A 55,851-nucleotide genomic window follows, 5' to 3' on the forward strand; every position below is an offset into this window, starting at 1 on the left:
GTCGCCTCGTCAGGAGCCTGGTCCTGATCCGTCGAGATGTTCGTCTCGGCCTGATTGCCGCTCGCTGAAGGGTCGTTCGAAGACACACGCGCTCCTGAGGTTAGATCGTCTCTTTCAGCCTAGAGTCTGACGGGTCCGTGTTACGCCGCAGCGGCGGGACGCTCACACTCCGAACCGGCCGGGTGTGACGCGTCGTCCGGCGGTGGGCTACCGTGGCCGTCGTGACCGAGCCCTCCCTTCCGGGGTCCCCCCTCCCGGAGCCCACTCTGCCGGAGCACGCCGCGCCGGGAGCCGCCGACCTCAGCCCCACAGCGGCGGCGCGGATCGTGGTGATGGGACCGAGCGGTTCGGGCAAATCCGCCGTCGGTCTGGCGCTGGCGCAGCGCCTCGGACTGCCGTTCGTCGATGCGGACGATCTCCATCCCGCGGCGAACGTCGCCAAGATGGCCGCGGGGTTCCCGCTCGACGACGGAGATCGGATGCCGTGGCTCGACGTGGTGGCCGCGGCGCTGCGTGATGCGCCCGGGGGAGTGGTGATGGCCTGCTCGGCACTCGCCCGCCGGTACCGCGACCGCATCCGTGGCGGAACGGCGGCACCCGGCGTCGTCTTCGTCGAACTGCGCGTGCCGCGGGACGAGCTCGCGCGTCGCATGGGCTCGCGCGAGCACTTCATGCCCTCGTCGCTGCTGATCTCGCAGCTGCAGACGCTCGAGCACCTCGAGCCGGATGAGGCGGGGGTCGTCGTGGCGGGCGACCCGCCGCTGGCCGATGTCGTCGACGCCGCGTTGGCGGCGCTCGAGCGGTATCAGTCCTTGCGGTAGCCCTGGCGGCCGAGGCTCCAGAACGCCAGCGCGGTCAGGAGGGCACCGACCGCGGCCATGGCGCCGATGAGCCAGAGAAGAGCGTGGCTCAAGAAGCCGTAGTCCATGGGGTCCTCCGTGGGAGCGGGAAGCAGTGCGTTCCTCATCGTAGCGGGGGCGCTGGTAGACTCGTGTCGAACTTCGGCGAGGGATGCCTCGCGCCCGTCGATTCCGGTGGGCTGCGGCATCCGTGATCGACGCAGTGATGCCGGCCCAACGGGCTTTCCTCACGCGCGTGCGTTCGAGTCGAAGACATCCCGAATACCCCGGGCCCGCCACCGCGCAGGCCGAGTCAGAACGGCCACGCGCCGCAGCTTACCGGGCCAGTGCGCCCACAAGGAGAACCCCATGTCGTCCGAGCCCGATACCAAGGTCCAGGCCGAGTTCCGCGAGAGCTTCGGCAAGGGCTTCGCCCGCCGCCTCCGCGCCGCCGGCAAGATCCCCGCCGTCATCTACGGTCACGGCACCGACCCCGTGCACGTCGCCCTGCCGGGCCACCAGGTCTCGCTGCTCATCCGCCGCGCGAACGCGGTGCTCGAGCTGGACCTCGACGGCAAGTCGCAGCTCACGCTGGTCAAGGATGTGCAGAAGGACCCGGTGCACCAGGTCATCGAGCACATCGACCTGCTCGTTGTGAAGAAGGGCGAGAAGGTCGAGATCGAGGTGCCGATCGTCGTCGTGGGCGAGTCCGCTCCCGGCACGATCGCGAACCTCGACAACACGACGGTCACCCTGCAGGCCGAGGCCACGCACATCCCCGAGCACATCGAGGTCGACGTGGAGGGCCTCGAGGAGGGCACGCACATCACCGCCGCCGACCTGAAGCTGCCGAAGGGGTCGGTCCTCATCGCCGACGCCGAGCTGCTCATCGTCGCCATCTCGGTCCCGGCTGCGACGCTCGCCGCCGAGGACGAGATCGCCGAGGCCGATGCCGAGGTCGCCGCCGAGCAGGCCGAGGCGTCGGAAGAGTCCGCCTCCGAGTAATTCCTTCACGAAGGCGAGGGGGTGCGGATGCCGCGCCCCCTCGCCTTCGTTTCACCGGGTGCCGTTCGGGATTTCGCGGGGAGCCGCCCCGCTCGGGCAGGATGGATGACATGGCAGAGACGTGGCTGATCATCGGACTGGGAAACCCCGGCCCGCGCTACGAGCTCACGCGCCACAACGTCGGACAGCTCGTGGTCGACGAGCTCGCCGGGCGGCGCGGCGAGTCCTTCAAGGCGCACAAGGCGAACGCGCGCGTCGTCGAGACGTGGCTGCGTCCCGGTGCGGCCAAGCTCATCCTCGCCAAGCCGAACACGTTCATGAACGTGTCGGGCGGACCCGTCGCCGGGCTCGCGAAGTTCTACGGCATCGCCCCCGACCACGTGGTGGTCGTGCACGACGAGCTCGACATCCCGTTCGACACCATCAAGCTCAAGGTCGGCGGTGGCCACGGCGGTCATAACGGCGTGCGCGACGTCGCGAAAGCGCTCGACACGGCGGAGTTCCCGCGTGTGCGCGTCGGTATCGGGCGTCCCATGGGGCGGCAGGATCCCGCCGACTGGGTGCTGGACCCGTTCGGCGCCACGGAGCGCAAGAACCTGCCGATCCTCATCGGCGACGCCGCGGACGCCATCGAGCAGCTCGTGGCTGATGGCCTCCTGGCCGCGCAGCAGAAGCACCACGCGCCGCGCGTCTGACCTCTCGCGTCCGCTGATCGCCGGCTGAGGCATCCGCGTTCCTCAGTTGAGGAATGGTGCCGAGGTGCGGAGACGCGGGCCGAGATCGGCCCTCGTTTCGGCTCTGGTCCTCAACTGAGGAAACAGCAACGGAGAGGACGGATGCCGCGGGCCGAGGGTTCGTGCGACCCGTCAGCTGCCCATGCCGGTGCCGGCGGCGAGGCCGGCGGTCAGGAACCCCTGCACCACGCCGCCGAAGACGATCGGGCCGAGGGCGGCGACGATCACCGCGGCGATGCCGGCGCCGCGTCCGCGCGCCGTCACGATCGCGACGACGCCCTGCACCAGAGCCCACACGCCGAGGGCCGTGCCGACCCAGAACGCGACCTCGCCCAGCATCACCCAGTCCCGTACCGGAGTGAGGATCGACCAGTCGAAGTCGGCGTCGAGCGCCCGCGCGGTGATCTCGCGACCGGCGCCGAGTCCGATCCGGTAGCTCGCGATCGCGCCCATGATGCCCGCCCCGACCGTCGCGACGAGGGCGAGGGCGAGAGCGACGACGCCGAGGACGCTGCTGCGACGCGCCGGCGGGCCGCCGTACGCGGGAGCCGTACCGGGCGCGACCGCGTAGCCGACGGGCGGGGCGTACCCGGGCGGCGGGGCGTACGCTCCTGCCGGAGGCGCGGACCAGCCGGGCGGAACCCCCGGCTGTCCACCGGCGGCCTGCGCGGGGCCCGCGGTCGTTCCCGCTGGCGGTCCGAACGGTGGTGCAGCGGGCGGCGCCCACGCCCCGGGCGGGACGGGCGGGTTCTGAGGCGCGTCAGGGGCGGCGGGCTGGCTCACAGGCTCATCCTAGGAGTCCGCCCGGCGCCGGAGCGCGCTGCTCGCCTACGGCGACGCTGCGGCTCGCTCTCTCGCCCGAGAAGCCCGCTGTCCGTCCCGAGGGGCTGCTCCCGCGCCCGCGGAGCCCGGTGTCGGTCCTGCGCCTTAGACTCGTGCGGTGACAGTTCCCGGGATCGTTCGCGCCCTCGAGCAGGCTGAGCCGTTTCGGGACGCGGTGGCCGCGGCATCCGTCGATGCCGACTTCTCGCTCGTCGAAGGACTCGACGCTCCGCTCCTCGCCGCGCTGATCGAGCGCCGCCGCGCCGCCGGCAAGCCACCGGTGGTGCTGCTGATCGCGCCCACGGGTCGCCGTGCGGAGTCGCTCGGTCCCGCGCTGGGTGCGCTGCTGCCCGGCGCCGAGGTGCTCCACTTCCCGGCGTGGGAGACACTGCCGCACGAGCGGCTGAGCCCGAGCGCCGAGACCGTCGGCACCCGGCTCGAGATCCTCACGCGCATCGCGCGCTGGGATGCCGCGACGCCGCTCGTGATCACCGCCTCGGTGCGCGGCGCCATCCAGCCGCTGGCGGCCGGACTCACCGATGTCCCGCCGATCGAGCTCGTCGTCGGCGCCCGCGGGCATGACCTGGGCAACGTGTCGGCGCGGCTCGTCGAACTCGCCTATCACCGCGTCGACATGGTGTCGCGGCGCGGCGAGTTCGCGGTGCGCGGCGGCATCCTCGACGTCTTCCCGCCGACCGCACCCCACCCGTACCGCGTCGAGTTCTTCGGCGACGAGGTGGACGAGATGCGCGCCTTCTCTGTCGCCGATCAGCGGTCGCTGCCCGGCGAGGTGCGCGAGGTCACCCTGCTGCCCAGCCGGGAGCTGCTGCTCACCGAGGCGGTGCGCGGCCGTGCCCGAGAACTCAAGGACGAGCTGCCGGGCCTTGCCGGCATGCTCGAGAAGATGGCCGAGGGCATCCCGGTCGAGGGCATGGAGTCCCTGCTCCCGGCCGTCGTGGATCGGCTCGTGGCCGTCGTCGACTATCTGCCCGAGGGGTCGGCCGTCGCGCTCGTCGATCCTGAGCGCGCCGTCGCACGCGCCATCACCCTCGGGGACACGAACCGTGAGTTCCTCGAGGCGGCGTGGAGCGCGGCGACGGCCGGAGCCAGCACCCCGATCGACCTGGGCGCCGGCGACTTCCTGGCTCTTCCCACAGTGCGTGAGGCCGCCCGCGCGCGCGGCGGCGTCTGGTGGAGTCTCAGCGCTTTCGATTCCGGACAGGCGGATGCCGCCGCCGAAGGTCTGATCGACGACGACATCGACGTCGCGCTCGAGGCCGCCGCCGCGATCCGCGTGCCGGGGTCGGCGGTCCCGTCGTTCCAGGGCAACGTGGAAGGCGCGACAGCGCACGTCGGAGCGCTCCTGGCGGACGGCTGGCGCGTCGTCGTCGCGGCATCCGGAGCCGGCCTCGTCGAACGTGCGCGGGACGTGCTCGCCGAGCGCGGCATCGCGGCGCGCAAGGTCGACGAGGTGCTGCAGGCCCCCGAGCCCGGCGTCGCCCATGTGGTGCTGAGCGTGCTCGAGCGCGGATTCGAGGCGGCGGACGCGAAGCTCGCCGTGCTCACCGAGTCGGAGTTCTACGGCCGCACGATCGGCGGCGACAACCGCGTCGTCAAGAAGCTCGCATCGCGGCGCAAGGCCGTCGTGGACCCGCTGCAGCTGAAGGCCGGCGACTACGTCGTCCACGCGACGCACGGCATCGGCAAGTTCGTCGAGCTCACGCAGCGCGAGGTGTCCAGCGGCGGACGCAACGCGGTGAAGAGCGTGCGCGAGTACCTCGTGCTGGAGTACGCGCCGTCCAAGCGCGGCTACCCCGGCGACAAGCTCTTCGTGCCGACCGACCAGCTCGACCTGCTGTCCCGCTATGTCGGCGGCGAGGCACCCTCGCTGTCGAAGATGGGCGGCAGCGATTGGGCGCAGGCCAAGAGCAAGGCCCGCCGTGCCGTGCGCGACATCGCCGTCGAGCTCGTCAAGCTCTACTCGGCGCGCATGGCGTCGAAGGGACACGCCTTCGGGCCGGACACCCCCTGGCAGCGCGAGCTCGAAGAGGCGTTCCCGTTCGCCGAGACCCCCGACCAGCTGCAGACGATCGACGAGATCAAGGCCGACATGGAGAAGCCGATCCCGATGGACCGCCTGCTGTCCGGCGATGTCGGCTTCGGCAAGACCGAGGTTGCCGTACGCGCCGCGTTCAAGGCCATCCAGGACGGCAAGCAGGTCGCGATGCTCGTGCCGACGACGCTGCTCGTCAAGCAGCACCTCGAGACGTTCACCGAGCGCTTCGCCGGCTTCCCGGTGAAGGTCAAGGCGCTCTCGCGGTTCCAGAGCGACAAGCAGGCGCGCGAGGTGCTCGCCGGCCTCACCGACGGCACCGTCGACATGGTCATCGGCACGCACCGGATCCTGACGGAGAAGGTGATCTTCAAGGATCTCGGCCTCATGATCATCGACGAGGAGCAGCGTTTCGGCGTCGAGCACAAGGACCAGCTCAAGAAGCTGAAGACCAACGTCGACATCCTCGCGATGAGCGCGACGCCGATTCCGCGCACGCTCGAGATGGCAGTCACCGGCATCCGCGAGATGTCGACGCTGCAGACGCCGCCCGAGGACCGGCATCCGATCCTGTCGTATGTCGGGCCGCGCAACGACAAGCAGATCACCGCAGCGATCCGCCGGGAGCTGCTGCGCGAGGGCCAGGTGTTCTACGTGCACAACCGGGTGCAGTCGATCCAGCGCGTGGCGGCCGAGCTCGCCGAGCTGGTGCCCGAGGCGCGTATCGCGGTCGCACACGGCCAGATGGGCGAGCACGCGCTCGAGGAGGTCGTCGACGCCTTCTGGGAGCGGCGCTCGGACGTCCTGGTCTGCACGACGATCGTCGAGACCGGTCTCGACATCTCCAATGCCAACACGATCATCATCGACCGCGCCGACAAGTACGGTCTCAGCCAGCTGCACCAGCTGCGCGGCCGGGTCGGCCGAGCCCGTGAGCGCGCCTACGCGTACTTCCTCTACGACGACATGAAGCCGCTCAGCGAGACCGCCGCCGACCGCCTCGAGACGATCGCGGTCAACAACGATCTCGGCTCCGGCATGCAGGTCGCGCTCAAGGACCTCGAGCTCCGCGGCGCCGGCAATCTCCTGGGCGCCGAGCAGGCCGGCCACATCGCCGGCGTGGGCTTCGACCTGTACCTGCGCATGATCGGCGAGGCCGTCGCCACGTTCCGGGGCGAAGAGACCGAAGGACCGGCCGAGCTGCGCCTCGAGCTGCCGGTGCAGGCCCGCATCCCCGAGTCGTACATCGACAGCGAGCGCCTGCGACTCGAGGCGTATCAGAAGCTCTCGGCGGCGGCATCCGTCACCGCGCAGCCCGACGCGATCGACCTCGTGGTCGAGGAGCTGACCGACCGCTACGGCGAGCCGCCGGCCGAGGTCGAAGGGCTGCTCGCGGTCGCGCGGCTGCGACGCCGCGCGGGACAGGCGGGGCTCGCCGACGTCGTCGCGATGGGCCCGAACCTGCGGATCGCGCCCGCGAACCTGCCCGATTCGATGCGCGTGCGCCTGCAGCGACTGCACCCCAGGGCCAAGCTCGTCGCGGGAGGCGAGGCCATGGTCGTGCCGCTTCCGTCGGCCGGCGGCGAGCCGCTCGGCGATGACGAGCTCATCGCCTGGGTCGCGCAGCTGATCGAGCAGCTGTGGCCGCCCAAGAAGACGGACGCGGACGCCGCAGCCGAGGCGGCCGTCAACGCCTGACCGTCTGCGTGCGTCATCCGCCCGTCAGCCGGCGGGAGAAACGGCGGCGGCCGACGGCATCGACGTTCACGTGAAGAGCTGAGACGTCGATCCGCACAGCGTTACGGGCACCCGTTGCGCGGCCGTGACCGGGTCAGATGACACCCTGCGCCAGCATGGCGTGCGCGACCCGTTCGAAGCCGGCCGAGTTCGCCCCCACGACATAGTCGCCCGGGCGGCCGTACCTCTCAGCGGCGGCGAACGCGGCGTGGTGCACGTCGGCCATGATCGAGCGCAGCTTCGTCTCGCTGTCGTCGAAGGTCCAGCGCTGGCGGGCGGCGTTCTGGCTCATCTCGAGCGCTGAGGTCGCGACGCCGCCCGCGTTCGCCGCCTTGCCCGGCCCGAACAGGACGCCCGCGGACTGGAAGAGCTCGATCGCCTCGGGAGTCGAGGGCATGTTGGCGCCTTCGGCGACGGCGCGCACGCCATTCGCGATGAGCGCTCGCGCGTCGTCGGCGTCGAGCTCGTTCTGCGTGGCCGACGGGATCGCGACGTCGACCGCCACCTCCCAGGGGCGTGCGCCTTCGACGTAGCGGGCCGTCGGGCGGCGCGCCGCGTACTCGGCGATGCGAGCGCGCTCGACCTCCTTGACCTGGCGGAGCAGGCCGACGTCGATGCCGGCGTCGTCGACGACATAGCCGGAGGAATCGGATGCCGTCACCGGCGTCGCACCGAGCTGGTGGGCCTTGTCGATGGCGTAGATCGCCACGTTGCCCGAGCCCGACACACCGACCCGCTTGCCCGCGAGCGTCTCGCCACGGACGCCGAGCATCTCCGCCGTGAAGAAGACCGCGCCGTAGCCGGTCGCTTCGGTGCGGACCTCGGCGCCGCCCCACTGCACGCCTTTGCCGGTGAACATGCCCGACTCGTGGCGGTTGGTGACCTTCCGGTACTGGCCGAACAGGTAGCCGATCTCACGGGCACCCACGCCGATGTCTCCGGCAGGCACGTCGGTGTGCTCGCCGAGGTGGCGGTAGAGCTCGTTCATGAACGACTGGCAGAAGCGCATGATCTCGGCATCCGAGCGGCCGTGCGGGTCGAAGTCGCTGCCGCCTTTGGCGCCGCCGATGCCCTGGCCGGTGAGGGCGTTCTTGAAGATCTGCTCGAAGCCGAGGAACTTGATGATCGACAGGTTCACCGAGGGGTGGAAGCGGAGACCGCCCTTGTAGGGGCCGAGCACCGAGGAGAACTGCACGCGGAAACCGCGGTTGACCTGCAGGCGCCCGGCGTCATCGACCCACGGCACGCGGAAGATGATCTGCCGCTCCGGCTCGACGAGCCGCTCCAAGATGCCGCCGTCGATGAACTCCGGGTGCGCTTCCAGTACCGGTGCGATCGATTCGAGCACCTCGTGCACCGCCTGCAGGAACTCCGGCTCGTGGGGATTGCGGGCCTCGACGGTATCGAGGACGAGGCGGATCGATTCGGCGGACGTGAGGGTGTCGGGAGCAGAGGTGGTAGGCAGTGCAGAGGGCATGTGGAGGGAGCTTTCGGGGTGGAGCGATGCGCTCTGGGGCGGCGCTTCTTCACCCTACCTACCGCTCGGAACGTCGGCCGTTCTTGTGACGACGGCGCCCGCCGTCCTCCGCACAGCGTGTCTGCGTGCCCTCGGCGCGACGCAAACGGAATCGGGTGCGGGAGAGTGGAGGGATGGTGGCCGACCTTCGCATCGAAATCTTCCCCGACGACCTCGACCGCGCCGTCGACTTCTACGTCCGCGTGCTCGGGTTCTCCCTCGTGCGCGATGAGCGGCACGTCGAGTGGGCCTACGTCGCGCTCGAGCTCGGCCGCGTGCGCGTCGGGGCGGCATGGCGCTCATCGGTCGACACCGCACCGCGCCGACCACCGGTCGGGGTCGAGCTCGTGCTCGAGACGGACGATCTGGATGCCGCCCGCCGGCGGGTCGTCGACGAGGGCTGGCCCATCGACGACGACGTGCAGGCGCAGCCGTGGGGCCTCCGGGACTTCCGGGTGCTCGATCCGAGCGGCTACTACTGGCGGTTGACCGAGCACCCGAACTGACGCGCACGCCGTCTTCCGGGTGCCGTGGCGATGCACCGCACTACGCTGTGAACCGACCGCGACGGCCCCGGGGATGGGCGAGCCGGCACGGGATCGAGGAGGCATGATGCGTTTCGAGCACCTCGGGGCCCAGCCCCGCATCCACCCCGACGCTGTCGTGGCGGCGACCGCGGTGATCAGCGGCGACGTCGAGATCGGCGCCGACTGCCAGATCCTCCACGGTGCGGTGATCACCGCCGAGGGCGGTGCGGTCACCCTCGGCGCGAACGTGATCGTCATGGAGAACGCGCTGATCCGTGCCACCTCGACGAATCCGGTGCACATCGCCGATCACGTGCTCGTCGGCCCGATGGCCAGCGTCTCGGGCGCCGTCGTCGAGGAGGAGGTGTTCCTCGCGACCGGCACCCGCGTCTTCAACGGCGCGCGCATCGGCGCGCGCAGCGAGGTGCGCATCAACGCCGTCGTGCACCTGCGCACGACGCTCCCGCCGGACTCGACGGTGCCGATCGCCTGGGTCGCCGTGGGGGATCCGGTCCAGATCCTCCCGCCGGATCGCCACGAAGAGATCTGGGCGGCGCAGCGCGAGCTCGACTTCCCCGGCTACGTGTTCGGGCTCGACCGTGAGACACCCGACCTCATGGTGCAGCTCACCGAACGCTACGGCCGCAGCCTCGCCCGTCACGCCGACGACCGCCGCATCGACTGACATCCTCGCGTATCGGCCGCACACGCCGGCGGTCACGAGATCGACGGGACGCTGGCCTTCCCCGGGCCCAGGCCGTAAGGTCGCGACATGGGCCGTCTGGGGACCCGTTCGAGGCTCGATCAGGCCGTGGGGGCCTTCTCGAGCAACTGGCGCAACCCCAATCTGCGGCGCGCGCAGCTGAGCTTCCTCGGGGCCTGGACCGCGGAGTGGGCATTCACCGTGGCGCTCGGCATCGTCGCGTACAACGCCGGCGGCGCGCTCGCCCTAGGCGCGGTGGGACTGCTGCGCATGCTCCCCTCCGCGCTGCTGGCGCCCATCCTGTCGCCGTTCGCCGATCGCGGGCGGCGTGAGCGCGTGCTCGTCGTGGTGTCGGTCGTGCGGGGCGCTGCCACCGCGGTCGCGGCGGTCGTCGTGGCAGTGGCGGGCCCGATCGCCGTCGTCTACGCGCTCGCCGTCGTCTCGACGATCGCGGCGACCATGTTCCGGCCGGCGCACTCCGCCCTCCTGCCCACGCTCTGCCGCACCGGGCACGAATTGGCCAGCGCCAACGTCGTGCGGGGGCTGCTGGACTCCGTCGCGACGCTCGTCGGGCCGCTCGTCGCCGCGATCCTGCTGGCCTTCACCGATGTCTCCGTCGTGTTCGCCGGCGCGGCGGTCGCGTCGTTCTGGGCAGCGCTGCTGCTCTTCCGTGTGCGCTACGACGCGCCGCCGAGGCCGGCGGCGCCCCGGCGCGACCTGCTGAGGGAGGCCGCGGAGGGACTCACCGTCGTGTGGCGGAGCCGCGATCTGCAACTGATCCTCGGCCTGGCCGCCGCCCAAGCGCTCACCCGGGGCGCGCTCACCGTGTTCTCGGTCGTGGTCGCCATCGAGCTGCTCGGCATGGGGGAGTCCGGCGCCGGATCGCTGATGGCGTCGGTCGGCGTGGGAGCGGTCCTCGGCTCGCTCGCGGCCTCGCTGCTCGTCGGAACCCGGCGGCTGGGCGGGTGGTTCGCCGTCGGTGTGGCGTTGTGGGGACTGCCCATCGCCCTCGTCGGCGTCTTCCCGGCACAGGCGGCGGCGCTCGTCCTGCTCGCATTCGTCGGGGTCGGTAACGCGCTGATCGACCTCGCCGGGTTCACGCTGATCGGCAGGCTGACCCCGGACGCCCTGATGGCGCGTGTCTTCGGCGTGCTCGAGAGCCTGGTCGCCGTCTCCATCGGCGTCGGGGCGATCATCGCGTCGGTGATGATCGCGTGGCTCGGCGTCGAGGGTGCCCTCATCGCGATCGGCGTGCTGTGTCCGGTGCTCGCACTCGCATCATGGTGGCGGCTGCGCGGCCTTGATCGATCCGTCGGTGCGTTGGACGCCGAAGTCGGCCTCCTCCAGCGCGTGCCCATGTTCCAGCCGCTCCCGCTGCCCGCGATCGAGCAGCTCGCTCGCGGGCTGGAACCGGTCGAGGTGGCACCGGGCAGCGCGGTCTTCACTCAGGGGGACCTCGGCGATCACTACTACGTGATCGAGAGCGGCCGAGCCGACGTGCGGGGCGATGGTCGCGTGATCGCGACGCTCGGCGAGGGGGAGGGATTCGGCGAGATCGCGCTGCTCCGTCGCACGCCGCGAACGGCGACGGTGGTCGCGCGCACGCGTCTCGAACTGAAGGCGCTCGCCGCCGACCGGTTCACCGCCGTCGTCCTCGGCTACGCGCCCAGCGCACAGGCGGCCGCCACGACGGTGGAGGACCAGCTGGAGCGGTACGCGCCCGACGACCCGCCTGACGGGCCGAGGGCATCGCGAGACCCGCTGGGATGAACGACCGACGAAGGGACTGGGCACATGGGGACAGAGCGAACGGCACTGCTGATCGCCGACATCGGCGGATATACCGAGTACATGGGCTCGCACCGCATGACGCTCGCGCACGCCGAGGTCAACACGGCGCGGATGCTGGAGAGCATCGTCCGCGCAGCCAGCGGCTTCGAGCTCGTCGAGATCGAGGGCGACGCCGCCTTCCTCTCGCGCCGCGCGGCGGCACGGCAGCCCGACACCACGGTCTCCGACATCCTCGTGCTGGCGGTCGCGATGCATCGGGCGTTCCACCTTGAGCGCGAGTACGTGGTGCAGAACCTCTGCCCATGTGGGGGATGCCGCCAGGCGCGCAATCTGACGCTGAAGTTCGTGGCGCACATCGGTGATGTCGCGACCCAGCGGGTGAGCGGACGGTCCAAGCTCGTAGGCATCGACGTGATCCTCGTGCACCGGCTGCTGAAGAACTCCGTCGAAATCCCCGAGTACGTCCTGCTGACCGAGGAGCTGTACGGCACAGGGACCACGCCGCTGCCCACGTCCGTCGGCGAGATCACGCCTGAGGTGGAGGGCATCGGCAGCGTCCGCGCGTACTTCGTCGACGTCGCCGATCTGGATGACGTCGGCGTCGCTCCTCCATCGCCGACCCTGCGCTCCCGACTCGGCAGCACGTTCTCAGCGGTCGGCCGCGGGCTCCCGTACATGCTGGGCACGAGGAAGCCGCGTCGGGTGCGCTAGCGGCAGGGCGCAGGCGCGCGACCTGCGCCGCTTCGCCCGCCCCATCGCTTCGCTGGGGCGGGGTTCGGCACCGCGTGACCTCCGCCCGCGGCATCCGTTCTTCGTCTTGTCACTCCCAGAGCAGGCCGCAGTCGAGGCAGCCGAACTCCAGGCGGTCGACCCTGCCGTCGTCGAGGGCGTCTCGTCGATCCCACTCGATCCGGAACCACCTCGGCTCGTTCGCCCGCACATCGAGCGACCCGCACTGGGGGCAGACTTCGGCGGCGACGATGCGTGCCATGGGTGCTACGGTACGCCGGGCCATCGGGGATTCCGGGTGCGACGCGCGTGTCGCCGCACTCGGCGCGGATCAGCCCGTGTTCTGCAGGCCGGCGGCGACGCCCGACACCGACAGCAGCAGGAGCCTCTGCAGCTCCGGATCGACCGGTGCGCCCTCCGGAGCCTCGCGGAGCGCCCGCAGGGCCCGCAGCTGCAGCAGCGAGAGAGCGTCGACGTAGGGGCTGCGCATCTTGACCGCCCGCTGCAGGACAGGCTTGTTGCCGAGCAGCTCCGTGCCGCCCGTGATGCGGACGACCCAGTCACGTGTCACCCGCATCTCGTCGCGCACCAACGCGGCGAGATCGTCCCGGTCGCCGAGCTCGAGGTAGTGCAGCGCGATGCGATCGTCGGTCTTCGCGAGGCTCATGGCCACGTTGTCGATGAGCGTGCGGAACAGCGGCCACTCCTGATAGGCCTGCTGCAGCAGCGGCTCGTCGCCGACGGCGTCGAGGGCGGTGCCGAGCCCGAACCATCCGGCGAGATTGATGCGCGCCTGCGTCCACGCGAACACCCAGGGGATCGCCCGCAGGTCCTCGAGGGACTCGACCGACAGCCCTCGGCGGGCCGGGCGCGAGCCCAGCGCGAGCAGGCCGATCTCCTCCATCGGTGTGACGCGCGCGAACCACGGCGCGAAGCCGGGAGCCTTCACCAGCGAGAAGAAGCGCTCGCGGGATGCCGCGTCCAGCGTCGCCGCGACGCCCGCGTACTTCTCGGCCGCCGCGCGGTTGCGCTCTTCGTTCGAAGGCGACGAGGCGAGCAGGATCGCCGCGGCGACCTGGTCGATGTGCCGCATGGCGATCGCCGGATCGCCGTAGCGCGCGAAGATCACCTCGCCCTGCTCGGTGAGCTTGAACCGGCCATCGACCGAGTGCGGCGGCTGGGCCATGATCGCGGAATTGGCGGGGCCGCCGCCACGGCCGAGCGCGCCGCCGCGCCCGTGGAACAGCGTCAGCTCGATCCGGTTATCGTCGGCCCAGGCCGCGATCTTGGCCTGCGCCTCGTAGAGGGCGAGGTTCGCGGCGACGGGTCCGACGTCCTTCGACGAGTCGGAGTAGCCGAGCATGACCTCCAGCCGCCGTCCGGTGGCCTCCAGGCGGGCCGCGAACTCCGGGTGTTCGACGATCTCGGCGAGGATGCGGGGCGCTGCCTGCAGATCGGCGAAGGTCTCGAACAGCGGGATGACGTCGAGCACGGGAGGCCGGCCGTCGGGACCGACCGCGTACGCCGCGAGCTTGTGGACGGCGGCGAGGTCCTCGGCGGACTGCGTGAACGACACGATGTAGCGGCCTGCCGCGCGCGGGCCGTAGCGCTCCTGCAGGAACCCGACGGTGCGGATCACGTCGAGCACCTCCTCGGCGAGCTCGCTGCGCGGCGACCCCGACCCGAGTTCTGCGAGCACCTTGGCGTGCACCGCCGAGTGCTGACGCACCTCGAGCTCGGTGAGGTGGAACCCGTACGTCTCGACCTGCCACAGCAGCTGCTGCAGGTGCCCGTACGCCTGGCGCGGTGCGCCGGCCCGCACGAGGGAGTCCTGCACGACGCGGAGGTCCGCCAGCAGGTGCTCGGGGTCGGCATACGCGAGGTCGGCGTCGCGGGCGCGCGTCGCTTCGATCTTCCGCGCGATCAGCAGCACGATGCGGCGATGCGGCTCGTCGGGCGACCGCTTGGCGATATCCTTCGCGGCATCCTCGTCGGCGGCCTTCAAGCGCCGCCAGAGTGCCAGCAGCGCGTCGCTCGGCGGTGTGGTCGTCGCATCCAGCGTGAGCGTGCGGCCGATGCGGCCCGCCGTGCGGGCAAGGCCCAGCAGCACGTGCTCGCTCGCGATGGCGGACGCCTTGCGGGTGACGGATGCCGTCACGAACGGGTTGCCGTCGCGATCGCCGCCGACCCAGGAGCCGACCCGCACGAAGGGGCGCACAACGGGCGCGCGGCCGCCGGCCGCCGGTCCCTGCAGTGCGTCGTCGACGCGGCGGTAGACGTGCGGCACCGCGGTGTAGAGCGTGTCGTCGAAGACGGCCATGACCGCGCGGACCTCGTCGGTGGGCGCGGGCTTCTCGGACCGCAGCGGGGCCGTCCGCCACAGCGTGTCGATCTCTTCGAGCATGCGCCGCTCGGCGCGGCGCTGGTCGGCACGCTGCTGGTTCACGCCGCCGCGTCGCGACGCGTCATGTTCTTCGAGGAGCGCCGCGAGGCGGCGGATGCTGGTGGAGACGGCCCGGCGGCGCGCCTCGGTCGGGTGGGCGGTGAAGACGGGGTGGAACCGCATGTTCTGCAGCCGGCGCAGCGCGGTGTCGTCACCGACCTCGGCGGCGAGCCGCACGAACGCCGCCGCAACGGAGTCGGTCGCCTGCTCGCGGTCGGGGCGCCCGTCGCGCTCGCGCAGGATGCGCACCCGCTGGTGCTCCTCGGCGAGGTTCACGAGGTGGAAGTACGCGGTGAACGCCCGGGCGACCTCATCGGCGCGGGCGACCGTGAAGGAGTCGGCGATCGCGGCGGCACGGGCGAACGCCTCCGGCGTCTCGTCGGTGTAGGCCTGGATGGTCGCGGTGCGCAGTCGCTCGACATCCTCGTACAGCCCGGGCGATCCGCTCTCGCGCAGCACCTGCCCGAGGAGGGTGCCCAGCATGCGCACGTCGCTGCGCATCTGCTCGGGGATCGCCTGCTCCGCCTCGTATCGGCCCACGAGGTCGATCGCTTCGGTCTGGGTGAGTTCGCGCATCTCTCCAGGCTAACGGCGCGCTGTCGCCCGGCTGTCACGGCCGACGCTGTGTGACGACGGCGCCGCATGGCGCCGGTCGGGAAGGAGGAGGGGCCTCGCTACACTGGCACGTGGAGAGCCGGGAAGTCTGGTCGGCGCACCATTGTCGACCCGCGATCCCCTCCCGGAGGCCCGATGTCGCTTCTTCGCTCCGCTCGCTTTCCCGCCGTCATCCTGCTCGTCGCCGCAGGCCTCGGACTCTTCGTCGCCAACTCGTCCCTGGCGCCCGCCGTCGACGCGGCGATGCACGCCGAGTTCGGCATCCCGGGCGTCTTCGAGCTGAGCCTGTCGCACTGGATCAAGGACGGCCTCCTCGCCGTCTTCTTCTTCGTCGTCGCCGTCGAGCTGCAGTACGAGCTCACGAGCGGGCAGCTCAACTCCGCCCGCAAGGCGCTGCAGCCGGCCATCGCGGCGGCCGGGGGTGTGCTGGTGCCCATCGCGATCTACGCCGCGATGGCGTGGGGCACCGACGCGACGGCAGGATGGCCGATCCCGACGGCGACCGACATCGCCTTCGCGCTCGGCGTGCTCGCGGTGTTCGGCAAGGGGCTGCCGGCGGCGCTGCGGGTCTTCCTCCTCGCGCTCGCCATCCTCGACGACATCGTCGGCATCATCTTCATCGCGGTGCTCTTCACCGACGGGGTGAACATCGCGGCGCTCGCCGGGGCGGCGGTCGCAGTCGTCGCGTTCGGCATCCTGAGCAGGCAGCTCGATACCCGCGCCCGCATCCCGATCGCGGTGGTGCTGGTGCTGCTCGCGATCACCACCTGGGTGCTGGTGTACCTGTCGGGCGTCCACGCGACGATCGCGGGCGTCGTCCTCGGGCTCGCGATGGCGCAGCGGCCCGCGCTGCGCGTGCGGCACGAGCTCGAGCCGTGGGTGAACGTCATCGTGCTGCCGGTGTTCGCGTTCTCCGCCGCGCTGGTGGCCATCCCGTCCGTCCCGCTGTCGCAGCTGTCGCCGGCGTTCTGGGGGGTGCTGGTGGCGCTGCCGGTCGGCAAGATCGTCGGCATCGCGGCGTTCGGCTGGCTGTCGCTGCGCGTCGCGCACCGGGGGAGTGCGCCGCCGCTGGCGTTCGCCGACCTCGTCGCCGCCGGAGCGCTGGGCGGCATCGGGTTCACGGTGTCGCTCCTGCTGTCGGAGCTCGCCTTCACGGATGCTGCCGCCCTGCGCGATCAGGCCACGCTCGGCGTGCTGGCAGGTTCGGTCATCTCGCTCCTGCTGGCCGCGGGCCTCGTATCCTGGCGGGCATGGCATTACCGGCACCGGGCGACGACCGCATCCGCGACGACGTGACAGACGCACGCCCGCACGACGCGGCCGACCCGCTCCGCGAGGCGGCGGAGGTCATGCGCGCGGTCCGCGATCGCTGCGTATGGACGCAGCAGATCGACCATCGCGCGCTGGTGCCCTACCTCGTGGAAGAGAGCGCGGAGCTCATCGACGCCGTCGAGGGCGGCTCTCGCGACGAGTTGCGCGAAGAGCTCGGCGATCTGCTCTGGCAGGTGCTGTTCCACGCCGAGATCGCCTCGCGCGACGAGGCCGCGCCGTTCGACATCGACGACGTCGCACGCGGGCTGACCGACAAGATGGTGCGACGGCATCCGCATGTCTTCGGCGATGCGATCGCGACGACGCCCGAAGAGGTGCTGGTGCACTGGAACGCCGCGAAGGCCGCGGAGAAGAGCACGCGCACGAGCGTGCTGGACGGCGTGAGCGAGCGGATGCCGAGCCTCGCGCTCGCCCAGAAGCTCCTGTCGAAGGCGGCCCAGGCCGGTGTCCCCGCCCCTGTGACGTCGAACCAGGGGATCCCCGCCGACACGGAGGGCGACGCCACCGGTCTCGGCGGAGCTGCCCGGTCTCGGCGAGATATCCGGTCGTTGAGCGAGGGAGCGCCAGTGACCGAGACGAAACGCCTCGAGCCGACGAGCGAGGCCGAGCTCGGCGACGCGCTGCTGGCACTTGTCGCAACCGCCCGCGCGAATGGCTGGGACGCCGAGCGGGCGCTCCGCGAGCGGGTGCGGCGGCTCGAGGGCGACATCCGCGCCGCCGAGTCGATCGGTCGTTGAGCGAGCGAGGAACGAGCGAGACGAAACGCGCTGAGGCGGCGTTCGTCGTGGCTGGGAGGCGTTTCGTCTCGCTTCGCTCGCGCAACGACCCGGAATTGGGCTCGTAGCCCATCTGGAAAGATGGCTCCGTGGCATCCGTCAATCCGCCGCGCGGCATGCGCGACTTCCTCCCCGCTGAAAAGTCCCGTCGTGAGCGCGTGCTCGCCGTCATCCGCGAGCGCTACCGCGCGCACGGGTTCGACGAGATCGAGACGCCCGTCATGGAGGAGTACTCGCGGCTGCACGCGGGCATCGGCGGCGACAACGAGAAGCTCGCCTACAACGTGCTCAAGCGCGGGCTCGACGCCGACGCCATCCGCGGGGCGGCCGATGACCCCGCGAGCCTCACCGACCTCGGGCTGCGCTACGACCTGACCGTGCCGCTCGCGCGCTTCTACGCGACGAATCGCGGGCAGCTGCCGTCGGTGTTCCGGTCCATCCAGATCGCGCCGGTGTGGCGCGCCGAGCGCCCGCAGAAGGGCCGGTACCGCCAGTTCGTGCAGTGCGACATCGACATCATCGGGGATGCCTCGTCCCGCGCCGAGGCCGAACTCGCCGTCGCGACGCTCGACACCCTGGACGCGCTGGGGCTCGAAGGCGGCAGCATCCGCATCAACGACCGGCGCGTGCTCGACTGGATGCTCGACAGCTTCGGCTTCGGCGCCGACGAGCGCCCCGGCGTGCTCATCACGATCGACAAGCTCGACAAGATCGGGCCGGAGGGCATCGTCGCCGAGCTGCGCGAGCGCGCCCTTCGACAGGCTCAGGGATCGGACTCGGCTCAGGGATCGGACTCGGCTGCGGGGTCGGACTCGGCTGCGGGGTCGGACTCGGCTGAGGGATCGGACTCGGCGGCGATCGATGCGTTGGAGGCGTTCCTGCGCCGCCCGGTGACCCTCGATTACCACCCGTACGGTGAGCGCCAGATCCGCAAGGCGCTGCCGGCGGACGCGCCCGACGACATCGTCGCGCACCTCGTCGGCATCGGCGAGGCGGTGGCTGCGGCACGTGCCGCTGTCGCCACCGAGAGCGGCGCCGGCGACATCCCGCTGGTGTTCGACCCGTTCCTGGTGCGGGGCATGGGCTACTACACCGGCACGATCCTGGAGCTCGCCCACCCCTCCGTCGACTACTCGCTCGGCGGCGGTGGTCGCTACGACGGCATGATCGGCCGCTTCCTCGGGCAGGATGTGCCCGCGGTCGGCTTCTCGATCGGCTTCGAGCGCATCGTCGACCTGGTGGCCGAGCAGACGGATGCCGCAGCCCCGGCCGTCGTGCTGGTCCACGATCGCGACGTGCCCGAGGCCGAGCTGCTCGCCCTGAAGGCCGCGCTGGTGCGACAGGGTTCGCGGGTGCGCCTGGAGCAGCGCACGAAGAACCTCAAGGCGCTGCTCGAGCGCGCGGCATCCGACGGCTACACCGCCTTCGCGACGGTCGCGGCGGGCACGACCGCCGCGGCGCTCGAGGTGAAGCCGCTCACCTGACGGGTTCCGCCGGCGTAGGGCGCCGCGTCAGGCTCGCCGCCGGAGCCTGACCGCGCGGTAGGCGATGCCGGCGGCGACGACGACCACGCCGCCCACGACGGACTGCCAGGGCAGCGTCACGGCGAGGACGAGGCATCCGATCGCCCCGACGAGCTGCAGCGCCGCCGGGTAGCGCCGCGCCTCGCCGCGCTGACGCCGCGCCGCGACGTTCGCCACGAAGTAGTACAGCAGCACGCCGAACGACGAGAACCCGATCGCTCCGCGCAGGTCGATCAGTGCCACGAGCACCACCACGACCGCGCCCACGGCGATCTCGGCCCGCAGCGGCACGTGCGTGCGGGGATGCACTCGATCGAGGAACCGGGGCAGATCGGCTTCACGCGACATGGCGAACGTGGTGCGGCTCACACCGGCGATGAGCGCGAGCAGGGCCCCGAGCGACGCGGCCGCGGCGCCCACCCGGACGACCGTGCCGATCCATGTCCATCCCGATCGCACCGCCGCCTCCGCCACCGGCTCTGTCGACGCGGCGACGCCGGCGGGACCCAGCGCGCTCAGCACCGCGACGGCGACCACGGCGTACACCGCGAGCGCGATGAGGAACGCGATCACGATGGCCCGCGGAATCACCCGGCGGGGATCGCGGACCTCTTCGCCCATGGTCGCGATGCGGGCGTAGCCGGCGAACGCGAAGAACAGCAGGCCGGCGGACTGCAGGATGCCGTAGCCGCCGCCCGCCCACAGGGTCTCGGCGGTCAGCCACTCCGGCATCGCGCCCGCCGAGAGCGCCGCCGTGATCCCTGCGGCGAGCGCGCCGAGCGAGACCACGACGATCACCCGGGCGGCGCCCGCCGTGCGCGTCACGCCGAATCCGTTCACGGCCGTGAGCACGACCACCGCCGCGACCGCGACCGGTCGCTCCCACCCGCTCGGAGCGGCGTAGGCGGCGAAGGTCAGCGCCATGGCGGCGCAGCTGGCGATCTTGCCGACCACGAAGCCCCAGCCCGCGATGTACCCCCACCAGGGACCCAGCTCCGCCCGACCGTAGGCATAGGTGCCGCCGGACGTCGGGTGCGCGGCGGCGAGCTGCGCGGACGAGGTCGCGTTGCCGAAGGCGACGACCGCCGCGATCGCCAGGCCGATCAGCAGCCCGGTGCCCGCGGCATCCGCCGCCGGCGCCCACACCGCGAACACGCCGGCGCCGATCATCGAGCCGAGGCCGATGAACACGGCGTCGCCGAGACCGAGGCGGCGCTGGAGTGAGGGGGATGTCACGGGCGAACTTTAGCGCGCGCGGACGAACGGCGGATCCGGGGTTCACGAGACGCCTGCCGACCGCCAGGATGATGCCATGACGCTGCAGATCCACACCGTGCTGGTGCCGTTCGGGCCGGCAACCGCGATCGAGCTGACCGACGCGCAGGTGGCGGAACTCCGCGGCGGCAAGCGGGCCGCGGTCGTGGTCGGCATCGGCGGGCGCTCTGCACGGGTGCGCCTCGCCGTGATGGACGGCCGGAACGTCATCGGGCTCTCGAAGGCGGTGCGCGCCGACCTGCGCGTCGAGATCGGCGACGAAGTGGACGCGACCGTCGCACTCGACACGGAGGAGCGCGACGTCGAGGTTCCGGCGGACCTCGCCACAGCCCTGGACGCCGGCGGTGTGCGCCCCGCATTCGACGCGCTGTCGCTCAGCCGGCGCAAGGAGCTCGCGCGCTCCGTGTCGGAAGCCCAGCGCCCCGAGACCCGCGAGCGCCGCATCGCGGCCGTGCTGGGAGCGCTCGCGGGCGCCTGACCGCCCGAACCCCGCGCGTCACCGGGGTGACGGCATCCGTTCACCCGCGTGTTGTGGCATGTCGGCATGTCCCGCGTGCGTGACCTCTCGCCCGCTGCCGTCGCCGCGGCCTCGGCCGGCGCCGTGCTCGGTGCCGGGCTCATCGTGTTCGGCGGCCGGGCAGTGCTGGCGCGGCAGGCAGCGCTGGCGCGTCGCCGGATCGGCAAGCCGCTGGGGGAGGAGGCGCTGGACGCCGACCGCGTGTGGGCCCGTCGCTTCGGAGGCGAGCCGATCGAGCTCGTCGTGCTCGGAGACTCGATCGCCGCGGGGCTGGGTGCCGAGCGCCGCAAGGACACCCTGGGCGCCCGGCTCGCGAAGGGGCTCGCGCGCAGGACGCAGCGGCCGGTGCGGCTGCGGACGGCGGCGATAGTCGGAGCGGAGTCGTCGGTGCTCGACGACCAGGTCGACGCCCTGCCCGCCGACTACGTGCCGGACGCGGCGGTGATCGTGGTGGGCGGCAACGACATCACCCACCGTGTGCCCGTGACGACCTCGGTCGCCCACCTCGAGAAGGCGATCCTGCGGCTGCGCGCGCGGGGCGCTGTCGTGGTCGTGGGAACGTGCCCCGATCTGGGCGCCCTGCGCCCGGTGCCGCAGCCCCTGCGGGCGCTCGGCTCGCGGCTGTCGCGCCAACTCGCCGAAGCACAGGCCGAGGCTGCATCGCGGTGCGGAGCGCGCCCGGTGTCGCTGCGTCGAGCGGTGGGCCCGTTCTTCGTGACCCAGCCGGACGAGATGTTCAGTCTCGACCGGTTCCATCCGAGCGCGCTGGGGTACCGGCGGACCGCCGAGGCGCTGCTGCCCGCGATACTCAAGGAGCTGACCGCGGCGCGCGCGCTGGTGGAGTGACCTACGGCTGCCGCGCCGACTGACGCTCGCCCGACTCGGCGCCCGACTCGGACAACGGCGCGGGAACCGGCGACGAGACGCTCGTCGTAGCCGCGGTGACGCGCTTCTTCTCGCGCACGTACACCTCGCGCCGCACCCTCGCGACGACGTCGCCCGCGGCATCCGTGATGTCGGTCTCGAACCATTCGAGCACCTTCGCGCCGCCTCGAGCGCGTTCGCGCAGCTCCTCGGCCTTCTTGCGCGGCACCTCGAAGCGCGCCGTGAGCACCCCGCGTCCGGGCTTCAGGAACTCGATCTCGCCGCGCGTGTCCCAGACGACGTAGTCGCGCCCGAGCTGGTGCATGACGAGCATGAAGAAGTACGGGTCGGTCATCGCCGACATCGATCCGCCGAACGCCGTCTTGACGTAGTTGCGGGTGACGACGTTGACGTGCAGTTCGACGGTGGCGCTCGTCCAGTCGTCGGCGAACCTCTTCACGCGGATGCCGCTGCACAGGTTGGGGATCCACAGGCTCATGCCGAGAGCGAGGCGTCGGGGAGTCACACGCATGGTTTTCAGCATGGCCGAGGACGCGTGAGCCGGGAATTCGATTGGGCGATCTCCACAAATGGTTCCGGTACTTGTTCTAGTGCTAGTAGAGTTAGCGTCATGCTGGTTCGCATTGATCCCGAGAGCGAAGCGCCCTTGTTCGCGCAGATCGCCGCATCCGTCCGAGCGGATGCCGCGGCCGGCCGGGTGCGCCCGGGAGACCGGTTGCCGGCAGCCCGTGATATCGCCGCCGCCCTGGGGGTGAACGTGCACACCGTGCTGCACGCCTACCAGGACCTGCGCGATGAAGGTCTCGTCGAACTGCGGCGCGGCCGCGGCGCGGTCGTCACCGGGCAGGCCGCGACCCTCGAGACGCTTCACCACGACATCCAGGACCTCGTCGCGCGGGCGCACGCGGCGGGGCTGCCGCCCGACGCACTCGCCGCCCTCGTGAAGGAGATCGCGACCCATGACAACCGCACACCCGGCTGACCGCCCCGACCCCGTTGTTCGTCGCTTCCTCCTGGTCGCGGTGGGGATGCCCATCGTGCTCGTCGCGATCGGCGTCGCCGTGCAGCTGGTGCTGCTGCCGCAGGTGCCGGCGACGATCGCGACCCACTGGAACGGCGCCGGCGAAGCGGACGGCTTCGCACCCGCCTGGACGCAGCCGCTGGCGACCGCGGCATTCGGCCTCGGCATCCCGGCGCTCATCGCGCTGACGACGCTGCCGGGGCTCCGTCGCGGAGAACGGGGCGTGACATACCGGCTGATGGGCGCAACCGCCGCGGCGACCTCGGCACTGACGACGGTGGCGTTCACGTGGACCTTCGCAGCACAGGCGGCGTCCCTCAACGCGGCGAATCCGCCCTCCATATGGCTGCCCCTCGCTGGCTCGCTCGTGGCAGCTGTCGCCGTCGGTGTGGCCGCTTGGTACGCGCAGCCGCCGCAGGATGCGATGGATGCCGCAGTCCGGCCCGCTGTCCCGCTGGCGCTTGGCACCAGTGAACGCGCTGTGTGGGTGCGCGCCACAGCCATGAGCACGGGCGCTGCCGTGGGGATCTTAGCCGCGGTGCTCGCCGTCGCCGTCGCGGCTGTCGTGGCGTGGACGACGGGTGCGCAGATCGGCCTCGCATGGCTGCTCACCGGCCTCGCGCTGCTGCTCCTGGCCTTCGCTGCCACGACGCTGGCGTTCCACGTCCGCGTCGACGACAGCGGGCTGCACGTCGACTCGGTGCTCGGCATCCCGCGATTCCACGTGCCGCTCGCCGACATCGAGTCGGCCGCGCGCGTCGACGTGAACCCGATGGGCGAGTTCGGCGGCTGGGGGCTGCGGCTGTCGACCGGCCGGCGCTTCGGAGTCGTGCTGCGCTCCGGCGAGGCGATCGAGGTGCTCCGCCGCAGCGGCAAGCGTTTCGTCGTGACCGTCGACGACGCCGACACCGGCGCCGCACTGCTCGAGGCCCTGGTCAGCCGGGCGGCCTCGAGGCCTTGACGCCCGGTCGGCGGGCGGATTGGCTGAGGAGATGGCTGAACCCGCACCCGACACCTGGCCGACTCCCGAGAAGTGGTCGCGCGTGGACGCGTACCTGACCGAGCTGCTGGTCGGTCACGATCCGGATCTCGAGCGGGCGGTCGCCGATCAGGAGCGCGCCGGGCTCCCGGCGATCGAGGTCGCGCCCGTCAACGGCAAGCTGCTGCATCTCATGGCACGCATATCGGGCGCCCGCCGGGTGCTCGAGGTGGGGACGCTGGCCGCATACTCGACGATCTGGCTGGCCCGCGGCATCCCGCGCGACGGCCGTGTCGTGACGATCGAGGCGGAGCCGCGCAACGCCGAGCTCGCCCGAGCCAACCTCGAGCGTGCGGGCGTCGGCGACAAGGTCGAGATCCGGCTCGGCCGCGGCGCCGACGTGCTGCCCACCCTCGCCGGCGACGAGCCGTTCGACCTGGTCTTCATCGACGCCGACAAGGAATCCAACACGATCTACCTCGACTGGGCGGCGCGGCTGGGACGGCCGGGCACGGTCGTGATGGTCGACAACACCGTGCGCGGCGGCGAGGTCGCCAATCCCGCGACCGAGAATCCGCAGATCATCGGTGTGCAGCGCGGTCTCGAGATGCTCGGCCGTGACCCCCGCTTCGATGCGACGGCCATCCAGACGCTCGACGCCAAGGGCTATGACGGCATCGCCATCGCGCTGGTCGTCTGACGGACGAAGGTCGTCGTCACAACGCGGTGGCGGGTCACTAGGCTGAGGGGCGGACCGACGACGCTCCAGCGAATCACCCTAAGCAAGGAGAACCCCTGTGGCACAGATCGAGGCTGTAGGCGCCCGCGAGATCCTCGACTCGCGTGGAAACCCGACTGTCGAGGTGGAGGTGCTGCTGGACGATGGCATCGTCCAGCGTGCGGCCGTGCCGTCCGGCGCGTCGACCGGCGCTTTCGAGGCGTATGAGCTGCGCGACGGCGACAAGAGCCGCTACAGCGGCAAGGGCGTCCTGAAGGCCGTCGCGGCCGTCATCGACGAGCTCGGTCCGGCCATCGAGGGTGTCGAGGCGAGCGAGCAGCGCGTCATCGACGAGATCCTCATCGCCACCGACGGCACCGAGAACAAGTCGCGTTGCGGCGCGAACGCCATCCTCGGCGTCTCGCTCGCGGTGGCCAAGGCGGCCGCGGACTCGGCCGACCTGCCCCTCTTCCGCTACCTGGGCGGCCCGAACGCGCACGTCCTGCCCGTCCCACTGTTCAACGTGATCAACGGTGGGCAGCACGCCGACAACGGGATCGACTTCCAGGAGTTCTTCCTCGCCCCCATCGGCGCGGAGACGTACACCGAGGCGCTCCGCTGGGGCACCGAGGTCTACCACGTCCTCAAGGGCGAGCTGAAGGCCGCCGGCTTCGCCACCGGGCTCGGCGACGAGGGCGGCTTCGCGCCCGACCTCCCGAACAACCGCGAGGGCCTCGACTTCCTGATCCAGGCGATCGAGAAGGCAGGCTTCACCCCGGGCACGGACATCGGCGTCGGACTCGACGTCGCCGCGAGCGAGTTCTTCGAGGACGGCGTCTACACCGTCGAGGGCAACCCGTGGTCGGCCGAGAAGCTGACCGATTACTTCGCCGACCTCGTCGCGAACTACCCCGTCGTCACGATCGAGGACGCCCTCGACGAGGATGACTGGGACGCGTGGAAGGTTCTCACCGACAAGATCGGCTCGCAGGTGCAGCTGGTCGGCGACGACCTCTTCGTCACCAACCCCACCCGCCTGCAGAAGGGCATCGACCTCGGGGTCGGCAACGCGCTGCTGGTGAAGGTCAACCAGATCGGCACGCTGTCCGAGACGCTCGACGCCATCGCCCTGGCCACCCAGAACGGCTACCGCTCGATGCTGTCGCACCGCTCGGGCGAGACCGAGGACACCACGATCGCCGACCTGGCAGTCGCCGTCAACGCGGGTCAGATCAAGACCGGCGCGCCCGCTCGCAGCGAGCGCGTCGCGAAATACAATCAGCTTCTGCGCATCGAAGAGGAGCTCGGCGAGGCCGCGGTGTTCGCGGGCCGTGGAGCCTTCCCCCGGTTCAAGGGCTGATGCGCTGACAGCGTGAGAAGTCGCGCCGCAGGGCGAGCGCGTAGGGAAGGGGGAGCCGTGGCCAAGACGACGGCTCCCCCTTCTCGTACTCCGAGAGCGACCTCTTCCGCCGCCGCGGCGCGCCGACGGCCCGTCAGCGGACGGCGCCCCGTCGATGTGCGGGGATGGCTCGGCGGCATCCGTCTCTCGGGCTTCATGGTCATCATGATGGGCCTGGTCGTGCTCGCCGCCTTCGTTCTCGTGCCGACGATCGGCACCTACGTCGACCAGCGTCAGCAGGTGGCCGCCCTCGAGGCGGCGGTGCAGCTCAGCCGCGACGAGGTCGCCGACCTCGAGTCGCAGCGCGAGCGGTGGCAGGACCCCGCCTACATCACGACGCAGGCGCGCGAGCGGCTGTACTACGTCCAGCCCGGCGAGGTCGTCTACCTCGTCGACGACGATCTGCCGCCCGAACTCGAGCCCCAGGAGCAGGAGCCGGTGAGCGACGAGCTCCAGGCCGCCGACGCGGACTGGATGGCGAAGCTGATGCGCTCCGTGACCGAGGCCGGGCTCGCGCAGACGGTGGCGCCGGTGACGGTGGGCGTGCCCGATCCCGAACCCTCGCCCACGCCGACGCCGTGAATGACGGCGACCGGCACGGCCCGCTCGGCCGCCACCCGGTCCAGCACCGTCCCAGGTGCCGCCGGTACCCTGGGCCCGACCAAGGAGCTGCTCTGTGACGACCCCGCCGTACCCCCCTGTCAGCGATGCCGACCTCGCCGTGCTTCGCGAACAGCTCGGTCGCCCGGCGCGCGGAGTCGTCGGGATCGCCGCGCGCTGCGTGTGCGGCAACCCCACCGTGGTGGCCACCTCTCCCCGGCTTCCCGACGGCACGCCGTTCCCCACGTTCTACTACCTCACCCACCCCGCCGCGACCGCCGCGATGTCGGTCCTCGAAGCCGACCACGTGATGCGCGAGCTCTCGGATCTGCTGTCCGACGAAGAGGTCGCCGCCGCCTACCGGCTCGCCCACGAGGCGTACCTCGGCGACCGCTCGGCCTTCGGCGAGGTGGAGGAGATCGCCGGCATCTCGGCGGGCGGCATGCCGACACGCGTCAAGTGCCTGCACGCGCTCGCCGGGCACGCGCTCGCCGCCGGTCCGGGAGTCAATCCGATCGGCGACCGCGCGCTCGCGCTGTCGTCCTGGTCGCCCGAGCGCTGCGTCTGCGCCGAGCCGGGGTCCAGCGGATGATCCGCCGGCTGGTCGCGGTCGTCGCCTCGGCGACCGTCGCTGCGGCTCTCGTCGTCGCGGCCCCGGCGACAGCCGTGGCGGCACCGGCGCCCGCCGGGGAAGACCCGGTGCGCGCCGCCGAGTACTGGCTCGCCGGCTACGGCATCGAGAAGGCGTGGGAGACCACGCGCGGCGCCGGCGTCAAGGTCGCCGTCATCGACACCGGCATCGGCCGTGGGCCCGTGGAACTGGACGGCGCTGTCGCCGGCGGCACGGATGTCTCCGGTGCCGGCTCGTCCGACGGACGAACGCCCCTGGGCACGGTCGACAGCGATCACGGCAGCTGGGTCGCCTCCCTCGCGGCGGGGCGGGGCACGGGGCCGGACACGGGCATGATCGGCGTCGCCCCCGAGGCGCAGCTGCTGTCGGTGTCGGTCGCCTTCGGATCGTCGGCGAAGCGGCCGTTCTCCGACCAGATCGCGGACGCGATCCGCTGGTCGGTCGACAACGGCGCCGACGTCATCAACATGTCGCTCACCACGAACGTGCCGGACTGGCCCGAGAGCTGGGACGATGCGTTCCTCTATGCGTTCGATCACGACGTCGTCATCGTGGTGGCCGCCGGCAACCGGGGAAGTGGCACCACCCGCGTCGGCGCGCCGGCGACCATCCCGGGCGTGCTGACCGTCGGCGGTGTCGACCGCTCCGGAAAAGCGAGCGTCGACGCGTCCACACAGGGCATCACGATCGGCGTGTCGGCGCCGAGCGAAGAGCTCATCGGCGTCTCGGCCGATTCCACCCTCGTCTCGTGGGACGGCACGAGCGGCGCCGCGCCGATCGTCGCCGGGATCGCGGCGCTCGTGCGGGCGGCGCACCCCGAACTCGACGCGGCGAACGTCATCAACCGCATCGTCAAGACCGCCCGACCCGTCGGCGAGGACCCCCAGACCCGGCTGCTGTACGGCTTCGGACTGGTGGATGCCGCAGCCGCCGTCTCGGCGAGCGTACCCAGCGTGACGGCCAACCCGATGGGCAGCCTCGAGGACTGGGTGCGGCTGTATCGCCGGGCGCCCGTCGCGCCGACGCCCGAGGCGCCGGCGCCCGCCGCGGAGGTGCCGCCACTGCCCGAAGCCGATGCGCCCACGCGGGTCACCTCGCCGATGCTGCCCGATCGGGACACCGTGCTCTACGGCACCCTGCCGCTCCTCTTGGCCACAGCGACGGCTATACTGGTGGCGCTCGGCGTCACCGCTGCTGTCCGACGCATCCGATTGGCGTCCCGCGCGCCGAGCCGCTGACACAGGAGGAGTACTCCAAACCGTGACCAACACCGTGCCCAAGATCCTCATCGTCGGTGGCGGATACGCAGGCTTCTACACGGCCTGGAAGCTCGAGAAGCATCTGCGCAGGGGCGAGGCGGACGTGACGATCGTCGATCCGCTTCCCTACATGACCTACCAGCCGTTCCTCCCTGAGGTCGCGGCCGGCTCGATCGAGGCGCGCCACTCCGTCGTGGCTCTGCGCCGCCACCTCAAGCGCACCAACGTCGTCGCCGCCAAGGTGACCGGCATCAACCACGCCGGCAAGGTCGCCACGATCACCCCGATCGCGGGCGAGCCGTACGAGTTCGAGTACGACCAGATCGTGGTCACCGCGGGCGCCGTGTCGCGCACGTTCCCGATCCCGGGGATCGCCGACAACGCGATCGGCCTGAAGACGATCGAAGAGGCCGTCGCGATCCGCGACAAGCTGATGTCGAACTTCGACAAGGCGTCGACGCTTCCCCCGGGTCCGGACCGCGACCGGCTGCTGACCGTCGTGGTGGTCGGCGGCGGGTTCGCCGGCATCGAGGTGTTCGCCGAGCTGCGCTCGCTCGCCTCGTCGCTGGTCAAGAGCTACCCCCAGATCACATTCGACGACACGCACTTCCACCTCATCGAGGCCATGAGCCGCATCATGCCCGAGGTGTCGCTGAAGACGAGCGAGTGGGTGCTCAAGAACCTCGCCCAGCGCGGCGCCTCGGTGCACCTCGACACGCAGGTGACCGGTGCCGTGGGCGGCAACATCGAGCTCTCCACGGGCGAGACGATCCCGAGCGACCTCATCATCTGGACCGCCGGCGTCATGGCGAACCCCACGGTGGTGCGCGGCGGCGACCTTCCCGTCGAGGAGCGTGGTCGCATCCGCACCCGCGCCGACCTGCGGGTGGGCAGCGAGGACGAGATCGTCGAGGGCGCCTGGGCGGCCGGCGACGTGTCCGCCGTGCCCGACCTCACCGGCGGCGGGGTGGGCGGCTACTGCGTCCCCAACGCTCAGCACGCGGTGCGCCAGGCGAAGCTGCTCGCGAAGAACCTCGTGGGCGTGCTGCGCGGCGAGCTGCCGCGCGAGTACTACCACAAGAACCTCGGCGCCGTCGCGGGCCTCGGACTCTGGGTCGGCGTGTTCCAGTCCGGCAAACTCGCGCTCAAGGGCCCCATCGCCTGGCTCGCCCACCGTGGCTACCACGGTCTGGCGATGCCGTCGTGGGAGCGCAAGTGGCGCGTGCTGTGGGGCTGGTGGAACAACTTCTGGCTCGGCCGCGACATGGTGAACCTGTCGACGGTGCAGAGCCCGCGTTACGTCTTCGAAGAGTTCGCGGCGCGTCCGCGTCCGCCGCAGCCCGTCGAGGCCCCGGCGGAGCAGGCGGCCCCGGCTGCCCCGGCCAAGAAGGCTCCCGCGCGCAAGGCGCCGGCGAAGGCCGCTGCGGCCGACGCCGGAAAGGTCGCCGCCAACTGACGTCGCACGGTCTCGCGCTCTCTCGGAGCGCCCCGGCCCGCCGCAGGCTCGTCTGAGAAGATGAGCCTGCGGCGTTCGTGTTCCCGGCGGACCGCGATCCGCCCCCGTAGCCCAATGGCAGAGGCAGGCGACTTAAAATCGCTTCAGTCTGGGTTCGAATCCCAGCGGGGGCACCGGCTGACCCCTCCCGATCGTCGAGAAGACGCGCTAACCTGGGCAAAAGTGCCGAAGGAGCCCCGACATGAGCGGCAACAGCACGGAGGACCGAGGCGCGAGCGGGCGCGAAGCACCCAGGAGCGGATGGTGGTGGAAGCTCACCGCCCTGTTCATGGGCGCGCCGCCGATCGCTGTCTGGGGCGCCGAGGAAGAGGTCGAACAGGAGCGCGCCTCGAAGCCGAAGGACTGAGGCACGCCCGTCGCCTGTCGCGCGCCGACCAGCGGCATCGGAGACGGTCGTGGGAGGCGTCCTCCGCACTCTAGGCTGGTGCGATGCGCACGCACCCGAAGCGAGCCGTATGAGTCTCGATCTGCTGTCCACACCCAGGACGACGAAGCCCTGGGCCCACCCCGCCTCCTACTGGGACGCGATGACCGCTGCCCTCGCCGAGGTCAGCGGCCCCGTCGCCGCCATCAACGCCGAGGCCCTCCGCTACAACGCCCTCGACCTCGTCGTGCGCGCCGGCGGTGTCCCGATCCGCGTCGCGAGCAAGTCCGTGCGCGTGCGCGAAGTCCTCGACGCGGTTCTCGCTCTGCCGGGCTACGGCGGCATCCTCGCCTTCACGCTTCCCGAGGCGCTGTGGCTCGCCGAGACCACGGACGACATCGTGCTGGGCTACCCGACGACCGATCGCGCGGCGATCGCGGCCCTCGCGGCCGACGAGGCCGCCGCAGCGCGGGTCACCCTGATGGTCGACGACCTCGCACAGCTCGACCTCGTCGACGCCATCGCGGCCCCGGGCACGCGTTCCGAGATCCGTGTCGCGATCGACGCCGACGCCTCCTGGCGGGCTCCTGGCCTCGGCCACATCGGGGTGCTGCGCTCGCCCGTGCATGAGGCGGGGGAGGTCGCCGCCCTGGCGCGCGCGATCGCCGCGCGCCCCGGGTTCCGGCTGGTCGGCCTGATGATGTACGAAGCCCAGATCGCCGGTCAGGGCGATGCGACGGGATCTGGTGATGCCGTCATCCGGTGGATGCAGCGTCGCTCGGCGTCCGAGCTTCTCGACCGCCGCGCCGCGATCGTCGCCGCCCTGCACGACATCGCGCCCCTGGAGTTCGTCAACGGGGGTGGGACCGGATCGCTCGAGCTGACGGCATCCGATCAGTCCGTCACCGAGGTGACCGCCGGCAGCGGTCTGCTGGCCGGCCACCTGTTCGACGGCTACCGCGCGTTCGATCCCGCGCCGGCCGCGGCGTTCGCCCTCGAGGTCGTGCGCAAGCCGGCGCCCGACGTCGCCACCGTGCTCGGCGGCGGGTGGATCGCGTCCGGTCCCGCACTCGAGTCGCGTCAGCCGCGCGCCGTGTCGCCCGCGGGGCTGCGCATGGCACCGCGTGAAGGTGCCGGCGAAGTGCAGACTCCGCTGCGTGGCGACGCGGCGCGCGCCCTTCGCGTGGGCGACCGCGTGTGGTTCCGCCATTCCAAGAGCGGCGAGCTCGCCGAGCGCGTCCTCAGCTACCACCTGGTCGACGGGGACGCCCGCGTGGGGGAGCTGCCGACGTACCGCGGCGAGGGGAAGGCGTTCCTGTGACGCGCCCGGGCGGCATATGGCGCAACTGGGCGAGGACGGAGTCGGTACGGCCTCAGCGTGTGGAGTTCCCGCCGACGGTTGCGGCGGTGCAGCGCGCCGTGGTCGCCGCTGCGGCTCAGCACATCCCCATCAAGGCGGTGGGCGCCGGTCACAGCTTCACCGGCATCGCCGTCGCACCCGGCGCGCTGCTCGAGCTGCGAGACCTCAGCGGCCTCGTCTCGGTCGACGTCGACCGTGGCCGCGTGACGCTCCTCGCCGGCACGCGCCTGCACCGCGTGCCCGCGCTCCTGGCGCCTTTCGGTCTCGCGATGGAGAACCTGGGCGACATCGACCGCCAGTCGATCGCCGGGGCGATCTCGACCGGCACACACGGCACCGGCGCCCGCTTCGGCGGCCTCGCGGCCCAGGTGGTGGGTGCGACGCTGGTGACGGCATCCGGCGATCTCCTCACCGTGAACGAGGATGAGAACCCCGAACTGGTGCCCGCCGTGGCACTCGGACTCGGCGCGCTCGGGATCCTGGTGGACGTCACGCTGCAGTGCGTGCCGGCGTACGTGCTGCACGCGATGGAGCAGCCCGAGTCTCTCGACGAGGTGCTGACGGCGCTCGACGAGCGCGTCGCGGCCGCTGACCACTTCGAGTTCTACTGGTTCCCCCACACCGACCGCGCGATGACGAAGACCAACACCCGGCTGCCCGAGAGCGCCCCTCGGCATCCGCTCGCTCCGGTCGGCAAGTGGATAGACGACACCCTCGTCGGCAGCGGCCTGCACCAGATCGCCTGCTCGACCGGTCGCGCGATCCCCGCGCTCGTGCCCACCATCAACCGCGTGTCGGCGAGGATCTGGGGTGACCGGGAGTTCACGGATGCCTCCGCCCGCGTGTTCGCGACCAGTCGGTCCGTGCGGTTCCGTGAGATGGAGTACGCCCTGCCGGCGGCCAACGTCCGCCCTGCCTTCGAGGCGCTCCGCGCTCTGATCGACGATCGCGGATGGCGCATCGGGTTCCCGGTCGAGGTGCGATTCGCGGCGGCCGACGACCGCTGGCTGTCGACCGCCCACGGGCGTGCGTCGGGCTACATCGCGGTTCACCGGTACTGGCGTGAGGATCCCACGGAGTACTTCGAGGAGGTCGAGCAGCTCATGCTCGCGTTCGGGGGGCGTCCGCACTGGGGCAAGATGCACACCCTCGACGCGGCGGCTCTGCGTGAGCGGCATCCGCGCTTCGACGACTTCGTCGCGCTGCGCGACCGCCTCGACCCGGAGCGGCTGTTCCGCAACCCGTATCTCGACCGCGTCCTCGGTGGGTAACGGCTGAGAGTCCCGGGATCGCCATCATGTGCGGTGGGCGTGCGTCGGTAGGATGAGGTCACTACCGAACGGAGCCTCGGCACATGGAATGGCTGATCCCAGTCCTTATCGTGGTGGCGCTCGCCGTCATCGTGGGCATCTATCTCTGGGCGACGTACAACTCGCTCGTCCAGCTGAACGTGCGCGTCGACGAGGCGTGGAGCGACATCACCGTCCAGCTCAAGCGTCGAGCGGACCTGCTGCCGAATCTCATCGAGGTGGTAAAGGGCTACGCCACGCACGAGAAGGCGGTCTTCGAACGCGTGACGCAGGCGCGCGCCGACACGCTGTCTGCCACCGGCCCGGCTGAGGCGGGGGCCGCCGAGGGGCGCATGCAGCAGGCGCTGAAGTCCCTGTTCGCCGTCGCCGAGGCATACCCGCAGCTGCAGGCGAGCCAGAACTTCCTCCAGCTGCAGCAGTCGATCGTCGACACCGAAGACAAGATCCAGGCTTCCCGCCGCTTCTACAACGGCGGTGTGCGCGAGTTGAACACCAAGATCAAGGTCTTCCCGAACAACCTGTTCGCGCGGAACCTCGGCTTCTTCGAGCGCGAGTTCTTCGAGGTCATCGACGGTGCCGCGATCTCGGAGCCGCCGCGCGTGCAGTTTTGACGCGACTCGGATCAATGCGAGCGCCGGCGAGTGTTGACGCGAGTCGGGTCAAGGGTGAGCGAGCGAAGCGAGTCGAAACACCCGCCGCAACCTCTATCGACGTGGATGTCGCATCCCGCCGGTAGCGTCGAGGCGTGACAGTCCGGCTGACGCGTGACGAGGCGCGCCGCATCGCGTTGCGCGGCCAGCTGCTGACGGCCGAGCGTCCCGGGGGCATCGTCGAGACCATCGACGCGCTCACGATCGTGAACATCGAGCCGACCGCGGCGGTGGCGCCCAGTGCCGATCTGATCCTGTGGAGCCGGCTCGGCTGGCCCTACGAGCCTGCCGACCTCGTGCGGCTGGTGGAAGAGGACCGCGCCGTGTTCGAGTGGGGCGGCTTCTATCGCGCCATGACCGATCTTCCGCTCCTGCTGCCCGAGATGCGGCGCCGGCCTGAGTCGGCGCAGGCACGGGACTGGCTTGCGGCGAATGACGTGTTCCGGCGTGAGGTGATGGCGCGCCTCCGTGCCGAGGGGCCCTTGCGTGCGAGTGACATCCCCGATGCCGCTCAGGTGTCGTGGCGTTCGTCGGGGTGGACGAACAACCGCAATTCGCTGCAGCTGCTCGAGATGCTCGTGCTGTGCGGAGACGTGGCCATCTCGTCGAGGGACTCTGCGGGGCGTCTGTTCGACGTCGCCGACCGCGTGTATCCCGCCGACGTGCCGATCCTCGGCGACGAGGAGGCGGCCCGCGAGCGGGCGGAGCGCCGGCTCGCATCGCTCGGCATCGCCCGCGCGAAGGGCGTCGCCCAGTCGCTGGAGCCGATCGACGTCGGCGTGCTCGGCGAGGAGGCCGTCGTCGACGGGACGGAGGGCACCTGGCGGGTGGATGCCGACGCACTCAGCGCGCTCGACGGCTTCACGCCGCGCACCGCGCTGCTGTCACCCTTCGACCGCCTCGTGTTCGACCGTCGCCGACTGGAGGACATCTTCGGGTACGAGTATCTGCTCGAGATGTACAAGCCCGCCGCGAAGCGCCGATGGGGTTATTTCGCGCTGCCGATCCTGCACGGCGATCGCTTCGTCGGCAAGCTCGACGCCAAGAGCGACCGCAAGGCCGGGGTGCTCCGGGTGCACGCGGTCCACGAAGACGAGCCGTTCACGGATGAGATCCGCCGGGCGGTGGATGCCGAGATCCAGGATCTCGCCCGCTGGCTCGGGCTCGACGTCGTCGGGTCGCCCGCCGCCTGACGAGCCGGCCGTCAGTTCGCCAGTTGCTCGACGCGGCGATCGGCGCTGCGAGACCGCGCTCCGGCATCCGGCTCATCGGTGCCGGGTTCCTCGGTGCCGGGTTCATCGGTGGCGAGCGCCACAGGCTCTGCGGGTCCGGCATCATGGCGCGAGGCCTCGCGCATCACGCGGGCGAGGTCTTCGACCGCATCGCCCCACCGTGAGATCGAGATCGACTCCAGCCCCTGCCAGTGCGCCGCGAGCCGCAGTTCGTCGGCGAGGCGGGGTGCGGCATCCGCGGGTCGTCCGTGCTCCCACCAGGCCGACTGGACCCGGAGCGTCGACGCCGCGCGGTCGGCCTTGAGATCGACGCGGCCGACGACGTCGTCGTCGATGAGGACGGGCAGCGAGTAATAGCCGAACCGGCGCTGAGCTGCCGGCGTGTAGATCTCGATGCGGTACTCGAAGTCGAAGAGGCGCTCGGCGCGATCGCGGAACCACACCACCGGGTCGAACGGCGTGAGGATCGCCGCGGCGCGGATGCGACGCGGCACCACGGCGTCGGCGTGCAGCCAGGCCTTGGCGGGGCGGCCCGCGCTGGTCCATCCCTCCACGGCCACCGGGTGCAGCTCGCCCGCGTCCGTGAGGTCGTCCAAGGCCGCCGTCACCGCCTTGCGGTCGGCGATGCGCCAGTAGTCGGCGATGTCGGCCGCCGTCGCGACCCCGTATGCGCGGGTGGCGCGCCGCACCAATTCGCGCAGCGCGTCGTCGCGGGGCACCGGGGCGTCGAGCACCTCGCGCGGGATCACCTGCTCGGCGAGGGCGTAGCGTCGCTCGAATCCGCGACGGCCGGCGATCGCCACCTCGCCGAACAGCCACATGTACTCGAGTGCGTGCTTGACGACATCCCAGTCCCACCAGGGTCCGCGGGCGCCCTTCTTCGCGTCATGCTCGATCTGAGCCGGGCGGAGCGGGCCTCGCTCGGCGAGCTCGGCACGCACCCAGTCGACGATCTCGCTATGGGTGTCGAACCAGCCACCGGGCTGCGAGCCGTACTTGGCGCGCATCGCCTGCATGCGGAAGTCGAAGAGTCCCCAGTCGTCAGCGGGGATGAACGCGGCGACGTGCGCCCAGTACTCGACGTACGGCGATCGCCGCGCGAACAGCAGGCGGTCGAGCGCGGCGGTGTCGTAGGCGCCGACGCGCGAGAACAGCGGCATGTAGTGCGAGCGGGCGAAGACATTCACGGAGTCGATCTGCAGCGTCGCCATGCGCGTGAGCGCGCCGTTGAGCTGCCGCGTCCCCGCGGTGGCCGGCCGTGGGCGCGCGAACCCCTGGGCGGCGAGCGCGACGCGGCGCGCTTCCGCGGCGCTGAGGGAGGACTTCACGCGCGCCAGCCTAGCCAGCGGCTCCGACATCCCACCGGGCGCCTTCATGACCGGTGCGGAATGCGACGCGCCTAGACTGGGCGAATGAGCACTGGGCGTACGAGCGGCTCCGACGACAAGCCCCGCAGCTCCCTGTTCGATGCGGTGCGCGACCGCAGCCGGGTGGTCTCGACCGAGACCTCCGCCGCCGTGCCGCGCGGCCTGCGCGTCGCGACCGCGTACTCCTGGCGGGTGATCGTCGTCGCCGCGGCGATCGGCATCGTCGTCTGGCTCGTGATCCAGCTGAAGCTGCTCGTGATCCCGCTGCTCATCGCGATCCTGATCACCGCGCTCCTGTGGCCGACCTTCGCGTGGATGCTGCGCCGGCGCGTTCCCCGCTGGCTCGCCATCGTCATCTCCGTCGTCGGCACCCTGGCCATCGTGACCGGGCTCCTCTGGCTCGTGGTCTGGCAGATCATGCGGCAGTGGGACTCCGTGCGGGCCAGCACCGTCGCCGCCATCGGCCAGTTCCGGCAGTACCTCATCGACGGGCCGCTGGATCTGAGCTCCGAGCAGATCGACGACCTCCTCGATCAGGGCTGGATCTTCATCCAGGAGCAGGCTGAGCTGCTGTGGTCGGGCGCGCTGGCGATCGGCTCCACCATCGGCCACGTCGTCACCGGCGCCGTGCTGGCGTTCTTCATCCTGCTGTGCCTGCTCGCCGACGGTGCCGGCATCTGGCGGTGGACGCTGCGGCTCTTCCCGAAGAAGGCCCGGCCCGCCGCAGACGGCTCCGGACGCGCCGGCTGGGTCACCGTCGTCAACTACGCGCGGACGCAGCTGCTCGTCGCGACGATCGACGCCATCGGCATCGGCCTCGGTGCGGCTCTCCTCGGCGTCCCGCTGGCCATCCCCGTCGCCGTCCTGGTCTTCCTCGGCGCGTTCGTGCCGATCGTCGGCGCCGTGGTGACCGGCACCGTGGCGGTGTTCCTCGCGCTCGTCTACAACGGGCCCTGGATCGCCCTGTGGATGCTCGTCGTCGTGCTGGGCGTGCAGCAGCTCGAGGGCCATGTCCTCCAGCCGCTGCTCATGGGCTCGGCCGTCAAGGTGCACCCACTCGCGGTCGTGCTCGTCGTGGCAGGCGGTGCGATGATCGCCGGCATCCCCGGCGCGCTGTTCGCCGTCCCGCTCGCGGCGTTCGTCAACGTCGTCGCCGTCTATCTCGCAGAACGCGCGTGGGAGACTGGAGCCAAACCCTCCGGCGACCTCATCTGGAGCACCGTTCCGCGGCAGAGGAGAGTCCGCCCGTGACCACCGCCATGTTTTCCGCAGGACCCGCCGGCTCCGCTGCGGCCGCCGACGACGCGGTCTCCTCCGCGTCGTCGGTGCCCACCCTCGCCGATTTCGAGGACGCCAGGGCAACCCTCGAGGGTGTCATCGCCCACACGCCGCTCGACGAGTCCCAGCACCTGTCCGACGTCCTCGGCGTGCCGGTGCATCTCAAGCTCGAGAACCTGCAGCGCACCGGGTCGTTCAAGATCCGCGGCGCGACGTACCGTCTCTCCCGGCTGACGGCCGAGGAGCGCGCGCGCGGAGTCGTCGCCGCCTCTGCCGGCAACCACGCGCAGGGCGTGGCGCTCGCGGCCAAGGCTCTCGGCATCCGCGCCACGATCTTCATGCCGCTGGGCGTGCCGGTGCCCAAACTGCTCGCCACTCGCGGCTACGGCGCCGATGTCGTGCTCGAGGGGGCGACCGTCGAGACGCCGCTGCGGATGGCGGCCGAGTTCGCCGAGCGCACCGGTGCCGTCTTCATCCATCCGTTCGACCACCACGACGTCATCGCCGGCCAGGGCACGCTGGGCCTGGAGCTCATGGACGAGCTGCCCGATCTCGACACGATCGTGCTGGGCATCGGCGGGGGAGGGCTCATCGCGGGCGTGGCGGCGGCCGTGAAGGCCCGCGCGGACGCCGAGGGCCGCACGGTGCGGGTGATCGGCGTGCAGGCGGCGAACTCCGCCGCATATCCGCCGTCGCTCGAGGCGGGGCACCCGCTCGAGGTGCCCACCCTGCCCACGATCGCCGACGGCATCGCCGTGGCACGGCCGGGCGACCTGCCCTTCGAGATCATCCGGGATCTGGTGGACGAGGTGGTGACCGTCACCGAGGACGACATCGCCCGCGCCCTCCTCGTGCTTCTCGAGCGCGCCAAGCAGGTCGTCGAGCCGGCGGGCGCCGTCGGAGTGGCCGCGATCCTCGCCGGCAAGGTCGTCGCCGACGGCCCGACCGTGACCGTGCTGTCCGGCGGCAACATCGACCCGCTGCTGCTGCAGCGCGTCGTCGCGCACGGGCTGTCGGCATCCGGTCGGTACATGACCCTGCGCATCCCGCTGCCGGATCGCCCCGGTCAGCTGGCGCAGGTGTCGGAGCTGCTGGCGATCGCCGGGGCGAACGTCATCGAGGTGCTGCACACCCGCCACGGCCAAGGGCTGCAGATCAGCGAGGTGATCCTGCAGCTGAGCGTCGAGACGCGCGGTGAGGAGCACCGCGCGCACGTCATCTCGGTGCTCGAAGGCGCCGGCTACGCGCCGACCGTCGTTCCCGACTGACGCGCCGCGCGCGCCCGTCGGGATGCGAGGTCACTGGCCGTTGTAGGTCTCGACCTTGACGATCTCGACGGAGATCTCGCGCCCGTTCGGAGCGGTGTACGAGGTCTTCTCGCCCTCCTTGCGGCCGAGGATCGCGGTGCCCAGCGGCGAGGCCTCGCTGTAGACGTCGAGCTCGGAGCCGACGGCGATCTCGCGGTTGCCGAGGAGGAAGACCTCTTCGCCGCCGGCGATGACCGCCGTGATGACGGTGCCGGGCTCGACCACACCGGTGCTCTGCGGAGCCTCGCTCACCGTGGCGGTCTTCAGCAGATGCTGGAGCGTCCGGATGCGGGCCTCCTGCTTGCCCTGCTCGTCCTTGGCGGCGTGGTAGCCGCCGTTCTCCTTGAGGTCGCCTTCTTCGCGTGCGGCCTCGATGCGCTTGGCGATCTCCTCGCGGCCGGTCGTCGACAGGTGCTCGAGCTCGGCGGCCAGGCGGTCGTACGCGTCCTGGGTGAGGAAGGTCACGGGGGCGTCGGTGGACACGGCTGACTCCTTCGTTGGGCCCGGCAAGCGTGCGGCACGGGCATAAACCGAACGCCCCGGCTCACGGCCAGGGCGCGATTCGACTGATGTCCCGACAGACTACGTCACTGCGCGGACGGAGACAAAACCCAGCACGAGTTGACGAATCCCGTCGTCGCGAGTGCGGTCGTGGGGATCACCTCGCGGAACGCCCGGGCGTGCAGGTCGGATGCCGGAAGCTCGACGACCCGCCAGCCGACCACGCCGTGCTCCTCGTCCTGGGCCTCGATCGCGCAGGCCACGGCCGAACCCGGGGGAGAGGTGATCTGGAATCCGAGTGACACCGAATGCTCGTCGGCCACCTCGAACGAGGTGGTGTCGGCGTCGACGGCGTCCAGCGCGTTCTGCACGGTGAACCAGCCGAACAGGGCGACGACGCCCACGGCGACCAGGATCGCGCCGCCGATGGCCCAGCGACGGGCAGGCGAACGACGACGGCCGTAGCGCTCGTCGAGCATGTCCTGCGTGGTCACGCCGCTCCCTGACGTCTCGGGGACCCGGATCGGAAGTGGACCCCGGATCGGAAGATTAGGCTGGACCTCCAGGCTATGCGCTCGCGCGCACCCCCGACGACACCGCCCTCCCCGGGCAGAGCGAGGACCCCATGCAGCACGCGATCGCCGTGATCCTCAGCGCCGCGACGACGTCGACGCCCACGCCGACGCCGTCCGAGGTCGACCCCGACATCGTGACCCCCGGCGTGGTGGGCTTCCTCGTCACCGCGTTCGTCGCGATCGCCGTGATCCTGCTGGTGTGGGACATGATGCGGCGCATCCGCCGCGGTCGCGTGCGCGCGGACATCCAGGAGGAGCTGGATGCCGAGGAGCAGGCGGCACGGGCCACCGAGGCGACCGAGGCGGACGACCAGAGCATCGATGCGGGAAGCGCCGATGAGCAGGGCACGGATGACGACGACCCGCGCCGCGGCGGCGACCCGAGAGCCTGACCCCCGACCGCTGGCGGCACGGGGTGCCGCGGACCGCGGCATCCGTATCCGTCCTCAGCCGGGCAGCCCCAGCGACGGTGACAGCGGGTTGAGCGCGATCAGCAGGCACGCCGTCCAGTGGCACAGGAAAGCCAGCACCGTGCAGACGTGGAAGATCTCGTGGAAGCCGAAGTGCCCGGGCCACGGGTTGGGCCGCTTGAGCGCATAGACGACGGCGCCGCCGGTGTAGAGCAGCCCGCCGACGGCGACGAGGATCATCATCGCGGCATTGGCCCGGAAGAGGTCGACGAGGTACATGACCGCGGCCCAGCCCAGCGCCAGATAGAGCGCGACGTACAGCCAGCGCGGCGCATGGAGCCAGAAGACGCGGAACAGGATGCCGACCAGCGCTCCGCTCCACACCAGCACCAGCAGGAGCGCGCCTTGCTGCGGCGGGAGCGCGAGCGTCGCGATCGGGGTGTACGTGCCGGCGATCAACAGCAGGATGTTCGCGTGGTCGATGCGCTTGAGGATCGTCTTGGTCCGCGGGTTCCAGTCGAACCGGTGGTACAGCGCGGAGTTTCCGAACAGCAGCAGCGACGTCGCCATGAACACGGCGCACGCCCACTTCGCCGGTGCGCCCTCCGCGACCACGATCAGCACGATGCCGGCGGCGATGGCCACCGGGAACGTGGCGGCATGGATCCAGCCGCGCCACGAGGGCTTGATCTCGGGTGTCGCGGCATCGACGGCCGCAGCGTCCATCAACGGCAGCACGGGGACCTCGGGGGCCCGGGAAACACTGCGACGGCGGCTCATCGTCTCAGCGTAGACGGCGGCGCATGCCGGCGGCGGAACATGCGCTGTCGCACGGTCCCCACGCTCCCCGGGCGCGTGGGCCCAGCCGGAGCCCGCGCTCGCGCTACGGTCCCCGGCGCACCCGGGGTAGCGTAGGCGTGTGGCGCGCGGCGAGACGAACGAGGGCAGGGGACCCCTCTACCGCCTCTACATCAACCGCCTGCGCCGGCGGCTCGATCCCGCTGCGGTGCCGCGGCATCTGGCGATGATGATCGACGGCAATCGCCGCTGGGCCAAGCAGCTCGGGTACGACTCCGCCGCGCACGGCCACCGCGCCGGTGCCGCCAAGATGAAGGAGTTCCTGCGCTGGTGCGACGACGTGGGCATCCGCGTCGTGTCGCTGTACCTCCTGTCGAACGACAACCTGCGCAAGCGCGACTCACGCGAGCTGTCGGATCTGATCGAGATCATCGCCGAGCTCGCCGACGAGCTGTCGCACGAGCGGGACTGGCGTGTGAAGCACGTGGGCCGCGCCGACGCGCTGCCCGGCGACCTCGCGCGCGTGCTCGCCGAGGTCGAGGTCCGCACCAAGGGCAACGCCGGGATGCACGTCAACCTCGCCGTCGGCTACGGCGGACGCGGTGAGATCGTCGACGCCGTGCGCAGCATCATCGCGCAGCACGACGAGCAGGGCGGATCGCTCGAGGAGCTCGCGGCGAGCCTCACCCCCGAGCAGATCGGTGAGCACCTCTACACCGGCGGGCAGCCCGACCCCGACCTCGTGATCCGCACCTCGGGCGAGCAGCGCCTGAGCGACTTCCTGCTGTGGCAGTCGGCTCACTCCGAGTTCTATTTCGTCGAGGCGCTGGGTCCGGATCTTCGAGAGGTGGACTTCCTGCGCGCGATCCGCGACTTCACCTCGCGAGAGCGCCGCTTCGGCGGCTGAGACCGCTGTCGCACCGGCGCTCGCCGCTCTGACAGACTGATGCCCGTGACCGATCTGGATTCGTATCTGGCGTCGTTCGATGGGGAACCGGGGTATCTGGACTGGGCGGCGTTCGGCCCGCTCTCCCCTGCCGTCCGCAGCGAGGCGCAGGGAGACACCGAGCTGCTCGGCTCGGGGCGCCGCACGAGCATCGAGCTGGTGGCCGCCCACGTGCGCGAGGCCCGCGAGCTGGTCGCCGAGCTGATCGGCACGGATGCCGAGCAGGTGGCGCTGCAGCCGTCCACCACGTACGGACTGATGCACGCCGTCTACGGACTCGCGGGCGGCCTCATGCTCGGCCGTGGCGAGTTTCCCAGCCTCACCGTGGCGGCGACCCGCGCCTCGGAGGCGTTCGGATCGCTCCAGCTGCAGTGGGTGGAGCCGGCCGACGGATTCATGACGCCGGACGCGGTGCGATCGGCTCTCTCGGACGACACCCGGGCCGTGGCGGTGAGCCTCGTCGACTTCCGCACGGGCTACCGCACCGATCTGTCGGCACTGCGCGAGGTCATCGGCGATCGCCTGCTCATCGTCGACGCCATCCAGGGCTTCGGCATGGTCGAGGCGGACTATCTGGCGGCCGACGTCGTCTGCGGCCACGGGTACAAATGGCTCCGCGCCGGACGCGGGACCGGCTTCTCGTGGTTCGGCGAGCGCGCGCTCGAGCGCATCGCGCCCGTGCTCTCGGGATTCCGCGGTGTCGACGGCGACCTGCCGGTCGACGCCGTGCCGGCGCCGTCCCCGTCGGCCCAGGCATTCTCGGTCTCCGGGCCCGACACGCTCGCGGCCGCGCGCCTGGCGACGGCCTTGCGCGAGGTCGCCGATGTCGGCGTCGCGCAGATCGAGTCCGTGCTCTCGGCGCGCGCGACCGACGTCATGTTCTTCGCCGACCGCTACGAGGTGCCGGTGGTGACGCCTCGCGAGCCCGAGCGCCGTGCGGGGATCGTCACGCTCGAGCCCGCCCCGCAGGACGCCGCGCCCCTCGCCGCGTCGCTCGCGAACCACGGCCTCACCGTGTCCACACGGGCGGGGCGCATCCGCGTCGCGCCGCATGTCGGCACGGGCGCCGACACCCTGCGGCTGTTCGGAGACGCGCTCGCGGCGTTCTCTTCCGCACGGGTCTGGTGACTCTCGCCGGCTGACGTCGCCTCGCCGCGCGCGGGCCGTCGGCGAGGCGATGAGTCTCAGCATCCGTTCATCGAATCGACACATGTTTCCTGCGTGTCGGGCGCGCCCAATGTCGGCGCGCGGACGTAGCGTGAGCGCATCGGGCAAAGAGCCCGGTCGAGTCGGCCTCACGGATCGCGACTTCACGATCTTCGACTCGCTACCCTGGTCGACTCGTGACTGCCGGGTGAACACCCGGGGCGGGAGTGGGTTGTGACCACACGAGCACCACACGAGCAGCGCAGTCAGCATCTCGAGGAGGTCGCGGACTCCGATCAGGATCTGCGCACCTATGTCCTCGACACATCGGTGCTGCTCAGCGATCCACGGGCGTTCTTCCGTTTCGCCGAGCACAGCGTCGTGATCCCCGTCGTGGTGATCACGGAACTCGAAGGCAAGCGGCACGATCCCGAGATCGGCTACTTCGCCCGGCAGGCCCTGCGCCACCTCGACGAGCTTCGCGTCGAGCACGGCCGGCTCGACTTCCCGGTGCCGGTCGGCGAGGGCGGGACGCTGCGCGTCGAGCTCAACAACACCGACCCCACGGTGCTGCCGTCGGGCATGCGACTCGGCGACAACGACAGCCGCATCCTCGCCATCGCGATGAACATCGCCAAGGACGGGCAGGAGGTCATCGTCGTCTCGAAGGACCTGCCCATGCGTGTCAAGGCAGCGTCCCTCGGCATCAGCGCGGAGGAGTACCTCGCGGAGCAGGCCGTCGATTCCGGCTGGACCGGCATCTCCGAGATCGACGTGTCGGGCGACGACATCAGCGATCTCTACGAGAGTGAGGTCGCCGTCAGCGAGGACGTCCGTGGGCTGCCCGTGAACACGGGGCTGATCGTCCACTCCGAGCGGGGATCGGCTCTCGGGCGCGTGATCGGCGACGGCGAGTTCCGTCTCGTCCGCGGCGACCGGGACGTGTTCGGGCTGCACGGACGCTCTGCCGAACAGCGCATCGCCATCGACCTGCTCCTCGACCCGGAGGTGGGCATCATCTCGCTGGGCGGACGCGCCGGCACCGGCAAGTCCGCGCTGGCGCTGTGCGCGGCGCTGGAGGCGGTGCTGGAACGGCAGCAGCAGCGCAAGATCATCGTGTTCCGGCCGCTGTTCGCGGTCGGCGGGCAGGAGCTCGGATACCTGCCCGGGGACCAGCAGGAGAAGATGAACCCCTGGGGACAGGCCGTGTTCGACACGCTCGGCTCGGTCGTGTCGAGCAACGTGCTCGACGAGGTGATCGAACGGGGCCTTCTGGAAGTGCTCCCGCTGACGCACATCCGCGGCCGCTCGCTGCACGACGCGTTCGTGATCGTGGACGAGGCGCAGTCGCTCGAGCGCAACGTGCTGCTGACGGTGCTGAGCCGGATCGGCCAGGGCTCGCGCGTCGTGCTCACCCATGATGTCGGCCAGCGCGACAACCTGCGCGTCGGCCGCCACGACGGTGTCGCGTCGGTGATCGAGACCTTGAAGGGGCACTCGCTGTTCGGGCACGTCACGCTCGTGCGTTCGGAGCGCTCCGCCATCGCCGCACTCGTGACCGACCTCCTCGAAGCCGGAGAACTCGCCTGAGAGACCGGCGGATGCGCTGACGGCGCGGTGGGTCGGGATGCCGCATCCCCGCCCGCCGCGCCGGCTCAGCATGAGAAGAGTCTCATCGCCCGTGGCCTTCGCGACGGGATCGGTCTGCCACCATGGATGGAGGAAATCGTTCCGCGCACAGGGGAGGCAGACGAGACGTGGAAGCACGCACGGGGCTCGTGATCGGCGGCGCGACCGCCGTCGCAGCGAGCATCGCCGTCGTCACCGCGGTCGCCCTGGCGAACACCATGGCTTTGACGGACTCGCCTGGCACGAGCCTCGCGTCCGAGAGCGTGGTCGTGCCCTCCACAACATCCCCGTCCGCGTCTCCTCTGGCGACGCCCACAGCCACACTCGAAGTGGTCCCTCCGGCGGACGCAGAAGTCGTCGAAGCCCCCGCTCCGCTCGTAGTGGATCCGCCGTTCGCATCCGACGCGCCGAGGACGCGGGCGCCGGCGACGCCGCCCGTCCCCGCGACCGCGCCGGAGGTGTCCGGGCCCGTCACGGCAGCCGACATCAAGTCCGTGATCGCGGCAGCGCAGGCGTCGGGCTCGTGGGACGAGCTCCGCGCCTGGACCCAGGCACATGGCTGGACCACCGGGCGGATCGATGCACTGGTGTCACGACTCGAGCGGGAGCGGGCCGAGAAGTCGTCCGATCTGTCGCAGAACGCTGAACCCGCAGAGGCTCCCGCCCCTAGCGAGCCCGAGACCCAGCGTCGTCAGGTCCAGGCCGAAGCGGAGTACGACAGCCAGACCGCTCCCGACCCGGTATCGGTCGGCAAAGAACGTCCCGCGCATGCGGGCTCGAACGTCGGGAACGGCAACGGCGCCGATCACGACGCGAAGAAAGACCAGTCGCGCAATTCCCCAGACAAGCGCGACTGACAACGGTCGGATTCCCCAGTCCGGCCTTTCACAGCCCCCGGTGTCCCCCAGCACCGGGGGCTTCTTCGCGCCGGTCGCCGGGTCGGGCGAGCGCCGTCGCGGGGCCTTCCTCACTCCCAGCGGTAGCCGGCGCCGCGGACCGTGACGATGTGGTCCGAGCCGAGCTTGCCGCGCAGGTAGCGCACGTACACGTCGACCACGTTGGACCCGGGATCGAAGTCCAGCCCCCAGACGCGGCTCAGCAGCTGCTCTCGGCTCAGGACCCGCCCGGGGTTGCGCAGGAACTGCTCGGCCAGCGAGAACTCACGGGCCGACAGATCGATCTCCCGCCCGGTGACGGTGGCCCGGCGCGCCAGGATGTCGAGCACGACGTCGCCGTGAGAGATCGACACTCCGGGCTGCGGCACGCTCTCACGCAGCCGCGAGCGTACGCGTGCCAGAAGCTCTTCGAACGTGAAGGGCTTCGGCACGTAGTCGTTGGCCCCGGCATCCAATCCGGTGACGGTGTCGCGGGTGCTGGAACGCGCCGTGAGCATGATGACGGGGATCGCGGAACCGCGGGCGCGCAGCTCGCGCAGCAGCTCGAATCCGTCCATCGTCGGCAGGCCCACATCCAGCAGCACCAGGTCGGCGTCGCCGCGCAGTGCCGCCTCGAGTCCTTCTGGACCGTCCTCGACCACCAGGGTCTCGTACCCCGCGGCTTCGAGCCCCCGGCTGACGAAGGCGGCGATTCGCGGCTCGTCCTCGACGATCAGGATCCTGGTCATCCGGCGGCCTCCCGTTGCAATACGACGTCTCCGGCGCGCACCGGCACCGGCAGCTCGGCCTCCGTCGGAGGCAGATGGATGGTGAAAGTGGCCCCGCCGCCGGGGGTGTCGGTGACCGTGCAATGACCGCCGTGGCCCTTGGCGATCGCTTCGACGATGGCGAGGCCCAGTCCCGAGCCTCCCACAGAGCGCTTGACGTGAGCACGGTCGAAGCGGCGGAAGATCCGGGTGCGCTCCTCGGGCGGGATGCCCGGCCCATGATCGCGCACCCACAGGCGGGCGCCCTCGAAGTCGTGCGCGCTGCCGATCTCGATCGGGCTGCCGGCGGGCGTGTACTTGGCGGCGTTGTCGGCGAGCTGGAGCCAGGCCTGCAGCAGTCGGTCCTGGTCACCGCTGGTGTCACCGTCGGCCATCGCCTCGATCGTCCAGGTGTGACCCGGGATCACAGCGACGAGCTCGCCGACACGCGCGGTCAGAGACGCGAGGTCGACCGCTGCGACGGTGCTGGAATCCGCTTCGGCGGTCGCGAGCAGATCGATGTCCTCGACGAGCCGGGTAAGCCGGTCGAGCTCGGCGATGCCGATGTCGCGCGCAGAGGCCACATCGGCGGCGTCCTGCGGGTTCATCAGTTCGAGGTGGCCACGCACGATGGTGATGGGGGTCTTCAGCTCGTGGCGCACGTCGTCGAGCAGCTGTCGCTGACCGTCGACGGAGTCCTCCAGCCGGTCGAGCATCGAGTTCACCGTGCGCGAGAGGTCTGAGATGTCGTCGTTGCCGTGCGGCTCCAAGCGCCGCGAGAGGTCGCTGATGGAGATCGCGTCGGCCGTCTCACGGAGATGGCGGATCGGCGACAGCAGCCGCCCCGTGACGAACCAGCCGACGATGCCGATCGCGAACAGAACCGCCACCGCGGCGATCACGTACGTCGTCATCGCGAACGTCACCGGCTGCAGCTCTGCGCCGAGGTCGACGGCGCGCACATAGAGTCCCTGCCCTGGGTCGCCCTCCATGCTCACCGGGATCGCGATGTAGCGCAGCGAACCCTGGTCGGTCACGGCGGTTCCTCTCTTGGTGCCGCCGTCCGCGGTCTCGTCGACGACGCGGTCGATGAGCTGCTGGTTCTTCGAGATGTCGAAGCCGGACAGCGTGGCTGGAACCCAGCGCGGCACGCCGTCGACCAGCGCCAGCGAGGCCTCGTTGCGGGCAGGGACCAGTCGCGCGACGACCGCATTGAGGTACCCGTCGATGGAACTGAAGTCGTCCTTGTCGAGTTTCTCCTCGGTCGCTGCAGGAGCGCCCTGGGCGCCCTCGGCGGCATCAGCGGAGACCGCCTGCAGCGAGTCGACCTGGGCTTCGAGCCGTTCATTGATGCCCGACAGTGCCTGCTCGCGCTGCACCAGGAACGTCACGCTGCCCACGATCGCCAGACCGACGCACGCGACGGCGAGGATCGCGGCAAGGATCCTGACGCGTGCGGGGACCGGGCGGGGCGTTCGGGCCATGTCCTGATTATCCCGCCGACGCAGGGGCAGCGGCATGGGGCGGGCGAATCAGCCCGCGTGCGTCATCGAGAGCAGGTCGAGTTTGTCGTCCAGCTGCTGGAGGGTGAGCTCGCCGCGCTCCACGTAGCCGAGGTCGATCACGGCTTCGCGCACCGTGATGCCCTTCGCCACCGAATGCTTGGCGATCTTGGCCGCCGCCTCGTAGCCGATGAGCTTGTTGAGGGGCGTGACGATCGACGGCGACATCCCCGCGTAGGCCGCCGCACGCTCGACGTTCGCCTCGAGACCGTCGATGGTCTTGTCGGCGAGCACGCGCGAGGTGTTGGCGAGGAGCTCGATGGACTCGAGTACCGCGCTGCCCATGATGGGGATCGCGACGTTGAGCTCGAAGGCACCGGATGCTCCCGCCCACGCGACGGTCGCGTCGTTGCCGATGACCCGGGCGCACACCATCAGCGTCGCTTCGGGGATCACGGGGTTGACCTTGCCGGGCATGATCGACGAACCCGGCTGCAGGTCGGGGATGTGCAGCTCGCCGAGGCCGGTGTTCGGGCCCGAGCCCATCCAGCGGAGATCGTTGTTGATCTTCGTGAGCGAGACGGCGACGGTGCGCAGGGCGCCGGATGCCTCGACCAGGGCGTCGCGGTTGGCCTGGGCCTCGAAGTGGTCCTTGGCTTCGGTGATCGGCAGTTCGGTGTCGGTCACGATCAGTTCGATCACCCGCTGCGGGAAGCCGAGCGGCGTGTTGATGCCGGTTCCCACCGCCGTGCCGCCGAGCGGCACCTCCGCGACGCGGGGGAGGACCGACTGCACGCGCTCGATGCCGAGGCGGATCTGACGGGCGTAGCCGCCGAACTCCTGGCCGAGGGTGACGGGCGTCGCATCCATGAGGTGGGTGCGGCCCGACTTGACGACGGTCTTCCACAGGTCGGCCTTCGCCTCGAGGGCGACCGCGAGGTGGTCGAGCGCGGGGATCAGATCATCGATGATCTCCTGCGTCACCGCGATGTGCACCGACGTGGGGAAGACGTCGTTGGACGACTGCGACGCGTTGACGTGGTCGTTCGGGTGCACGGTGGAGCCGAGCGCCTGCGTCGCGAGAGTCGCCAGCACCTCGTTCATGTTCATGTTCGACGATGTGCCGCTGCCGGTCTGGTAGACGTCGATGGGGAACTGGTCGGCGAACTCGCCCGAGATGATGCGGTCGGCCGCGCCGGCGATGGCATCGGCGATCGCGCCGTCGAGCGTGCCGAGCTCCTTGTTCGCGAGCGCCGCGGCCTTCTTGATGCGTGCGAGCGCCACGATCTGGGCGGGCTCGAGCCGGTCGCCCGAGATCGGGAAGTTCTCGACGGCGCGCTGCGTCTGGGCGGCGTAGAGCGCGTCCTTGGGCACACGCACCTCGCCCATGGTGTCGTGCTCGATGCGGTACTCGATGTCGGTCACGTCGTTGTTCCTCACGTGTCGGTACGGGGTTGGGGGGAAGTCGGGATCAGGCCAGGTCGGGGACGCCGACCATCACGTCGGGGACCGCGGTGCCCTCGGCGAGGCGGTAGTTGGCGCCGACGATCGCGAGGCGGCCCTCGGCGACGGCGGTGCTGATGAGCTCGGACGCGTTCAGCAGCTCGCCCACCGTGTCGCGGAGGTGCTCGCGGCCGACTTCGTCGGCGTCGATCGCAGCCGGATACACGCCGTCCACGGCGGACCCGCGCTGGACGCGGCGCACCGCGGGCACGATCGGGGAGATCAGACGCCAGATGTGCGGCGGCAGCGGGTCGGCCTCCGGGTCGGTGATGTCGATCGCCGCACGCACCGCACCGCACGCGTCGTGGCCGAGCACCACGATGAGCGGCACTCCCAGCACCGCCACGGCGTACTCGAGACTGCCGACGACCGAGTCCGAGATGACCTGACCGGCGTTGCGCACGACGAACAGGTCGCCGAGGCCCTTGTCGAAGATGATCTCGGCCGCCAGTCGCGAGTCGGAACAGCCGAACAGGGCCGCGCGGGGGCGCTGCCCCTCGGCGAGCTCATGACGGGTGTCGACGTCCTGGCGGGGGTGTCGCGGGCTGCCGGCGACGAAGCGGGCGTTTCCACGCTGCATCTCCTGCCAGGCCTTGGCAGGTGCGGACTGGTCGGTCACTCGGCCTCCTCGCGCAGCGCGGTGATCTGATCGGTGACGGAGCGTGCCGTCTCTTCCAGCGCCATCTCGCCGGCGGCGCCGTAGATCAGCACAGTATCGGTGCCGGCGTCGGTGGCCAGCGCGACCGTGATGTTGCCGGTGCGATCGGGATCGAGGTCGTAGCGATCCCACGTGACGCCGTCGATGGTCACGGTGTCCTGAGGGGCGGAGCCCGAGAGCACACGCGCGGCCCACGCCTCGTCGGCGTCGAAGCCCTGTGCCACGCGCAGGAAGCCCCGCTCGTCTTCCGCGGCCGGGGCGTAGACGACGGTGAAGGCGCGCACCGAGCCGTTGCCTTCGATGCCGGCGTTGTTCACCACCCACCCGTCCGACATCTCGGGCGTGATGACGGTGCGCTCCTCGGAGGCCGCGATGCTCTCGGCGACGGCGGCGACGTCGATCGGCTCGCGCGCGGGAGGGGTGCCGCGCGGGACCGCGAAGATGACGACCACGACGACAGCGAGGGTGGCCAGCAGCGCCGCGACGAGGTTGCGCACATTCTGGCTCGAGCGGTAGACCCGCGACGACTCCGCCTTGCGGTCGGCGGTCTCTTCGGGTGTCTCGGGCCGGCCGAGCTCGGCGACGATGCGGGGTCCGCGTGTCATCGGGCTGCCTCGCCGTCGCCACGTTCGACCGTCGCCCGCGCGGCCTCGAGCCGGCGCTTGGCGCCCAGCAGCCACTCCTCGCAGCGTGCGGCGAGGGCTTCTCCGCGCTCCCACAGGGCCAGGGAGTGCTCGAGGGTCGGCGCACCCTGCTCGAGCTCGGCGACGACCCGTACGAGCTCATCACGCGCCTGCTCGAACGAGAGGGTCGCGACGTCCTCGAGGGCGCCGCTCGTCTCAGTCATGGCCTCCATCTTAGTTCGCGGCCGAGGGGGCCCCGCGCCCTGCCGGGTCGGGCCGCGCGCCATCTTCCACCGCAGACTCGGCGGCCGCGGACGGCTGCTCGGCGAGCTCGCCGTCGGAGTGCGCGGCGAACGATCCGCGGCCCACGGTGACGACGACCGGAGTGGATGCCGGAGCCTGCGCCGCGTCGCGCACGATGACGCCGTCGGTCAGGTGCGCGATGGCGTAGCCCCGGGCGAGGGTCGACGCCGGCGAGAGGGCGCGCAGTGTCGCGCGCAGCTCGGCGGTGCGGCGCTCGTGCAGCTGGAGCGAGCGGTCCACCCGGTCCCGCCCCCGCGCCGCGAGCAGCTCCACCTCGTGCGCTCGACTGGTGAGCAGCGTCTCGGGTGCGCGCAGCACCGGTCGCGACCTGAGCTGCTCGAGCTGCGCGATGTCGTGCGAGATCCGCTGGGTCAGGCGCATGTTCATCCGGGCGCGCAGCTGGCCGACGATCGCGCGCTGCTCCGCGACATCCGGCACGACGCGTTTGGCGGCATCCGTCGGCGTCGAGGCCCGGAGGTCGGCGACGTCGTCGAGCAGCGGATGGTCGTTCTCGTGGCCGATGGCGCTGACGACGGGGGTGGATGCCGCGGCCACCGCCCGCAGCAGGCGCTCGTCGCTGAAGCCGAGCAGGGTCTGCGGGTCGCCGCCGCCGCGGGCGATGATGATGACGTCGACGTCGGGTGCGGCATCCAGCGCCTTCAGCGCCGCGATCGTCTCGGGCACACAGCGGTCGCCCTGGACGGCGGCGTACTTGGTCTGGAACCGCACCTGGGGCCAGCGCAGCTCGGCGTTGCGGTGCACGTCCTTCTCGGCATCCGAGTTCTCGCCGGTGATGAGGCCGATCAGGCGCGGAAGGAACGGCAGGGCCATCTTGCGCGACGGGTCGAACAGCCCCTCGGACCGCAGCTGCACGCGCAGCCGCTCGAGGCGCTCGAGCTGGTCGCCGAGCCCGACATGGCGCATGGCCGAGACGCCGAAGCCGAAGTCGCCGTTCTTGACGAAGTAGTCCGCCTTCACGCAGGCGATCACGTGGTCGCCGACCTTGAGGTCGCCGGGCAGCCGGTCGCGGGTGGACGACCATATGCGGAACGAGATCGTGGCGTCGCCGGCGAGGTCCTTGAGGCGCCCGAAGACGTTGCCGCCGCGCAGGTTGAACGCCGTGATCTCGCCCTCGACCCACACCGACCCCCACGTCTGCACGAAGCCGCGGATCGTGTCGTTGAGGCGGGCGACAGAGGTCGGGGCCTGCGCGGTGGAGTCCCGCGGTCGCACGGAGTCTGCGGGCGGGGGTTCGCCGGGGACGGCGACGGGCTGGAAGGTCGTCATGCGGTCCTTTCGTGCCCCGGAGGGCGGGCGGCTGTCGCCCGGGGCACCGCTTGGCGCCGCGGGTGGTCTCGCGGAGGCCCCGCTCAGGAGCCCGCCCGTAGAATCGTGGGGTGAGCATCAGCACCGCGGGGCAGACCCGAGCGAGTCAGGCCCCTGTGAGCATGCCCATCCCGCGCATCCCGCGGCGGCGCGAACCGCTCCAGGATATCGCCGGCACCGGACAGAAGCGGGTGCTCCTGGCATCCCCGCGTGGATACTGCGCGGGCGTGGACCGTGCCGTGATCGCCGTCGAGAAGGCCCTCGAGCGCTTCGGTGCGCCGGTGTACGTGCGCAAGCAGATCGTGCACAACATCCACGTCGTCACCGAGCTCGAGGCCGCCGGTGCGATCTTCGTAGAGGAGGTCGACGAGGTCCCCGAGGGCGCCCACGTCGTCTTCAGCGCGCACGGCGTGTCGCCGGCGGTCGTGAATGCGGCATCCGATCGGGGCCTGCGCGCCATCGACGCGACGTGCCCGCTCGTCACCAAGGTGCACCGCGAAGCCGTGCGCTTCGCGCGTGACGACTTCGAGATCCTCCTCATCGGCCATGTCGGCCACGAAGAGGTCGAGGGCACGGCGGGCGAGGCGCCCGACCACGTGACCATCGTGAACTCTCCCGACGAGGCGGACACCATCGAGGTGCGCGACCCGTCGAAGGTCGTGTGGCTGTCGCAGACGACGCTGTCGGTCGACGAGACCATGGAGACCGTGCGGCGTCTGCGTGCGCGGTTCCCCGAGCTGCAGGACCCGCCGTCGGACGACATCTGCTACGCCACGCAGAACCGCCAGGTCGCGATCAAGAAGGTCGCGAAGGATGCCGACCTCGTGATCGTCGTGGGCTCAGCGAACTCGTCGAACAGCGTGCGGCTCGTCGAGGTCGCACTCGAGTACGGCGCCAAGGCCGCCTACCGCGTGGACTACGCCGACGAGGTGGAGCAGGCCTGGCTCGAGGGGGTCGAGACGGTCGGGGTCACCAGTGGCGCGTCGGTGCCCGAGGTGCTCGTGCAGCAGGTGCTCGACGACCTCGCCTCCGCCGGATACCGCGACGTCGAAGAGGTGCGCACCGCCGAGGAGGATCTGCAGTTCTCCCTCCCCAAGGAGCTGCGGACGGATGCCGCGGGCCGGCGTGACGACCGTGCCCTCGGTGGCCGGAGCCGCGCATGAGCGACGCGTCGGCGACCGCGCAGCCCGATCCGCCGCCCGGATCGGCGGCGCCGCCCGCGGACGCACCGCGGCCCCGCCCGCACAGTGACGAATCAGCGCGACCCCGGCCGCAATACGGCGAGTACGCCACGCCCGAAGAACAGCGCGCTCGCATCCAGGCGCCCGCGCCCTGGCAGCAGGAATCGGCGACGTCGATCGTGACCGAGGAGGCCCCGGCCCTCGGCATCCCGTCGCCGTCTCAGCCCGCTGAGCCCGCCCAGCGACGTCCGCGCCCCGTGGATCGGATCGTGACGTTCGCGCTGCTCGCGTACGGCTTGGTGAACGTCGTATCGGCAGTACCGGCGTTCCTCGACTACGGCGCATACGCCGAGACGATGCTCGCGCTGCTGGGCGTCGACGTGCAGCTCAGCGACCCGGCCGACGGAAGGGCGTGGGGGATCGCGGCCGTCCTCGTGCTGACGATCGGATGGTGCGCGACGGCCGCGGTCTCGTTCTGGAGCGTGCGCCGCGGGCGGCTGACCTGGTGGATCCCGCTGGTGGCCGGCATCCTGTTCACGTTCGCGGCCGGCGCGCTGATGGCTGTGCCGCTTCTGAGCGACCCGACGGTGTGGCAGGCGCTCATCGACAGCGCCGGCGGCTGAGTTCGCGCAGCGCCGGTCGAGTGGACGCGGCGCCTGTCGGATCAGGGCGGCACGCGTCGTCGGGGCTGCCGCGATCGGGTGCCCGAGGTCCATACTCGGATGACGGCACGGGCGTTGCGGCTCACCTGAACCTGCGGATGCCACGTCTCGTGTCTCCTGCGGGAGGTGATGGATGCCGCACGACAGCGTGGAGGGTCATGACAGCGCCGCCGATCGTGACGCCGGACGGCTGGCCGCTCTCTACGATGCCCACGCCGCCCCGGTCTGGCGCTATGTCGTGCATCTCACCGGCGATCGTTCCGGTGCCGACGACATCGTGCAGGAAACTCTGCTGCGGGCGTGGCGAACGCCCCGGATCCTCGAACAGGATCCCTCCACCACGCGCTCGTGGATGTTCACGGTGGCCCGACACCTCGTCATCGACGAGGCCCGCAGTGCGCGCCGCCGCCGTGAGATCGGCGTGGCCGAGGTGCCCGAGCGCATCGCGCCGGATGGGACCGACGCGCTCTTCGAGGCGATCATCGTCGAGGAGGCGCTGGCCGCATTGACGACGGAGCATCGCGCCGTCGTCGTGCGCGCCTACTACCGCGGGCAGTCGATCGCCGAGATGGCTGACGAGCTCGACATCCCCGCGGGCACCGTCAAGTCCCGCCTCCACTACGGATTGCGCTCGCTCCGCCTCACCCTGCAGGAGAAGGGGCTGACGCGATGAGCACCGACCACGTCCGCTTCGCGGACTGGGATGCCGCGTACGTCGTGCGCGCGCTCGGCTCAGACGACCGCAGGCTTTACGAGGCGCACCTCGACGAATGCCGCCTCTGCCGTGACGCGATCGCCGACCTCGCTCCGGCCATCGGCCTGCTGGCGCGCGTGGGGGTCGACCGCGCCGAATCGCTCCTCGACGCGCCCGGTGAGGCCAGCGGTCTCGACCCCGGGACGCGGACGCGGGTCGTCGCACGCGGCAGGCGCGACGCACGCCGTCGGCGGGTGATCGCCTGGGGCGCCGGCATCGCGGCGGCTGCGGTGCTGGCAGTGGTCGTAGGCTTCGCGGTCACGACCTCGGTCGATCCGGTGGCGGTGCCCGAAGATGTCGTCGCGCTCCAGCCGGTCACCGACGTGCCGTTGAGCGCCACGGTGGAGCTGACCGACGTCGCGTGGGGCACGCGGATCGCGATGGTCTGCGACTACCCGCCCACCGACGATCCCTATGCCGCCGATGAGGAGTGGCCGTACGTGCTCGTCGTCACGTCGACCGACGGTGCCACCAGCGAACTGTCCAGCTGGCGCGCCGGGCCGGGATCGACCGCGCATCTGGATGCCGGGACCGCCCTGGACCGCTCCGACATCGCCTCGATCGAGGTGCGCGCCGTCTCGGATGGCCGGGTCCTGCTGCGTGGCGAGCCCGGAGAGTGAAGCCGTCGTCGTCTCGCGTCCGGCGGACGGCGCGGTGGCTAGGATGAGCGGATGCCTCGCCTCGTCGCCGTCTGCGCCGTCCGGCGACTGCATCCCGACGCCGGCCCGGTCGGCGTGACCGCCATCGACAAGGCGCCCGTGGACGGGCCGGTGCGCGTCGGGCCGTACGGCGTGTACGCCGATGTGCAGGCCGACCGCAAGCACCACGGCGGCTTGGACAAGGCGCTGTACGCGTACGCGGCGGAGGATGCCGCGTACT

The 55,851-nt window shown here is 71.0% G+C and carries 56 protein-coding genes and 1 tRNA gene (1 of these 57 running past the window's edge); 39 read left to right on the forward strand and 18 right to left on the reverse strand.

Features of this window, described 5'->3' with window-relative positions; all coding sequences use genetic code 11:
* The first annotated feature begins 332 nt into the window (after positions 1 to 332).
* On the forward strand, positions 333 to 821 hold the full coding sequence (locus tag B2K11_RS12650) for a gluconokinase (protein WP_163618697.1): 489 nt from the start codon (positions 333 to 335) through the stop codon (positions 819 to 821).
* On the opposite strand, the gene B2K11_RS20775 is transcribed toward B2K11_RS12650, so the two are convergent.
* Complete coding sequence (locus tag B2K11_RS20775) at positions 806 to 928, reverse strand: hypothetical protein (RefSeq protein ID WP_275575836.1); 123 nt, start codon at positions 926 to 928, stop codon at positions 806 to 808. The two genes, B2K11_RS12650 and B2K11_RS20775, sit on opposite strands and share 16 nt — an antisense overlap.
* A gap of 280 nt (positions 929 to 1,208) precedes the next feature.
* Here B2K11_RS20775 and B2K11_RS12655 point away from each other — a divergent pair, with 280 nt between their 5' ends.
* Both B2K11_RS12655 and pth read left to right on the forward strand, forming a co-directional pair.
* Complete coding sequence (locus B2K11_RS12655) at positions 1,209 to 1,844, forward strand: 50S ribosomal protein L25/general stress protein Ctc (protein WP_163618642.1); 636 nt, start codon at positions 1,209 to 1,211, stop codon at positions 1,842 to 1,844.
* 110 nt (positions 1,845 to 1,954) lie between these two features.
* Positions 1,955 to 2,539: an aminoacyl-tRNA hydrolase gene (gene pth / locus B2K11_RS12660; RefSeq protein ID WP_163618643.1), complete on the forward strand. Its 585-nt coding sequence runs from the start codon at positions 1,955 to 1,957 to the stop codon at positions 2,537 to 2,539.
* A gap of 171 nt (positions 2,540 to 2,710) precedes the next feature.
* On the opposite strand, the gene B2K11_RS12665 is transcribed toward pth, so the two are convergent.
* The gene (locus tag B2K11_RS12665; RefSeq protein ID WP_163618644.1) at positions 2,711 to 3,361 is read right to left on the reverse strand and encodes a hypothetical protein; all 651 of its coding nucleotides are present in this window, start codon (positions 3,359 to 3,361) and stop codon (positions 2,711 to 2,713) included.
* Between the two features lie 157 nt (positions 3,362 to 3,518).
* On the opposite strand from B2K11_RS12665, the gene mfd reads away from it, so the two are divergent.
* Positions 3,519 to 7,151, forward strand: coding sequence for a transcription-repair coupling factor (gene mfd / locus B2K11_RS12670; RefSeq protein WP_163618645.1), 3,633 nt, complete (start codon positions 3,519 to 3,521; stop codon positions 7,149 to 7,151).
* A 133-nt stretch (positions 7,152 to 7,284) separates the two neighbouring features.
* On the opposite strand, the gene gdhA is transcribed toward mfd, so the two are convergent.
* The gene (gene gdhA / locus B2K11_RS12675) at positions 7,285 to 8,667 is read right to left on the reverse strand and encodes an NADP-specific glutamate dehydrogenase (protein ID WP_163618646.1); all 1,383 of its coding nucleotides are present in this window, start codon (positions 8,665 to 8,667) and stop codon (positions 7,285 to 7,287) included.
* A 173-nt stretch (positions 8,668 to 8,840) separates the two neighbouring features.
* Here gdhA and B2K11_RS12680 point away from each other — a divergent pair, with 173 nt between their 5' ends.
* The 4 genes from B2K11_RS12680 to B2K11_RS12695 all read left to right on the forward strand — a co-directional run bounded on the left by B2K11_RS12680 (position 8,841) and on the right by B2K11_RS12695 (position 12,438).
* Complete coding sequence (locus B2K11_RS12680; protein ID WP_163618647.1) at positions 8,841 to 9,212, forward strand: VOC family protein; 372 nt, start codon at positions 8,841 to 8,843, stop codon at positions 9,210 to 9,212.
* 106 nt (positions 9,213 to 9,318) lie between these two features.
* Positions 9,319 to 9,918 carry a gamma carbonic anhydrase family protein gene (locus tag B2K11_RS12685; RefSeq protein WP_163618648.1) on the forward strand — a complete coding sequence of 200 codons (600 nt, stop codon included), beginning with the start codon at positions 9,319 to 9,321 and terminating at the stop codon, positions 9,916 to 9,918.
* A gap of 87 nt (positions 9,919 to 10,005) precedes the next feature.
* Complete coding sequence (locus B2K11_RS12690; RefSeq protein ID WP_163618649.1) at positions 10,006 to 11,706, forward strand: MFS transporter; 1,701 nt, start codon at positions 10,006 to 10,008, stop codon at positions 11,704 to 11,706.
* Positions 11,707 to 11,730: 24 nt separating this feature from the next.
* A complete protein-coding gene (locus B2K11_RS12695; protein ID WP_163618650.1) occupies positions 11,731 to 12,438 on the forward strand; it encodes a DUF2652 domain-containing protein in 708 nt (235 codons plus the stop codon).
* 109 nt (positions 12,439 to 12,547) lie between these two features.
* Here B2K11_RS12695 and B2K11_RS12700 read toward each other — a convergent pair whose 3' ends face one another.
* Both B2K11_RS12700 and B2K11_RS12705 read right to left on the reverse strand, forming a co-directional pair.
* A complete protein-coding gene (locus B2K11_RS12700) occupies positions 12,548 to 12,718 on the reverse strand; it encodes a hypothetical protein (RefSeq protein ID WP_163618651.1) in 171 nt (56 codons plus the stop codon).
* 69 nt (positions 12,719 to 12,787) lie between these two features.
* A complete protein-coding gene (locus B2K11_RS12705; protein WP_163618652.1) occupies positions 12,788 to 15,475 on the reverse strand; it encodes a phosphoenolpyruvate carboxylase in 2,688 nt (895 codons plus the stop codon).
* Positions 15,476 to 15,649: 174 nt separating this feature from the next.
* Here B2K11_RS12705 and nhaA point away from each other — a divergent pair, with 174 nt between their 5' ends.
* The 3 genes from nhaA (at position 15,650) to B2K11_RS12720 (ending at position 19,106) form a co-directional block, all read left to right on the forward strand.
* Positions 15,650 to 16,810 (forward strand): Na+/H+ antiporter NhaA, encoded by a 1,161-nt coding sequence (nhaA, locus tag B2K11_RS12710; RefSeq protein WP_163618653.1) that lies wholly within the window; start codon positions 15,650 to 15,652, stop codon positions 16,808 to 16,810.
* A 53-nt stretch (positions 16,811 to 16,863) separates the two neighbouring features.
* Entirely contained in the window at positions 16,864 to 17,583 is a 720-nt protein-coding gene (locus B2K11_RS12715) for a MazG family protein (RefSeq protein WP_163618698.1), read from the forward strand.
* Positions 17,584 to 17,738: 155 nt separating this feature from the next.
* Complete coding sequence (locus tag B2K11_RS12720; protein ID WP_163618699.1) at positions 17,739 to 19,106, forward strand: ATP phosphoribosyltransferase regulatory subunit; 1,368 nt, start codon at positions 17,739 to 17,741, stop codon at positions 19,104 to 19,106.
* 27 nt (positions 19,107 to 19,133) lie between these two features.
* On the opposite strand, the gene B2K11_RS12725 is transcribed toward B2K11_RS12720, so the two are convergent.
* Entirely contained in the window at positions 19,134 to 20,381 is a 1,248-nt protein-coding gene (locus B2K11_RS12725; RefSeq protein ID WP_163618654.1) for an amino acid permease, read from the reverse strand.
* Between the two features lie 76 nt (positions 20,382 to 20,457).
* Between B2K11_RS12725 and B2K11_RS12730 the strand changes: the two genes are divergently transcribed.
* Complete coding sequence (locus B2K11_RS12730; RefSeq protein WP_163618655.1) at positions 20,458 to 20,898, forward strand: YdeI/OmpD-associated family protein; 441 nt, start codon at positions 20,458 to 20,460, stop codon at positions 20,896 to 20,898.
* A gap of 66 nt (positions 20,899 to 20,964) precedes the next feature.
* A complete protein-coding gene (locus B2K11_RS12735; protein WP_163618656.1) occupies positions 20,965 to 21,783 on the forward strand; it encodes an SGNH/GDSL hydrolase family protein in 819 nt (272 codons plus the stop codon).
* Between the two features lies 1 nt (position 21,784).
* On the opposite strand, the gene B2K11_RS12740 is transcribed toward B2K11_RS12735, so the two are convergent.
* On the reverse strand, positions 21,785 to 22,333 hold the full coding sequence (locus B2K11_RS12740) for a DUF4442 domain-containing protein (RefSeq protein WP_239526008.1): 549 nt from the start codon (positions 22,331 to 22,333) through the stop codon (positions 21,785 to 21,787).
* A 99-nt stretch (positions 22,334 to 22,432) separates the two neighbouring features.
* On the opposite strand from B2K11_RS12740, the gene B2K11_RS12745 reads away from it, so the two are divergent.
* The 14 genes from B2K11_RS12745 to B2K11_RS12810 all read left to right on the forward strand — a co-directional run bounded on the left by B2K11_RS12745 (position 22,433) and on the right by B2K11_RS12810 (position 34,822).
* Positions 22,433 to 22,804: a GntR family transcriptional regulator gene (locus B2K11_RS12745; RefSeq protein WP_163618657.1), complete on the forward strand. Its 372-nt coding sequence runs from the start codon at positions 22,433 to 22,435 to the stop codon at positions 22,802 to 22,804.
* A complete protein-coding gene (locus tag B2K11_RS12750; RefSeq protein ID WP_163618658.1) occupies positions 22,782 to 23,804 on the forward strand; it encodes a DUF1648 domain-containing protein in 1,023 nt (340 codons plus the stop codon). The genes B2K11_RS12745 and B2K11_RS12750 overlap by 23 nt, the downstream gene beginning before the upstream one ends.
* Before the next feature lie 31 nt (positions 23,805 to 23,835).
* A complete protein-coding gene (locus B2K11_RS12755) occupies positions 23,836 to 24,522 on the forward strand; it encodes an O-methyltransferase (protein WP_163618659.1) in 687 nt (228 codons plus the stop codon).
* 97 nt (positions 24,523 to 24,619) lie between these two features.
* On the forward strand, positions 24,620 to 25,900 hold the full coding sequence (gene eno, locus B2K11_RS12760; RefSeq protein WP_163618660.1) for a phosphopyruvate hydratase: 1,281 nt from the start codon (positions 24,620 to 24,622) through the stop codon (positions 25,898 to 25,900).
* A gap of 57 nt (positions 25,901 to 25,957) precedes the next feature.
* Positions 25,958 to 26,521: a septum formation initiator family protein gene (locus B2K11_RS12765; protein ID WP_239526010.1), complete on the forward strand. Its 564-nt coding sequence runs from the start codon at positions 25,958 to 25,960 to the stop codon at positions 26,519 to 26,521.
* Positions 26,522 to 26,615: 94 nt separating this feature from the next.
* Positions 26,616 to 27,131 carry a DUF501 domain-containing protein gene (locus B2K11_RS12770; RefSeq protein WP_163618661.1) on the forward strand — a complete coding sequence of 172 codons (516 nt, stop codon included), beginning with the start codon at positions 26,616 to 26,618 and terminating at the stop codon, positions 27,129 to 27,131.
* Positions 27,128 to 28,408, forward strand: a complete 1,281-nt coding sequence (locus B2K11_RS12775) for a S8 family serine peptidase (protein WP_163618662.1) — start codon at positions 27,128 to 27,130, stop codon at positions 28,406 to 28,408. Before B2K11_RS12770 ends, B2K11_RS12775 begins: the two co-directional genes overlap by 4 nt.
* Positions 28,409 to 28,442: 34 nt before the next feature.
* Positions 28,443 to 29,885, forward strand: coding sequence for an FAD-dependent oxidoreductase (locus tag B2K11_RS12780; protein WP_163618701.1), 1,443 nt, complete (start codon positions 28,443 to 28,445; stop codon positions 29,883 to 29,885).
* A 100-nt stretch (positions 29,886 to 29,985) separates the two neighbouring features.
* Positions 29,986 to 30,058 (forward strand) — tRNA-Leu (locus B2K11_RS12785).
* A gap of 68 nt (positions 30,059 to 30,126) precedes the next feature.
* Positions 30,127 to 30,291, forward strand: a complete 165-nt coding sequence (locus B2K11_RS12790) for a hypothetical protein (protein WP_163618663.1) — start codon at positions 30,127 to 30,129, stop codon at positions 30,289 to 30,291.
* 109 nt (positions 30,292 to 30,400) lie between these two features.
* Entirely contained in the window at positions 30,401 to 31,630 is a 1,230-nt protein-coding gene (locus B2K11_RS12795; protein WP_163618664.1) for an alanine racemase, read from the forward strand.
* The gene (locus B2K11_RS12800; protein WP_163618665.1) at positions 31,627 to 32,940 is read left to right on the forward strand and encodes a D-arabinono-1,4-lactone oxidase; all 1,314 of its coding nucleotides are present in this window, start codon (positions 31,627 to 31,629) and stop codon (positions 32,938 to 32,940) included. The genes B2K11_RS12795 and B2K11_RS12800 overlap by 4 nt, the downstream gene beginning before the upstream one ends.
* A gap of 83 nt (positions 32,941 to 33,023) precedes the next feature.
* Positions 33,024 to 33,590, forward strand: a complete 567-nt coding sequence (locus B2K11_RS12805) for a LemA family protein (RefSeq protein ID WP_163618666.1) — start codon at positions 33,024 to 33,026, stop codon at positions 33,588 to 33,590.
* A 134-nt stretch (positions 33,591 to 33,724) separates the two neighbouring features.
* Positions 33,725 to 34,822, forward strand: coding sequence for a crosslink repair DNA glycosylase YcaQ family protein (locus B2K11_RS12810; protein WP_163618667.1), 1,098 nt, complete (start codon positions 33,725 to 33,727; stop codon positions 34,820 to 34,822).
* Between the two features lie 11 nt (positions 34,823 to 34,833).
* On the opposite strand, the gene B2K11_RS12815 is transcribed toward B2K11_RS12810, so the two are convergent.
* Positions 34,834 to 36,189: a crosslink repair DNA glycosylase YcaQ family protein gene (locus B2K11_RS12815; protein ID WP_163618668.1), complete on the reverse strand. Its 1,356-nt coding sequence runs from the start codon at positions 36,187 to 36,189 to the stop codon at positions 34,834 to 34,836.
* A gap of 84 nt (positions 36,190 to 36,273) precedes the next feature.
* Between B2K11_RS12815 and B2K11_RS12820 the strand changes: the two genes are divergently transcribed.
* Positions 36,274 to 37,479 (forward strand): AI-2E family transporter, encoded by a 1,206-nt coding sequence (locus tag B2K11_RS12820; RefSeq protein WP_163618669.1) that lies wholly within the window; start codon positions 36,274 to 36,276, stop codon positions 37,477 to 37,479.
* Between the two features lie 8 nt (positions 37,480 to 37,487).
* Positions 37,488 to 38,774, forward strand: coding sequence for a threonine ammonia-lyase (ilvA, locus tag B2K11_RS12825; RefSeq protein WP_239526024.1), 1,287 nt, complete (start codon positions 37,488 to 37,490; stop codon positions 38,772 to 38,774).
* Between the two features lie 30 nt (positions 38,775 to 38,804).
* Here the strand turns inward: ilvA and greA are convergent, their stop codons facing one another.
* Together greA and B2K11_RS12835 are read right to left on the reverse strand one after the other, a co-directional pair.
* Positions 38,805 to 39,296, reverse strand: a complete 492-nt coding sequence (gene greA / locus B2K11_RS12830; RefSeq protein WP_163618670.1) for a transcription elongation factor GreA — start codon at positions 39,294 to 39,296, stop codon at positions 38,805 to 38,807.
* A gap of 104 nt (positions 39,297 to 39,400) precedes the next feature.
* Positions 39,401 to 39,808, reverse strand: a complete 408-nt coding sequence (locus tag B2K11_RS12835) for a DUF4307 domain-containing protein (protein ID WP_204260111.1) — start codon at positions 39,806 to 39,808, stop codon at positions 39,401 to 39,403.
* A gap of 131 nt (positions 39,809 to 39,939) precedes the next feature.
* Here B2K11_RS12835 and B2K11_RS12840 point away from each other — a divergent pair, with 131 nt between their 5' ends.
* Positions 39,940 to 40,281: a hypothetical protein gene (locus B2K11_RS12840; RefSeq protein WP_163618671.1), complete on the forward strand. Its 342-nt coding sequence runs from the start codon at positions 39,940 to 39,942 to the stop codon at positions 40,279 to 40,281.
* Positions 40,282 to 40,335: 54 nt separating this feature from the next.
* Here the strand turns inward: B2K11_RS12840 and B2K11_RS12845 are convergent, their stop codons facing one another.
* Positions 40,336 to 41,079, reverse strand: coding sequence for a hemolysin III family protein (locus B2K11_RS12845; RefSeq protein WP_204260112.1), 744 nt, complete (start codon positions 41,077 to 41,079; stop codon positions 40,336 to 40,338).
* 139 nt (positions 41,080 to 41,218) lie between these two features.
* Here B2K11_RS12845 and B2K11_RS12850 point away from each other — a divergent pair, with 139 nt between their 5' ends.
* The 4 genes from B2K11_RS12850 (at position 41,219) to B2K11_RS12865 (ending at position 45,675) form a co-directional block, all read left to right on the forward strand.
* Complete coding sequence (locus tag B2K11_RS12850; protein WP_163618672.1) at positions 41,219 to 42,004, forward strand: isoprenyl transferase; 786 nt, start codon at positions 41,219 to 41,221, stop codon at positions 42,002 to 42,004.
* Positions 42,005 to 42,043: 39 nt separating this feature from the next.
* Complete coding sequence (locus B2K11_RS12855) at positions 42,044 to 43,171, forward strand: aminotransferase class V-fold PLP-dependent enzyme (RefSeq protein ID WP_239526020.1); 1,128 nt, start codon at positions 42,044 to 42,046, stop codon at positions 43,169 to 43,171.
* Positions 43,172 to 43,423: 252 nt separating this feature from the next.
* Positions 43,424 to 44,779: a PhoH family protein gene (locus tag B2K11_RS12860; RefSeq protein ID WP_163618673.1), complete on the forward strand. Its 1,356-nt coding sequence runs from the start codon at positions 43,424 to 43,426 to the stop codon at positions 44,777 to 44,779.
* 167 nt (positions 44,780 to 44,946) lie between these two features.
* On the forward strand, positions 44,947 to 45,675 hold the full coding sequence (locus B2K11_RS12865) for a hypothetical protein (protein ID WP_163618674.1): 729 nt from the start codon (positions 44,947 to 44,949) through the stop codon (positions 45,673 to 45,675).
* 110 nt (positions 45,676 to 45,785) lie between these two features.
* On the opposite strand, the gene B2K11_RS12870 is transcribed toward B2K11_RS12865, so the two are convergent.
* Genes B2K11_RS12870 through xseA form a run of 7 tightly spaced genes read right to left on the reverse strand, consistent with a single transcriptional unit; the run spans position 45,786 to position 52,336 of the window.
* Positions 45,786 to 46,442: a response regulator transcription factor gene (locus B2K11_RS12870; protein ID WP_163618675.1), complete on the reverse strand. Its 657-nt coding sequence runs from the start codon at positions 46,440 to 46,442 to the stop codon at positions 45,786 to 45,788.
* Positions 46,439 to 47,944 (reverse strand): HAMP domain-containing sensor histidine kinase, encoded by a 1,506-nt coding sequence (locus B2K11_RS12875; protein ID WP_163618676.1) that lies wholly within the window; start codon positions 47,942 to 47,944, stop codon positions 46,439 to 46,441. Before B2K11_RS12875 ends, B2K11_RS12870 begins: the two co-directional genes overlap by 4 nt.
* A gap of 48 nt (positions 47,945 to 47,992) precedes the next feature.
* The gene (locus B2K11_RS12880) at positions 47,993 to 49,387 is read right to left on the reverse strand and encodes a class II fumarate hydratase (RefSeq protein WP_163618677.1); all 1,395 of its coding nucleotides are present in this window, start codon (positions 49,385 to 49,387) and stop codon (positions 47,993 to 47,995) included.
* Positions 49,388 to 49,433: 46 nt separating this feature from the next.
* Complete coding sequence (locus tag B2K11_RS12885; protein WP_163618706.1) at positions 49,434 to 50,045, reverse strand: carbonic anhydrase; 612 nt, start codon at positions 50,043 to 50,045, stop codon at positions 49,434 to 49,436.
* A 35-nt stretch (positions 50,046 to 50,080) separates the two neighbouring features.
* Entirely contained in the window at positions 50,081 to 50,728 is a 648-nt protein-coding gene (locus B2K11_RS12890; RefSeq protein WP_163618678.1) for a DUF4245 family protein, read from the reverse strand.
* On the reverse strand, positions 50,725 to 50,970 hold the full coding sequence (locus B2K11_RS12895) for an exodeoxyribonuclease VII small subunit (RefSeq protein ID WP_204260114.1): 246 nt from the start codon (positions 50,968 to 50,970) through the stop codon (positions 50,725 to 50,727). The genes B2K11_RS12890 and B2K11_RS12895 overlap by 4 nt, the downstream gene beginning before the upstream one ends.
* Before the next feature lie 10 nt (positions 50,971 to 50,980).
* On the reverse strand, positions 50,981 to 52,336 hold the full coding sequence (gene xseA / locus B2K11_RS12900) for an exodeoxyribonuclease VII large subunit (RefSeq protein WP_163618680.1): 1,356 nt from the start codon (positions 52,334 to 52,336) through the stop codon (positions 50,981 to 50,983).
* A 161-nt stretch (positions 52,337 to 52,497) separates the two neighbouring features.
* Here xseA and B2K11_RS12905 point away from each other — a divergent pair, with 161 nt between their 5' ends.
* The 5 genes from B2K11_RS12905 to B2K11_RS12925 all read left to right on the forward strand — a co-directional run.
* A complete protein-coding gene (locus tag B2K11_RS12905) occupies positions 52,498 to 53,538 on the forward strand; it encodes a 4-hydroxy-3-methylbut-2-enyl diphosphate reductase (protein ID WP_204260118.1) in 1,041 nt (346 codons plus the stop codon).
* Positions 53,535 to 54,179 (forward strand): DUF6264 family protein, encoded by a 645-nt coding sequence (locus B2K11_RS12910; protein WP_163618681.1) that lies wholly within the window; start codon positions 53,535 to 53,537, stop codon positions 54,177 to 54,179. The genes B2K11_RS12905 and B2K11_RS12910 overlap by 4 nt, the downstream gene beginning before the upstream one ends.
* 172 nt (positions 54,180 to 54,351) lie before the next feature.
* The gene (locus tag B2K11_RS12915) at positions 54,352 to 54,891 is read left to right on the forward strand and encodes a sigma-70 family RNA polymerase sigma factor (RefSeq protein ID WP_163618682.1); all 540 of its coding nucleotides are present in this window, start codon (positions 54,352 to 54,354) and stop codon (positions 54,889 to 54,891) included.
* The gene (locus tag B2K11_RS12920) at positions 54,888 to 55,592 is read left to right on the forward strand and encodes a hypothetical protein (protein WP_163618683.1); all 705 of its coding nucleotides are present in this window, start codon (positions 54,888 to 54,890) and stop codon (positions 55,590 to 55,592) included. The genes B2K11_RS12915 and B2K11_RS12920 overlap by 4 nt, the downstream gene beginning before the upstream one ends.
* Before the next feature lie 51 nt (positions 55,593 to 55,643).
* A protein-coding gene (locus B2K11_RS12925; protein WP_163618684.1) for an MOSC domain-containing protein crosses the window boundary here: on the forward strand, positions 55,644 to 55,851 show its 5' end (the start). 344 nt of this gene lie beyond the right edge of the window; 208 of the gene's 552 nt are visible here — the first part of the coding sequence; it begins with the start codon at positions 55,644 to 55,646; its stop codon lies off the right edge, out of view.

The organism is Microbacterium sp. B35-30 (assembly GCF_010634855.1).
Lineage (GTDB): Bacteria > Actinomycetota > Actinomycetes > Actinomycetales > Microbacteriaceae > Microbacterium.

Bases quoted from the DNA above. Each gene is read 5' to 3' on its own strand.
- B2K11_RS12650 (WP_163618697.1), top strand. From the start codon at position 333: ATGGGACCGAGCGGTTCGGGCAAATCCGCCGTCGGTCTGGCGCTGGCG.
- B2K11_RS20775 (WP_275575836.1), bottom strand. From the start codon at position 928: ATGGACTACGGCTTCTTGAGCCACGCTCTTCTCTGGCTCATCGGCGCC.
- B2K11_RS12655 (WP_163618642.1), top strand. From the start codon at position 1,209: ATGTCGTCCGAGCCCGATACCAAGGTCCAGGCCGAGTTCCGCGAGAGC.
- pth (WP_163618643.1), top strand. From the start codon at position 1,955: ATGGCAGAGACGTGGCTGATCATCGGACTGGGAAACCCCGGCCCGCGC.
- gdhA (WP_163618646.1), bottom strand. From the start codon at position 8,667: ATGCCCTCTGCACTGCCTACCACCTCTGCTCCCGACACCCTCACGTCC.
- B2K11_RS12680 (WP_163618647.1), top strand. From the start codon at position 8,841: ATGGTGGCCGACCTTCGCATCGAAATCTTCCCCGACGACCTCGACCGC.
- B2K11_RS12685 (WP_163618648.1), top strand. From the start codon at position 9,319: ATGCGTTTCGAGCACCTCGGGGCCCAGCCCCGCATCCACCCCGACGCT.
- B2K11_RS12690 (WP_163618649.1), top strand. From the start codon at position 10,006: ATGGGCCGTCTGGGGACCCGTTCGAGGCTCGATCAGGCCGTGGGGGCC.
- B2K11_RS12695 (WP_163618650.1), top strand. From the start codon at position 11,731: ATGGGGACAGAGCGAACGGCACTGCTGATCGCCGACATCGGCGGATAT.
- B2K11_RS12700 (WP_163618651.1), bottom strand. From the start codon at position 12,718: ATGGCACGCATCGTCGCCGCCGAAGTCTGCCCCCAGTGCGGGTCGCTC.
- B2K11_RS12705 (WP_163618652.1), bottom strand. From the start codon at position 15,475: ATGCGCGAACTCACCCAGACCGAAGCGATCGACCTCGTGGGCCGATAC.
- nhaA (WP_163618653.1), top strand. From the start codon at position 15,650: ATGTCGCTTCTTCGCTCCGCTCGCTTTCCCGCCGTCATCCTGCTCGTC.
- B2K11_RS12715 (WP_163618698.1), top strand. From the start codon at position 16,864: ATGCGCGCGGTCCGCGATCGCTGCGTATGGACGCAGCAGATCGACCAT.
- B2K11_RS12720 (WP_163618699.1), top strand. From the start codon at position 17,739: ATGCGCGACTTCCTCCCCGCTGAAAAGTCCCGTCGTGAGCGCGTGCTC.
- B2K11_RS12730 (WP_163618655.1), top strand. From the start codon at position 20,458: ATGACGCTGCAGATCCACACCGTGCTGGTGCCGTTCGGGCCGGCAACC.
- B2K11_RS12735 (WP_163618656.1), top strand. From the start codon at position 20,965: ATGTCCCGCGTGCGTGACCTCTCGCCCGCTGCCGTCGCCGCGGCCTCG.
- B2K11_RS12740 (WP_239526008.1), bottom strand. From the start codon at position 22,333: ATGCGTGTGACTCCCCGACGCCTCGCTCTCGGCATGAGCCTGTGGATC.
- B2K11_RS12745 (WP_163618657.1), top strand. From the start codon at position 22,433: ATGCTGGTTCGCATTGATCCCGAGAGCGAAGCGCCCTTGTTCGCGCAG.
- B2K11_RS12750 (WP_163618658.1), top strand. From the start codon at position 22,782: ATGACAACCGCACACCCGGCTGACCGCCCCGACCCCGTTGTTCGTCGC.
- B2K11_RS12755 (WP_163618659.1), top strand. From the start codon at position 23,836: ATGGCTGAACCCGCACCCGACACCTGGCCGACTCCCGAGAAGTGGTCG.
- B2K11_RS12775 (WP_163618662.1), top strand. From the start codon at position 27,128: ATGATCCGCCGGCTGGTCGCGGTCGTCGCCTCGGCGACCGTCGCTGCG.
- B2K11_RS12790 (WP_163618663.1), top strand. From the start codon at position 30,127: ATGAGCGGCAACAGCACGGAGGACCGAGGCGCGAGCGGGCGCGAAGCA.
- B2K11_RS12795 (WP_163618664.1), top strand. From the start codon at position 30,401: ATGAGTCTCGATCTGCTGTCCACACCCAGGACGACGAAGCCCTGGGCC.
- B2K11_RS12805 (WP_163618666.1), top strand. From the start codon at position 33,024: ATGGAATGGCTGATCCCAGTCCTTATCGTGGTGGCGCTCGCCGTCATC.
- B2K11_RS12820 (WP_163618669.1), top strand. From the start codon at position 36,274: ATGAGCACTGGGCGTACGAGCGGCTCCGACGACAAGCCCCGCAGCTCC.
- ilvA (WP_239526024.1), top strand. From the start codon at position 37,488: ATGTTTTCCGCAGGACCCGCCGGCTCCGCTGCGGCCGCCGACGACGCG.
- B2K11_RS12840 (WP_163618671.1), top strand. From the start codon at position 39,940: ATGCAGCACGCGATCGCCGTGATCCTCAGCGCCGCGACGACGTCGACG.
- B2K11_RS12845 (WP_204260112.1), bottom strand. From the start codon at position 41,079: ATGAGCCGCCGTCGCAGTGTTTCCCGGGCCCCCGAGGTCCCCGTGCTG.
- B2K11_RS12855 (WP_239526020.1), top strand. From the start codon at position 42,044: ATGCCCGTGACCGATCTGGATTCGTATCTGGCGTCGTTCGATGGGGAA.
- B2K11_RS12870 (WP_163618675.1), bottom strand. From the start codon at position 46,442: ATGACCAGGATCCTGATCGTCGAGGACGAGCCGCGAATCGCCGCCTTC.
- B2K11_RS12875 (WP_163618676.1), bottom strand. From the start codon at position 47,944: ATGGCCCGAACGCCCCGCCCGGTCCCCGCACGCGTCAGGATCCTTGCC.
- B2K11_RS12885 (WP_163618706.1), bottom strand. From the start codon at position 50,045: ATGCAGCGTGGAAACGCCCGCTTCGTCGCCGGCAGCCCGCGACACCCC.
- B2K11_RS12890 (WP_163618678.1), bottom strand. From the start codon at position 50,728: ATGACACGCGGACCCCGCATCGTCGCCGAGCTCGGCCGGCCCGAGACA.
- B2K11_RS12895 (WP_204260114.1), bottom strand. From the start codon at position 50,970: ATGACTGAGACGAGCGGCGCCCTCGAGGACGTCGCGACCCTCTCGTTC.
- xseA (WP_163618680.1), bottom strand. From the start codon at position 52,336: ATGACGACCTTCCAGCCCGTCGCCGTCCCCGGCGAACCCCCGCCCGCA.
- B2K11_RS12905 (WP_204260118.1), top strand. From the start codon at position 52,498: ATGCCCATCCCGCGCATCCCGCGGCGGCGCGAACCGCTCCAGGATATC.
- B2K11_RS12910 (WP_163618681.1), top strand. From the start codon at position 53,535: ATGAGCGACGCGTCGGCGACCGCGCAGCCCGATCCGCCGCCCGGATCG.
- B2K11_RS12915 (WP_163618682.1), top strand. From the start codon at position 54,352: ATGCCGCACGACAGCGTGGAGGGTCATGACAGCGCCGCCGATCGTGAC.
- B2K11_RS12920 (WP_163618683.1), top strand. From the start codon at position 54,888: ATGAGCACCGACCACGTCCGCTTCGCGGACTGGGATGCCGCGTACGTC.